This is a genomic window from Halorhodospira abdelmalekii, assembly GCF_016583625.1.
Lineage (GTDB): Bacteria > Pseudomonadota > Gammaproteobacteria > Nitrococcales > Halorhodospiraceae > Halorhodospira > Halorhodospira abdelmalekii.
This window is the reverse complement of the sequence record NZ_NRRN01000001.1, coordinates 56824-114494: the sequence shown is the minus strand read 5'-3', so window position 1 is coordinate 114494 and position 57671 is coordinate 56824. Positions and strand designations below refer to the sequence as shown.

Annotated in this window: 42 protein-coding genes, 2 tRNA genes and 1 pseudogene (2 of these 45 only partly in view); 14 read left to right on the top strand and 31 right to left on the bottom strand. The window is 62.8% G+C overall.

Going from position 1 to position 57671, the window contains the following annotated elements:
- The 3 genes in view from CKO15_RS00500 to CKO15_RS00490 are tightly spaced (at most 32 nt apart) and all read right to left on the bottom strand, a layout consistent with a single transcriptional unit that may run on beyond the window.
- Positions 1-1870 carry the 5' portion of a putative bifunctional diguanylate cyclase/phosphodiesterase gene (locus CKO15_RS00500; protein WP_200191399.1) on the bottom strand. 242 nt of this gene lie to the left of the window's left edge, so only the first 1870 of its 2112 coding nucleotides appear in the window; its start codon is at positions 1868-1870; its stop codon lies beyond the left edge, outside the window.
- Positions 1871-1873: 3 nt separating this feature from the next.
- A complete protein-coding gene (locus CKO15_RS00495) occupies positions 1874-3010 on the bottom strand; it encodes an FIST signal transduction protein (protein ID WP_200191397.1) in 1137 nt (378 codons plus the stop codon).
- A gap of 32 nt (positions 3011-3042) precedes the next feature.
- Positions 3043-6417, bottom strand: a complete 3375-nt coding sequence (locus tag CKO15_RS00490) for a PAS domain-containing protein (protein ID WP_200191395.1) — start codon at positions 6415-6417, stop codon at positions 3043-3045.
- A gap of 333 nt (positions 6418-6750) precedes the next feature.
- Between CKO15_RS00490 and CKO15_RS00485 the strand changes: the two genes are divergently transcribed.
- The 3 genes from CKO15_RS00485 to CKO15_RS00475 all read left to right on the top strand — a co-directional run bounded on the left by CKO15_RS00485 (position 6751) and on the right by CKO15_RS00475 (position 11300).
- Complete coding sequence (locus CKO15_RS00485; protein WP_200191393.1) at positions 6751-7326, top strand: methyltransferase family protein; 576 nt, start codon at positions 6751-6753, stop codon at positions 7324-7326.
- A gap of 45 nt (positions 7327-7371) precedes the next feature.
- Entirely contained in the window at positions 7372-10260 is a 2889-nt protein-coding gene (glnE, locus tag CKO15_RS00480; protein WP_200191391.1) for a bifunctional [glutamate--ammonia ligase]-adenylyl-L-tyrosine phosphorylase/[glutamate--ammonia-ligase] adenylyltransferase, read from the top strand.
- Between the two features lie 116 nt (positions 10261-10376).
- Entirely contained in the window at positions 10377-11300 is a 924-nt protein-coding gene (locus CKO15_RS00475; RefSeq protein WP_200191389.1) for a branched-chain amino acid transaminase, read from the top strand.
- 44 nt (positions 11301-11344) lie between these two features.
- On the opposite strand, the gene gspE is transcribed toward CKO15_RS00475, so the two are convergent.
- From gspE to gspD, 8 genes are all read right to left on the bottom strand, one after another.
- Positions 11345-12811 carry a type II secretion system ATPase GspE gene (gene gspE / locus CKO15_RS00470; protein WP_200191387.1) on the bottom strand — a complete coding sequence of 489 codons (1467 nt, stop codon included), beginning with the start codon at positions 12809-12811 and terminating at the stop codon, positions 11345-11347.
- Positions 12812-13046: 235 nt separating this feature from the next.
- The gene (gene gspC / locus CKO15_RS00465) at positions 13047-14048 is read right to left on the bottom strand and encodes a type II secretion system protein GspC (RefSeq protein WP_200191385.1); all 1002 of its coding nucleotides are present in this window, start codon (positions 14046-14048) and stop codon (positions 13047-13049) included.
- A 79-nt stretch (positions 14049-14127) separates the two neighbouring features.
- Positions 14128-14877 carry a type II secretion system minor pseudopilin GspJ gene (gene gspJ, locus CKO15_RS00460; RefSeq protein WP_200191383.1) on the bottom strand — a complete coding sequence of 250 codons (750 nt, stop codon included), beginning with the start codon at positions 14875-14877 and terminating at the stop codon, positions 14128-14130.
- Positions 14870-15304: a type II secretion system minor pseudopilin GspI gene (gene gspI, locus CKO15_RS00455; protein WP_200191381.1), complete on the bottom strand. Its 435-nt coding sequence runs from the start codon at positions 15302-15304 to the stop codon at positions 14870-14872. Before gspI ends, gspJ begins: the two co-directional genes overlap by 8 nt.
- Positions 15304-15864 (bottom strand): GspH/FimT family pseudopilin, encoded by a 561-nt coding sequence (locus tag CKO15_RS00450; RefSeq protein ID WP_200191379.1) that lies wholly within the window; start codon positions 15862-15864, stop codon positions 15304-15306. The genes gspI and CKO15_RS00450 overlap by 1 nt, the downstream gene beginning before the upstream one ends.
- Positions 15865-15912: 48 nt before the next feature.
- Positions 15913-16338 (bottom strand): type II secretion system major pseudopilin GspG, encoded by a 426-nt coding sequence (gene gspG / locus CKO15_RS00445; protein WP_200191377.1) that lies wholly within the window; start codon positions 16336-16338, stop codon positions 15913-15915.
- Positions 16339-16439: 101 nt separating this feature from the next.
- Positions 16440-17687: a type II secretion system inner membrane protein GspF gene (gene gspF, locus CKO15_RS00440; RefSeq protein ID WP_200191375.1), complete on the bottom strand. Its 1248-nt coding sequence runs from the start codon at positions 17685-17687 to the stop codon at positions 16440-16442.
- A gap of 42 nt (positions 17688-17729) precedes the next feature.
- The gene (gene gspD, locus CKO15_RS00435; protein ID WP_338035960.1) at positions 17730-19766 is read right to left on the bottom strand and encodes a type II secretion system secretin GspD; all 2037 of its coding nucleotides are present in this window, start codon (positions 19764-19766) and stop codon (positions 17730-17732) included.
- A 27-nt stretch (positions 19767-19793) separates the two neighbouring features.
- Between gspD and CKO15_RS00430 the strand changes: the two genes are divergently transcribed.
- The gene (locus tag CKO15_RS00430; RefSeq protein ID WP_200191373.1) at positions 19794-20570 is read left to right on the top strand and encodes an outer membrane protein assembly factor BamD; all 777 of its coding nucleotides are present in this window, start codon (positions 19794-19796) and stop codon (positions 20568-20570) included.
- Positions 20571-20589: 19 nt separating this feature from the next.
- On the opposite strand, the gene CKO15_RS00425 is transcribed toward CKO15_RS00430, so the two are convergent.
- Positions 20590-20665, bottom strand: a tRNA-Phe gene (locus CKO15_RS00425).
- Positions 20666-20996: 331 nt separating this feature from the next.
- On the opposite strand from CKO15_RS00425, the gene CKO15_RS00420 reads away from it, so the two are divergent.
- Positions 20997-21983, top strand: coding sequence for a lipid A deacylase LpxR family protein (locus tag CKO15_RS00420; RefSeq protein ID WP_200191371.1), 987 nt, complete (start codon positions 20997-20999; stop codon positions 21981-21983).
- A gap of 194 nt (positions 21984-22177) precedes the next feature.
- Here the strand turns inward: CKO15_RS00420 and CKO15_RS00415 are convergent, their stop codons facing one another.
- Both CKO15_RS00415 and rpiA read right to left on the bottom strand, forming a co-directional pair.
- On the bottom strand, positions 22178-22387 hold the full coding sequence (locus tag CKO15_RS00415; RefSeq protein ID WP_200191369.1) for a DUF2905 domain-containing protein: 210 nt from the start codon (positions 22385-22387) through the stop codon (positions 22178-22180).
- Between the two features lie 52 nt (positions 22388-22439).
- Entirely contained in the window at positions 22440-23102 is a 663-nt protein-coding gene (rpiA, locus tag CKO15_RS00410) for a ribose-5-phosphate isomerase RpiA (RefSeq protein WP_200191366.1), read from the bottom strand.
- Between the two features lie 73 nt (positions 23103-23175).
- Between rpiA and ilvA the strand changes: the two genes are divergently transcribed.
- Together ilvA and CKO15_RS00400 are read left to right on the top strand one after the other, a co-directional pair.
- Complete coding sequence (ilvA, locus tag CKO15_RS00405) at positions 23176-24753, top strand: threonine ammonia-lyase, biosynthetic (protein ID WP_200191364.1); 1578 nt, start codon at positions 23176-23178, stop codon at positions 24751-24753.
- A gap of 233 nt (positions 24754-24986) precedes the next feature.
- Positions 24987-27068, top strand: a complete 2082-nt coding sequence (locus tag CKO15_RS00400; RefSeq protein WP_200191362.1) for an ATP-binding SpoIIE family protein phosphatase — start codon at positions 24987-24989, stop codon at positions 27066-27068.
- A gap of 75 nt (positions 27069-27143) precedes the next feature.
- Here CKO15_RS00400 and CKO15_RS14460 read toward each other — a convergent pair whose 3' ends face one another.
- The 9 genes and pseudogenes from CKO15_RS14460 to CKO15_RS00360 form a co-directional block, all read right to left on the bottom strand.
- Complete coding sequence (locus CKO15_RS14460) at positions 27144-28028, bottom strand: PH domain-containing protein (RefSeq protein ID WP_200191360.1); 885 nt, start codon at positions 28026-28028, stop codon at positions 27144-27146.
- A gap of 98 nt (positions 28029-28126) precedes the next feature.
- Positions 28127-28567: a DoxX family protein gene (locus tag CKO15_RS00390; RefSeq protein ID WP_200191358.1), complete on the bottom strand. Its 441-nt coding sequence runs from the start codon at positions 28565-28567 to the stop codon at positions 28127-28129.
- Positions 28568-28817: 250 nt separating this feature from the next.
- Positions 28818-29750 carry a 1,4-dihydroxy-2-naphthoate octaprenyltransferase gene (gene menA / locus CKO15_RS00385; RefSeq protein WP_200191356.1) on the bottom strand — a complete coding sequence of 311 codons (933 nt, stop codon included), beginning with the start codon at positions 29748-29750 and terminating at the stop codon, positions 28818-28820.
- A 190-nt stretch (positions 29751-29940) separates the two neighbouring features.
- Positions 29941-30210 carry an oxidative damage protection protein gene (locus CKO15_RS00380; RefSeq protein ID WP_200191354.1) on the bottom strand — a complete coding sequence of 90 codons (270 nt, stop codon included), beginning with the start codon at positions 30208-30210 and terminating at the stop codon, positions 29941-29943.
- A 251-nt stretch (positions 30211-30461) separates the two neighbouring features.
- On the bottom strand, positions 30462-31634 hold the full coding sequence (gene mutY, locus CKO15_RS00375; protein WP_200191352.1) for an A/G-specific adenine glycosylase: 1173 nt from the start codon (positions 31632-31634) through the stop codon (positions 30462-30464).
- A 63-nt stretch (positions 31635-31697) separates the two neighbouring features.
- Positions 31698-35843 (bottom strand): PAS domain S-box protein, encoded by a 4146-nt coding sequence (locus tag CKO15_RS00370; RefSeq protein ID WP_476729763.1) that lies wholly within the window; start codon positions 35841-35843, stop codon positions 31698-31700.
- A pseudogene (locus CKO15_RS14760) lies at positions 35829-37037 on the bottom strand (CBS domain-containing protein); the annotation flags it as partial. The pseudogene CKO15_RS14760 and the gene CKO15_RS00370, both read right to left, overlap by 15 nt.
- A 260-nt stretch (positions 37038-37297) precedes the next feature.
- Positions 37298-37374: transfer RNA gene (locus CKO15_RS00365), tRNA-Arg, on the bottom strand.
- A 234-nt stretch (positions 37375-37608) separates the two neighbouring features.
- Positions 37609-38655: an AI-2E family transporter gene (locus CKO15_RS00360; RefSeq protein ID WP_242464440.1), complete on the bottom strand. Its 1047-nt coding sequence runs from the start codon at positions 38653-38655 to the stop codon at positions 37609-37611.
- Positions 38656-39123: 468 nt separating this feature from the next.
- Between CKO15_RS00360 and CKO15_RS00355 the strand changes: the two genes are divergently transcribed.
- On the top strand, positions 39124-40206 hold the full coding sequence (locus CKO15_RS00355; protein WP_200191346.1) for an alpha/beta fold hydrolase: 1083 nt from the start codon (positions 39124-39126) through the stop codon (positions 40204-40206).
- 67 nt (positions 40207-40273) lie between these two features.
- Here the strand turns inward: CKO15_RS00355 and menE are convergent, their stop codons facing one another.
- From menE to CKO15_RS00320, 7 genes are all read right to left on the bottom strand, one after another.
- Positions 40274-41728, bottom strand: a complete 1455-nt coding sequence (gene menE, locus CKO15_RS00350; RefSeq protein ID WP_242464439.1) for an o-succinylbenzoate--CoA ligase — start codon at positions 41726-41728, stop codon at positions 40274-40276.
- 20 nt (positions 41729-41748) lie between these two features.
- On the bottom strand, positions 41749-42906 hold the full coding sequence (gene menC, locus CKO15_RS00345) for an o-succinylbenzoate synthase (protein WP_200191344.1): 1158 nt from the start codon (positions 42904-42906) through the stop codon (positions 41749-41751).
- 20 nt (positions 42907-42926) lie between these two features.
- Positions 42927-43778, bottom strand: coding sequence for a 1,4-dihydroxy-2-naphthoyl-CoA synthase (menB, locus tag CKO15_RS00340; RefSeq protein ID WP_200191342.1), 852 nt, complete (start codon positions 43776-43778; stop codon positions 42927-42929).
- A complete protein-coding gene (menH, locus tag CKO15_RS00335; protein ID WP_338035959.1) occupies positions 43775-44554 on the bottom strand; it encodes a 2-succinyl-6-hydroxy-2,4-cyclohexadiene-1-carboxylate synthase in 780 nt (259 codons plus the stop codon). The genes menB and menH overlap by 4 nt, the downstream gene beginning before the upstream one ends.
- On the bottom strand, positions 44548-46341 hold the full coding sequence (gene menD, locus CKO15_RS00330) for a 2-succinyl-5-enolpyruvyl-6-hydroxy-3-cyclohexene-1-carboxylic-acid synthase (RefSeq protein ID WP_242464438.1): 1794 nt from the start codon (positions 46339-46341) through the stop codon (positions 44548-44550). The genes menH and menD overlap by 7 nt, the downstream gene beginning before the upstream one ends.
- A 34-nt stretch (positions 46342-46375) precedes the next feature.
- Complete coding sequence (locus tag CKO15_RS00325) at positions 46376-47695, bottom strand: isochorismate synthase (protein ID WP_200191340.1); 1320 nt, start codon at positions 47693-47695, stop codon at positions 46376-46378.
- A gap of 337 nt (positions 47696-48032) precedes the next feature.
- The gene (locus tag CKO15_RS00320) at positions 48033-49664 is read right to left on the bottom strand and encodes a methyl-accepting chemotaxis protein (RefSeq protein ID WP_200191338.1); all 1632 of its coding nucleotides are present in this window, start codon (positions 49662-49664) and stop codon (positions 48033-48035) included.
- A gap of 258 nt (positions 49665-49922) precedes the next feature.
- Between CKO15_RS00320 and CKO15_RS00315 the strand changes: the two genes are divergently transcribed.
- The 6 genes from CKO15_RS00315 to queE are packed head-to-tail and all read left to right on the top strand — an operon-like array spanning position 49923 to position 57128.
- The gene (locus CKO15_RS00315; protein ID WP_200191336.1) at positions 49923-51710 is read left to right on the top strand and encodes a glycoside hydrolase family 15 protein; all 1788 of its coding nucleotides are present in this window, start codon (positions 49923-49925) and stop codon (positions 51708-51710) included.
- Entirely contained in the window at positions 51707-53080 is a 1374-nt protein-coding gene (locus CKO15_RS00310; protein WP_200191334.1) for a trehalose-6-phosphate synthase, read from the top strand. Before CKO15_RS00315 ends, CKO15_RS00310 begins: the two co-directional genes overlap by 4 nt.
- Positions 53077-54129, top strand: a complete 1053-nt coding sequence (locus tag CKO15_RS00305) for an ROK family protein (RefSeq protein WP_200191332.1) — start codon at positions 53077-53079, stop codon at positions 54127-54129. Before CKO15_RS00310 ends, CKO15_RS00305 begins: the two co-directional genes overlap by 4 nt.
- On the top strand, positions 54126-55454 hold the full coding sequence (locus CKO15_RS00300) for a GAF domain-containing sensor histidine kinase (protein ID WP_200191330.1): 1329 nt from the start codon (positions 54126-54128) through the stop codon (positions 55452-55454). The genes CKO15_RS00305 and CKO15_RS00300 overlap by 4 nt, the downstream gene beginning before the upstream one ends.
- A 9-nt stretch (positions 55455-55463) precedes the next feature.
- Complete coding sequence (locus tag CKO15_RS00295) at positions 55464-56480, top strand: 6-carboxytetrahydropterin synthase (RefSeq protein ID WP_200191328.1); 1017 nt, start codon at positions 55464-55466, stop codon at positions 56478-56480.
- A gap of 9 nt (positions 56481-56489) precedes the next feature.
- Positions 56490-57128, top strand: a complete 639-nt coding sequence (gene queE, locus CKO15_RS00290) for a 7-carboxy-7-deazaguanine synthase (RefSeq protein ID WP_200191326.1) — start codon at positions 56490-56492, stop codon at positions 57126-57128.
- A gap of 54 nt (positions 57129-57182) precedes the next feature.
- Here queE and CKO15_RS00285 read toward each other — a convergent pair whose 3' ends face one another.
- A protein-coding gene (locus CKO15_RS00285; protein ID WP_200191324.1) for an alpha/beta hydrolase crosses the window boundary here: on the bottom strand, positions 57183-57671 show its 3' portion. 192 nt of this gene lie beyond the right edge of the window; 489 of the gene's 681 nt are visible here — the last part of the coding sequence; its start codon lies off the right edge, out of view; its stop codon occupies positions 57183-57185.

Here is a 57671-nt window from a genome sequence, read left to right as displayed (position 1 = left end):
TAATCTCAGAAACAAAAGCGCGATCTATCTTCAAGGTGTCGAGCGGAAATTGGAGCAGGTATGAGAGGGAGGAATAGCCAGTCCCAAAATCATCGATAGCAACTCGAAAACCGAGGTCTTTAAATTTCTTCAGGTTTAGCAGCGTCTGCTCTGGTGCCTGCATTGCGGTGCTTTCAGTGATTTCGAGCTCAATAGAGTGGGCCGGCAAACGGTAAGCATCCAGGAGGGCAGCAAGGCGATGAACCAACTGTGGATCTTCGACCTGCGTTGCGGCAAGATTGATCGACATCTTAAGGCTGACCCCCTGTTGCGACCAGGCGAGACTCTGGCGCATTGCTTCTTCAAGAATCCAATCACCGACGGCACGAATCAAGCCGGTCTCTTCCAAAATGGGAATGAATTCAGCCGGTGACACAACACCACGCTCAGAGTGGTTCCAACGCAACAACGCCTCGACCCCTACGATGTTCCGATTCGCTAAATGCTGCTGAGGCTGATAGAGCAAGAAAAACTCTTTTTTATCGAGTGCGCAACGTAAGTCGCTCTCCAGAATCACCCGCCCCTCCTGGCGAGCTGTGCCCACTTCGGAGAACTGGACCAAGCGCCGGTTTTGATCGCGATTGGTCTCCCGCTCGGCGGCCTGGGCAGCCTGCACCAAAGCATCTGCTTCTTGTGCATCATCGGGATAGAGGGCGACTCCGACGCTACAGTCAATATAAACCCTACGGCCATTAATTTTTAAGGAGAGATCGAGCGGCTCTTGAAGTTTCGCTTGCAGCGTGGCAAGATCGATGCTTTCTAGTGGGACTGCCATCCCAAAACTATCTGACTCAAGCCGGCACAGGAGCACACTGGCATTAGCATTGGCTGGAATGAGCTGTCCCAACCGCCCAGCCAAAGCGACTAGTGCCTCATCCCCGCGTTTCGCACCAAAGGCGTCGTTGATGCGATGTAAGCGATCGATATCGATCACCACCATAGCCGTGCGTGCTGCGCCTTCCTCTTTGCCTCCCTGGAAACGTGCCTTTAGCTGATCTGCCAATAAACGTGTAAATAGTCGATGGTTGGGCAAACCAGTCAATTCGTCGTGTTCGACGAGATAGAGGGCCTGGTCCTCAAAGGCGCGCAGTGCAGTCACATCCTGAAAAGCGCCAATGACTACAGCGTGGTCAATATGCCGACTGCTTTGCAACTTAATAATACAACTGTTGCCTTGGCGCACTAACTGTATTTCCAAATCCAACCTGTCTGAAACGCCCTCTGTAAGCCGATCAAATGCCTGCCGGAGAGAAGGTTGCTGCTCTGGATTTGCCTCGGCGATCAGCGCAGCCACACTGTTCGGCATATCGACGGATCGCCCGAGTAGAGTGGCCGCGTCGGATGACCATTGCAACGCCCCGGTGGCCACCTCAAGCCGCCAAAACCCAAGCTTAGCCAACTGACAGGCACTTTGCTGCTCGAGGTGGATGCGCTGCAAGCGCTGCTCACGCTCAGCACCGGCCAGGGCGTAGCGTACCCGCTGCGTTAAGATGGGCAAGTTGATCGGCTTGGTGATAAAATCGGTAGCGCCGACGTCGAAAGCCTTCGTCACAGACTCACTGTCATCAGAACCTGTCACCATCACCAAAGGAATCATCTTACCATCGTCGCGCTGACGAATAGCTGCAACTGTTTCAAAACCATCTAGTTCCGGCATGCTTACATCAATCAGAAGCAGATCCGGCCTGACCGTTTCAAAGCAGCTTAAAGCCTCTAGCCCGTTACTAGCCTCAATCACTTGATAGCCTGCCTGGATTAATCCGTGCTGAACAAGGAACCTAATGCCAGGATCATCATCAACAAGCAATATTTTTGCTAGCTTCTCTTTCATGAATCAGTCCTGATCGTACAAGACACCAAAGACAGAGGTCTTGTTATAAAACTCCAGGAAGGCATCTCCGCTGTTAGCAATTTCACCGAGAGTAAAGGCACCGCAGACTGGGTACTCACTGCCGACCGCGTACAGCTCATCGGCAATTCGCTCGCCAAGAAAAAGAACGCGTGAGATACAATCTATAAACAGACAGCAGCCAAAACTGCTCCCCACCGACTCGGGCAGAGCGATTTGACGTGCCTTTTCTGCAGCCTCAATTAACGTTTCCGGGGTGCCATTTAGCAGCCGCACAAAGGAGCCTTCAGGGACCTCTCCGACGCACACCAGATCGCTTTCGTTCTCGACCATCAGCGGATCACGGACGACAACTTCGGCACCCAATTTAGTCATACCAAACGGGTAAGATTTGGCTACTGCAAAAAAATCTTCAGCGCGAACCTCTACCCCACTGTGTGCCTTAACTAAACGCTGATATACAGTGAACGCCGGCTCCCAATCCAAAGTTGTAATGACGTTCCCCCGCGCCCCGGTAACTTTGAGTGGATCACTCACCGGTTGCCAACCGTGCGTCACACCGATACTGCTGCGCAGCGGCAAACGGACAAGTAGCGCAACGTCAGCAAAAAGCCCATCATTGGTAAAAATACAAGGCTTTTTTTGGAAGCTTAGAGAACCCGCACCACCGCCGATAAAGTTATTCTCTAGACCGAAGTTAACGAATAGGCCCTCGACCAGCGCACTGATCCGGCTTGACAATCCATCGACGAAAACGAGCAGCGTCGTCTCTCCCTCCGCATGCCCCCAGTGTTCGGTAGCGCTCTCAACTCGTTCATCGAAATCAGCCTCCTCCTCGCTAAGCCCTGGCACGCAGGCGACCTCCGGCGCAGCATCGAAGGCAATAAGCAGGGAACCCCGTTCGTAGTTTTGATTGTGGTAGGCGACTTGCGGGAAGATCCCACCGAAGACCGGCACCGTGCAGGTTTTTAGGACTGGATCGAGTGCTTCTGCCGACCAGCCGTTGGCATCGCATGCAAGCACCATCAGCGCACCACTCTCAGGCTCGCTAGCCAGTGTCTGGAGTGCAGCGGCCAAGCCGTCCAGGGTTCCACTAGGCTCGAAATGTACGCGGACCACCATAACCCCCTGTCTTGTCTTGCTTATTTAAAAACTTACCGCCCATTTCCAGCGCTACCCAGGGAGTCACGAAGCCATGCTTCGAGGGCTTGCGCGGCGATTTCTATCTGCTGTTCTAAAGCATTCACCACTGTTTCGTCGATCGGCTCACTTCGTTTTATTGTTTGCTCAATCTGCGCGGCCAGTTCAGCAATGGCAACAGCACCGACATGATCGCCGCTGCCTTTGAGCGTATGAGCCTGCCGCTGCAACGCCTCCTGGTCAGTCATCTCCCCGCTGCGAAGTGGCTCGATAAGCGCAGTGAGGTAGCCCGACAGTTGGCCTTGAAAGAGTTTCAATAGGCGAACATAGATCTGCTCATTACCACATGCGACTCGCAACCCACGTGTCATATCAAAACCGGGGAGTGCAGCGGGCAGCCTATCTGGACCAGCGCCAGCGGTTTCGAGCTGCGCTCTTCCCCCTTCTTCGCCCTTGTCCTTGCCCTCGCCCTTGCCCTCGCCCTTGCCCTCGCCTTCGCCGTCGCCCCTGCCCTTGTCTACAGTGTCTACAGTTGCTGCCGGCACCGGCGCCCGCAAATAGGCTATCAACGTGGCGTAGAGTGCTTCCGGTTCAATCGGTTTTTTAATCAGTTCACGCATACCAGCCGCCTCAGCACGCTGGCGGTCTTCATCCAGCACTGCTGCCGACAAGGCAATAATCGGCCCCGAATAGCCAGAGGCAAGCAGTCGCTGTGAGGCCTCGAAACCATCCATGACCGGCATTTGCAGATCCATAAAGATTAAATCAGGCCGGCGTGTCGCAACCGCAGCCAGTGCCTCGGCGCCGTCGCCTGCCACCTCGATCTGCGCCCCAGTCTTTTCCAGCATAAGAATTGCGACTTCTTGATTTACAAGGTTGTCCTCTACGAGAAGAAGCACCATCCCAGTCAGATCAGGGACGCACACCAGCGTCGCTGCGGCATGGGGGGACGCTCTCGCTTCACCCTGCTCAGCCTGTACCAGCGCTTGATAAAGCGCTGAAGCTGTAACCGGCTTAGTTAAAAAGCCTTGTATTAGCCCTGCAGGCAGAGCCATCTGATCCCCGTCGTAGGCGCTCACCATGACAGTCAGCGGCCGAGTCTGCGCCAACTCGCCGCGCTGGCGCCGCCGCTCCAGCTCCTCACAGGTCTGCCGCCCGTTGAGCCCTCCTGGCATCGACCAGTCCATCAAAATGAAATCGAACGGTGCGGCGCGCTGCTCTGCCGCAGCAACCTGCTCAATGGCCGCCTCACCACTATCGGCCTCATGCGTCTCATACTGGCAATAGTCAAGCAGCCCGCGCATGACACGCCGTGCGCTCTCATGATCATCAACGATCAGCACGCGCCGACCGCGCGTTCCACGGTAAGGGGGGTTGCCAACCGTACGACTGCTTGAAGCCTTTACTATCGGCAGCCGCACGGTAAAAAAGAAGGTGCTGCCTACGCCAGGCTGCGATTGCACACTGAGGCTCCCTCCCATCTTGGCGACCAGGCTCCGCCCAATCGCCAACCCCAAGCCCGTGCCACCATACTGCCGAGTCGTCGAGGTATCAGCCTGAGTGAACGGCTTAAAGATACGGGCAATCTGTTCCTCGCTCATACCGATGCCACTGTCGCGCACCTGAAAGTGGATCGTCGCCGTCTCTGGTTCTACACAGTGAGGCACCTTATGCTCCTGCACCGTATACACCGCCAATTCTATGGTCCCACCACGCGGCGTAAACTTAATTGCGTTGCTTAGCAGGTTAGTCAAAACCTGTGTGATGCGCAGCGAATCGCCAACTAGCGAGCGTGGCAGATCAGGCTGCACAGCGTAGATCAGCTCAAGCTCTTTGGCGTGGGTACTATCGATAAAGAGCGTCGCCAAATGGTCAAAAATTTCGCCCAGGTCAAAAGGGTGCGCCTCAAGGGCGAGCTGCCCTGACTCGATCTTGGAGAAGTCAAGAATGTCATTAATAATGCCGAGCAACATCCGCGAAGAGCTGTGAATCTTCTTGAGATGATCGAGCTGTCGCGCATCTAGATCGGTATCAAGCAGCAGCTGGCTCAAGCCGATCACCGCATTCATCGGCGTGCGAATTTCGTGGCTCATATTAGCGAGAAATTCGCTCTTGGCGCGGCTCGCACGCTCGGCCTCTTCACGGGCCTGCTCCAACGCTACCTGCTGCTGCTTGCGTTCGGTGATATCGATACCCACCGCCTGAAAAGAAGCAATCCGGTCATCGTCATCAAAAAAGGCACGACACGTCCACTGCACCCTCCGAAGACCGCCACAGCGCTGTGGAATGCTGTTTTCGAAGGTGCCGATCGGACTCTCGGGGGTATAGCTCGCCAAGTGCGCGCGCACCTCCGTGCGCTCCTTCTCCGGAACGACATCCAACCAGCGCCGACCGACCAGCTGCTCCGGATCGCACTCAAAAAAATCGGCCAAGGTGCGATTCACGAAGGTGACCGTGCTATCCGGCAAAAACCGCTCCACCATAAGTGGGTGGTTTTCGACGAGATCCCGATAGTGCGCCTCCCGTTCGGCGAGAGCCTCCTGCAGCTTTCGCTGCTCGCTGACATCTTGCGTGGTACCGCGCCAGAACCAAGCGCTGCCCTGTTGGTCGAACTCGGTGCAGCCGCGCTGGTGGAGAATACGCACGCCGCCATCAGGGCGTACGATGCGGTGCTCAATATCAAACTGGACACCATGCTGGAGCGGCCGCTCCAGCGTCGCCTGAACCGCATGGCGGTCTTCAGGGTGGACCATTGCCATAAACCGCTCAACGGTGATCGGCGGCCTAGCGTTGGCTAGCCCAAAAATTTGATAGATTTCGTCAGACCAGTGCACCGTTCCGCGCTGTAGATCAGCCATCCAGTGCCCCAAGCGCGCAATGCGTTTCGCCTCGGTCAACTCGTGTTCGCGCCGCCGCAGGGCGGACTCTGTCTCCTTTAGCTGTTGCACGTCGACATGTGTACCGACCATCAAGGCTGGCTTCCCTGACGGTGTCCGTCGCATGGTTTGGCCACGCCCCTGCACCCACAGCCAATCGCCATCTGCACACCGATAGCGAAATTCCACAGAGAACGATCGCCCCTCTGCAAGCCGCCGCTGTACGATCGGCTCGATGCGCGCCAGATCGTCCGGGTGAATCATCGCTCGCCAAGTGGCGTAGTCGAGCGGACCACACTGCTCCGGCGGGTAACCAAGCTGAAGCCAGCAGGCTTCATCCCAGGCGATTCGGTCGGCCGCCAGATCCCACTCCCAGACCCCAAACCCTGCCGCCTTCTGCGCCAGACGATAGCGCTGCTGTTCATCAATAGCCGACGCCTTGCGCTGCGGGGTTGACTTTGCGCTGCTCCCGCCAGAGCCTGGAACGATCGAGCCCTCTTCACACTCAACCATCTAAACCGTCCTCACGCCTCTTATGCTGCGAAGATCCGGAAGATCCAGCCACACTGTGCACCGCAGCCCATTACCGCAAGCGCCCATCCAAGCCATCCGCCACACCCAGACATTAAAAGGCTTTAAAAAAACAGGGTAACCGGGCGAGTATACTTCAGCAAGCCACCGGGCGGCTTCACGCCCCGGGGCGGTAGAGAGCCACTGCAGAGTCAGACGGCAGCAGGCCAACACAGACAGCCGCAGGAAAATCGGTTATCATCGGCAGACAGCGGCGGTTGCTGTCTTTATCGACGCACCGGCGCCCACCTTTTGCTTTCCTAACAAGACGCCAGAATGAACCTTGATCCCAAAAGCCTGCTCGACTCGGTGCTGCATAAACGGCATAAAGCCCGTCAAGCCCTCGGCATCCTGCTGCTGATCGTGATCGTGGTCGCCAGCACCCCGTTCTCGATCCCACTCTATCTACTCGGCGCCCTCCTCGCGCTGCTCGGGATCGCTGTCCGGCTGTGGGGAGCCGGACACCTGAAAAAGGATCAGGAGTTGGCCCGCGATGGACCATACGCCTTCGTGCGTCACCCGCTCTATGTGGGCAACATGCTGATCATTATTGGCTTTTTGCTTTGTGCGCAGGCATGGTGGCTGGTTCCCGTGGCTATAGCCTTCGCCCTGCTCTACTACCCGCCGGCCATCCGCAAGGAAGACGCCAAGCTGCGCCGACGCTTCCCGGCGGAGTGGGAGGCGTGGGGCCATTCGACTTACGCCTTGATCCCCAAGCTGCAACCACAAGCCCCCCTTAACCTGCAGCACTGGTCGTTTCAGCAGAGTCTGCGGGCCAACGGCGAGCCGATCATCGCCGCCCTGCTGCTCTTCGGGGTGGTGGTCATGGGCGGACGTCTCTTCGGGGGGTGAGGCCGTTAGCGGCCTCGCGAGAAGATGGCCGGGAAGGTGGCACAGATGGCTCCCGAGACCTTACGTCCGCTGCCGGAGAACTTGCGCCCTACGGCGGAGCAGCAGCTAGAACGGCTGCGCTCCGCTGGCGCCGTTCCTGCGGATGAGCGCATCGCCGCCAGCCTGCCCGGCGTTGTTGCGGCGAGCGACTTCGTCACCCGCTCTTGCAGCGAGGCTGACTCCGGACTGCTCCAGGAACTGCTTGAGAGCGGCGATCTATTCTCCGCCTACCCGGCGCAGCGCTACCGTCAACTCCTAGAGCAGTACCTCAGCGAGGTCACCGAGGAGGCAGCGCTGCACTCAGCCCTGCGGCGCTTTCGTCGCCGCGAGGCGGTGCGGATCGCCTATCGAGCACTCACCGGCTGGGCCGATCTCGACGAGACCTTAATCGAGACCAGCGACATGGCCGAGGCGGCCATCGATCTCGCCCTCGCCTGGCTCTATCGTGCACTCACCGAGCGCTGGGGGGTACCGCGGGGCGAGCAGGGCGACCCGCAGCAGCTGGTCGTGCTCGGCATGGGCAAGCTCGGTGGCCGCGAGCTGAACTTCTCCTCCGATCTCGATCTGATCTTTGCCTTCCCTGAGCAGGGCGAGACCGACGGTGCGCGCCCGCGCAGCAACGATGAGTTCTTCGTCAAACTCGGCCGTCAGCTGATTACTGCTTTGGACGCCATCACCCCTGAGGGGCGGGCCTTCCGGGTCGATATGCGACTGCGCCCCAATGGCGATGCCGGCCCGCTCGCCCTCTCGTTTGCAGCCCTGGAGAGCTACTACGAGAGTCAAGGCCGTGAGTGGGAGCGCTACGCCATGGTCAAGGCGCGCTGCGTCGGTGGCGATTACACGGCGGGCAACGCCTTAACTCGCGACTTGCGCCCCTTCGTCTATCGACGATACCTCGATTACGGCGCCCTGGAGCAATTGCGCGAGACCAAGGCGATGATCGCCAGTGAGGTCAGCCGGCGCGGCACGGAGGAGAACCTTAAGACCGGCGAGGGCGGCATTCGCGAGGTCGAATTCATCGCCCAAGCCTTCCAGTTGATCCGTGGCGGCCGCGATAACAACTTACGCTCGCGACAGCTCCTAAAAACGCTCTACTATCTGCGCGAACAGGCGATCCTGCCGGAACACAGCGCCGATACGCTGATCGCGGCCTATCGCTTCCTGCGGCGTGCGGAAAACGCCGTACAGATGCTCAATGATGAGCAAGCCCACACCGTACCGACCGATCCCACCGCCCGCGCCCGGGTCGCCTGGGGAAGCGGATACACCGATTTGACGGTTTTCGAAGCCGAGCTCACCGACATCCGCCGTCAAGTCCACAGCCACTTCGAACAAGTCTTTAGCGCTCCACAAGCGAGCGCTCCGGCGACGACCGAACCCGATGCGGCGACCGAACTGTGGGGGGGGCGGCTGTCACCGGCGGAGGCCTGTGAGCGTCTCAGTGAGCTCGGCTTTACCGCCCCCGACACACTGGAACCACCACTGCGCGCCTTTCGCGACGGCGCCACGGTGCGCTCGCTCTCGGCTCGCGGACGCCACCGGCTCGATCGTTTGATGCCGCTGCTAATCGGCGCCTGTGCCCAGGCACGCCATCCCTCGCGCACCCTGCACCGAACCTTGGAGCTGATCGACACCATCGCCCGGCGCACGGCCTATCTAGCTTTACTCGTCGAACACCCGATGGCGCTCTCGCAACTGGTTCAGCTCTGCGACGGCTCGGCCTGGGTCGCCCGCTTTATCGCCGCCCACCCGCTGCTGCTCGATGAACTGCTCGACCCGCGCACGCTCTATGAACCACTCGGGCGCGAGGCCCTGGAGCACGATTTGGCACTCCGCCTGGCACAGATCGACGTCGAAGATCTGGAGCAACAAATGGAGGTGGTGCGGCAATTCAAACAGGCGCAGCAGCTCAAGGTCGCAGCCGCCGATGTCAGCGGTGCAGCGCCGTTAATGGTCGTCAGCGACTACCTCAGCCACATCGCCGAAGTGACTCTTGAGCACACCGTCGCCCTCTGTTTCGAGCACCTGCGCCAGCGCCACGGCCAACCGCACTTTATCGACAGCAACGGCGAGCGCCACAAAGCTCGCTTCGCCGTCATCGCCTACGGCAAACTCGGCGGCCTAGAGCTCGGCTACAACTCCGATCTCGACCTCGTCTTCATCCACAACAGCAGCGGCAGCGAGCAGGAGACCGACGGCCCGCGGGTCATCGACAATCAGGCCTTCTTCGCCCGTCTCGCCCAGCGCATCATCCACTTCTTAACGACCCCCACCCCGAGTGGCTTCGTCTACGAGGTCGATGCACGGCTGCGCCCCTCGGGCAAAGCCGGCTTGATGAGCACCAGCCTGGAGGCCTTCACCACCTATCAGTGGCACAGCGCCTGGACCTGGGAGCACCAAGCGCTAGTTCGGGCCCGCGCCGTCGCCGGCGATGAAGCGATTCGCAGCGCCTTTGCGCAAGCACGCGCCGACGTGCTGCAGCAACCGCGAGAGCACGCCACCCTGCGCGAGGAAGTGCGCAGCATGCGTAACCGGCAGCGGCAAGAGAAGGCCGCTCGCGATCCACAGCACTTCGATCTAAAAAACGACCGCGGTGGCTTAACCGATATCGAGTTTCTTGTCCAATACTGGGTGTTGGCGCACGCCCATGCACACCCGGCGCTCGTCGAGCACACCGATAATATTCGCCTGCTCCGCGACTTGGCCGCAACCGGCGTGCTCAAGGCAGAGACCGCGCACGCCTTAGCGAACGCCTACCGCGCCTACCGCCGCCGCCTGCATCATCTCGCCCTCCAAGATGAGGGCAGCGGCGTTGCGCAAACAGAGCTCAGCGACGCGCTCGGCGAGCATCGACGCATCGTCACGCAGCTGTGGCAGGAGGTGATGGAGGCCTGAGCACCGCCTCCCCATACCGCTGACCGGCGCAATATGGCAAACTGCAACGCCGGTAGGTGTGCTGCACGCCCCTTCCCTGACCTGTACCCGCAGTCAATGATCACTACGGAGCACCGATGGCTAACTTCTCCGACCGCGACGGCTTGATCTGGTTCGATGGTGAGATGATTCCCTGGCGCGAGGCGCGCGTCCACTGCCTGACCCACACGCTGCACTACGGCATGGGGGTCTTTGAAGGCTTGCGCGCCTACGCAACGGATCAAGGACCGGCGATCTTCCGCCTGCCCGAACACACGCGGCGGCTGTTCAATTCGGCGAAGATCCTCGGTATGGAGATCCAGCACAGCCCCGATGCGATCAACCAGGCCTGCATCGAGGCGGTACGCAGCAACAAACTGGCAAGCGCCTATATCCGCCCGATGTCGTTTTACGGCTCCGAAGGCATGGGTCTGCACGCCGAAGGACTACGCACCCACACCATCGTGGCCGCTTGGGAGTGGGGCTCTTACCTCGGGGCAGAGAATCGCGAGTGCGGTATTCGGGTGCAGACCTCCTCCTTTACCCGCCATCACGTCAATATCGCCATGTGCCGCGCGAAGGCCAACGGCAACTACATGAACTCGATGCTCGCTGTGCAAGAGGCTGCACGCGCCGGCTGTGACGAGGCGCTCCTGCTCGATGTCGACGGCTTCGTCTGTGAAGGCTCCGGTGAAAACTTCTTCATGGTCCGCGACGGCGTCCTCTACACCCCGACTTTGACCTCGGCGCTGGAGGGTATTACGCGCGCGACCGTGATGCAGCTGGCTGCTGAGGAGGGAATCGAGGTCTGCGAGCGACGCATCACCCGCGACGAGGTCTACGTCGCCGACGAGGCCTTCTTTACCGGTACGGCCGCCGAGGTCACACCGATCCGTGAGCTCGACGGCCGCACCATCGGCAACGGCTGCCGCGGCCCGATGACCGAACGGCTACAGCGGCGCTACTTCGACCTCGTCGAGGGTCGGGATGCGCGCCATCAAGAGTGGTTGACCGTCGTCTAAGCGCGTCGTGTCGTGTTGCCGAGCCGTAGCGCGAGTCGCGGCGTTCACTCAGCTTGAGTCACCCGCAGCACCTCTTCGAGGGTCGTCTCACCGTTGCAGACTCGCCGGGCGCCGTCGGCACTCATTGAGGGGGCACCCTGGCGGGCGTACTGCTCGAGGGCCTGCTCCGCGGCCTGATCGTGGATCATCTGCCGCAGCGCCCCATCGAGTTCGATGACGTCGTAGATCCCGGTCCGCCCCCGGTACCCAAGTTGGTTGCACGCCTCACAGCCGCGTGCGCGATAGAGCAGCGAAGGCGACTGCCCCGCTGACGCCAACCGCTCCTGCTCGCCGGCGCTCGGCTGATACGCCTCCTTGCAGTGCGGGCAGAGCAACCGGACGAGGCGCTGCGCCATCACGCCGATCAGACTGGAGGAGAGCAAAAAGGGCTCAATGCCCATATCGCGCAAGCGGGTCACCGCACCGATGGCGCTGTTGGTATGCAGCGTCGATAGGACCAAGTGCCCGGTGAGCGAGGCCTGAATGGCGATCTCCATCGTCTCAACATCGCGGATCTCGCCGACCATGACCACATCCGGATCTTGCCGCAGGATCGCGCGCAGTCCGCGGGCGAAGGTCATGTTCACTTTCGTATTGATCTGGGTCTGGTTGATCCCATCGAGGTAGTACTCGATCGGGTCTTCGACGGTCATGATGTTGCGTTGTCGATCATTCAGCGCCGAGAGCACCGCATAGAGGGTTGTCGTCTTCCCCGAACCGGTCGGACCGGTCACCAACAAGATGCCGTGCGGACGCTCGATAATCCGTCGCAACCGCCCCAATGTCGCTACATCCATCCCCAAGTGCTGCAAATCGAGCCGCCCAGCCTGCTTATCGAGCAGGCGCAGCACGACCCGCTCCCCCTGCCCCACCGGCAGAGTCGAGACCCGAACATCGACGGGACGCCCGGCGATACGCAGCGAGATCCGACCGTCCTGAGGCAGCCGCTTCTCGGCAATATCAAGACGCGCCATGACCTTAACCCGCGAGATCAGCAACGGCGCCAGGCCCGGTGGCGGCTCTAGGATCTCGCGCAACACCCCATCGACCCGGAACCGCACGACCAGACGGCTCTCGAAGGTCTCAATGTGGATATCCGAGGCCTCCTCTTTGATCGCCTCGGTCAGCAACGCATTAATCAGGCGAATGACCGGGGCATCGTCCTCGGTCTCCATGAGGTCTTGCGGCTCGCTGAGCTCACTCGCTACGCGCTGCAGATCGAGATCTTCGCCGATCCCCTCCATCGCCTGCGCCGCCTCGCCGGAGGTGCGCTCATAGACCTCGCGGAGCAGGGTCTCGAAGCGCGCCTGATCGACCCGCTCAAGCTGCAGTGCCCGCCCGAGACTGCGTCGCAGCTCGATGATAGCGCTGGCCTTTACGCCGGGGCGACAAGCGACCCGGACCTGTTCGCCGTCACCCTCTAAGGGCACCAAGCCGTTGCGGCGCGCAAAGGCGAAAGAGACGCGCTCCATAGACGACCTACTCCTGATCTTTATTGGGAGCGCCGGCGTCCTCGCCGGCATTCTTCTTATACTTGCCGACGAGTTCTACTTGCCGAAGAGGACGTCGGCGTTCCCGGGAAAAGTGCTCGACCACCGCCACGCTTCAGTAGTGTGACAGAGCCCCGGAGGGCGAAGGTTGGGTGCTGTTTGGCACAGTGGACCAAACGATGACCACCCTGAGTATGAGCAATCGCACGCCGGCTCTTCAATTGATGCGCAAATGCACGTCGCGCTCGACGCCGTCACGCTCGATACGCAGATGTACACTGGAGGTCGAATCGAGTTCCCCGACCAACTGTTGCATCTGCCGCTGATTGGCGGCCGAGACCCCATTGACCTCCAGGACGATATCACCGGCCTGCAGACCGGCCCGGGCAAAGTAACGACGCGCCCGCTCATCTTGAGGACTGACGCGAAAACCGCGAATCGAGCCGCCTTGGAGGACCGGCCGGACCTCGACCATCTCGGCGATGCGCTGCGGACGCTCGTAGAAGTCCTCCCGCAGACTCTGCAACTCAGCGCGCCCAATCCGTGCCTGGGCATCCGCAGCCGTTTCGCTCTCTGTACGAGAGGCCACAGTGGCCTCGCCGCGGCGCACCGGCGAATCAGTAGGGCGCGCGGCGCGCACGCTGTCGACCCCCTGGCTCAGCGTGAGGCGTTCCCGTTCAAGGCGTAACATCTCAAACTGACCGTCCCGCGAAAGGATCACTCGGTCGGGCTGGACCCGCTCCAACACCGCACCGCCAGGCAGCTCGGCGCCGGCAACGAAGACTTTCTGCCCCTCGCGACTCTCGATCACCGCCGCGCCACGCCCCTCGCCGCCCTGCGCCAAAATCCCGCGCAGCGTCAGATTCAGGCGCGTCTCTGGGGCGTCGGTGGGGATTTCAGGGCGTGCCGCTTCTCGCCGCTCGGGCGGGCGGCCGAATAAATGGTAGTCGGCGATCGCCGCCAAATCGCTGCCCTCACGGCCCCGTTCAGGGGTGCCGGCAGCACGTTGCGGTGCTACCCCCGTCCCAAGCGCACCGGGCGGCGGCGCGCGCAGGCCGGCGGGCTCATCCGGCGCCACCCACTGCCACGTCGTCTCGGCAGCGCTGTGCGCAATCAGCAGAACCCCCACGGCCAACAGCACAACGCCTAAGCGTCTTACCCAGGGCCCACCGACCTCTGGGCTTGCCAACGCCTTCAGGCGTTCCAACCACGCTTCCATCACTCCGGCCTCTCTCTTTATACCGCCCCAGTTTCAGTCCTGAGTCAGTCTGCCGGGACAACAGTTGCATCGTCCGTATTCAGAGAGACCCATTGGCCGCCCCGCTCCCCGAACCGGCACCCTGAACGGGAAAGAGGCGGTAGACCTGGGCGCCACCAGCCAGCTCCAGGGTGACGGCAACCGCTAACAACTCCCCCGGGGGCAGTCCCTGAGCGCGATCGGGGGGCCAGTGCGCCAATCGTTCGATGTCATCGCGGCGCTCGCCGGGAGAGCCCCCGCCCACTGGACGGTAGTAAAACGTATAGTACAGATCGTCGATGGTCGCTCGCCCGCCGCCCGATTCACCCGCCAGTCGGCTGCGGATATGGGGCTCCTCCCCGCCGCCGTCGATGACGTGCCACACGAGCCGATAGAGCACCCCATCGTCGAGCTCATAGCTGATCCGCTGGAGCTCGCTGCGCTGCATTCCGACCCGTCCACCGGCGCTGATCAACTCCAAACGTGGCTGCGGGTCAAGTGGATCGAAACCGAGCGAGGGACGCCGATCGCGCCACGCATCGGACCAATCGCGCGCCACGTGTTGGCGAAAATCGCGCGCCATCACCCCGAAGGCCAACTGCAGTTCGCTAAGCCGCTGCCCTTCCGCCACCACCCGACTGCGTGTCTCGAGAACGGTCTGCAAACCACCATACGCCATTACGGCTACCAACGCGAAGATGGCCACCGCCACCACCACTTCGAGCAGGGTGAAACCGGCTGCGGCGGCGCGCTTCTTCGCGCCAGCCGCCCCTTCGGAGCACTGAAGAGGCGTATCCGCCGACTCACTCATCGGCGCCGGCCCCTCCATTCGTTTCACGGCGCTCGGCACGCGGCACCCGATACCACGCACTACGCACGGCGAGTGGACGCTGCGTCTCACCCGCGCGGAAGACCTCGATCTCCAGCTCTAACAACCCCGGCAACTCAAGGTCGATCGGCAGCGGCGGTGTCGCCACGCGTGCATTCAGCTCCCACGTCCACTCACGCCCAGCCATCTCACTGCTGCCGCTGCGCTGCTCCGGCCCGCGCAGCGGGACGATCCCCGCCTGCACCCGCGTCAGCTCATTCTCCGCCACCCAACCGGCGTAGGCGCGCTCCCGCAACTCGAAGGTATTCCCCGCCGCCTGACTCCCCAAACGGATCGTCGCCGCCAAGGCCGTCGCCAGGATGGCGACCGCCACCAAGACCTCCATCAAGGTAAAGCCGCGCGAGTGCATCAGTCGTCAGCACGCTCAATGCGCAAGGTGCCGTCGAGTTCGCCGGTCAAGCGCAGCGCCCGGTGTGAGTCGCGGCGTGAATCACCGCGATCGCGCAGAGTCAGTTCAAAGGGGGTCATCTCGCCGCTGCCCTCCAAAAAGATCACCGGGTCGGGGTGTTCGGGGTCCGGCTCCAAGTGCAGACGCCGCCCCTCAACCCGCAACTCCAGCTCAAGGCCGCGCTGCTCTAGCGACCGGGGGCGCAAGAGCTGCGCATCGGGAATATCGCGCCACTCGACCACATCGTCGCCAATGCGCTGCTGCCGCTGGAAGTGATAGCCCTGTTCGGTAAAGGCGATACCGATCGGGGCCGCACCGAGCATGACCTCCTCCCGTGCCGTGCCGATCAAAGCCGCAAGCCGCTCGGCCTCGTGCCGCATCTCCCGCTCTCGCCCCCCATCGCCGAGCGAGAGCACCACCAGTGAACTCAGCAGTGCGAGGATAGCCACGACGGCAAGGACCTCGATCAGGGTCAATCCGAGTCCGCGAGTCGATCGGGCGCGGGTTTGCAAGGCTAGCAAGGCGACCACACATCGAGTCGATCAATCACTGGTTTGTCGAGGCACCTGCTAATCGAGGGCCCAGTTGCCGATCTCGGCATTGATCCCTTCGCCTCCTGGGCGGCCATCGGCGCCTAGGCTATAGATATCGATCGTGCCGCGCTCACCAGGGTTGAGATACTGATACTCGTTGCCCCACGGATCGCGCGGCAGCCGATCGAGATAGCCCTGCCAGTTGCGTGGCTGCGGCTCGCCACGCGGCTCCTCGACGAGGGCCTCAAGCCCCTGATCGGTACTGGGGTAGTGGTTGTTATCGAGTCGGTAGAGATTCAGGGCCGACTCAATCGCGCGGATATCTTGTTTCGCCGCCTCTACGCGCGCGCTGTCCGGGCGGTCCATGATTCGCGGCACGACGATACCGGCGAGGATACCGAGGATGACCACCACGACCATGATCTCAATCAGGGTAAAACCGGATTGCGCTGCTCTTCTCATCGTGACCACTCTGCGGCCGCTGCGGCCGACTGTGCTGCGGGTGGATGACGGTGCCTCGGCGCGCTGCAACGCAAAGTTGTGGACGCAATTACAGGACACACCTACTGCACCAACTGGTTAATCTCAAAAATCGGTAACAGTATAGCCAAGACGATTGTTAAGACTACGGCGCCCATTGCCAAGATCAGCGCCGGCTCGAAGAGCCCGACAATGACCCCGGTGGTCGCCTCCATCTCTTGCTCCTGGCTCTCGGCGGCGCGCTCCAGCATTTGGTTCAGCTGACCACTGGCCTCGCCGCTGGCGATCAGGTGGACGGTCATTGGCGGAAACTGTCCACTGCGCTCCAACGCCCGCGCCAGCGCCCCGCCTTCACGCACTTGCCGCGCCGCCTCTTCGATCGCCTCACGCATCGCGACATTGCCGACCACCTGACTCGAGATGCGCAACCCCTCCAAGATCGGCACACCCGAGGCCGAGACAATGGCCAAGGTGCGGGCAAAACGCGCGGTGTTGCTCCCCCGCACCAGACGCCCTACGAGCGGGAGTTGCAGCAGCAAGAGATCCCAGCGGCGCCGTGGCCCCGGATAACGCAACAGTCGCGAACCGGCGACCGCGACCCCGAACACGCCCGCCCCGGCGTAGAGGCCGTACTGTTGCAACGCATCGCTGACTGCGATCAGACCGAGTGTCAGCGCCGGCAACTCCTGCCCGATATTATCAAAGACCTGGATGACCTCGGGGACGACGTAGCCGAGCAAAGCCAGGGTGACCAATACCGCCACAACTGTCAGCATTGCCGGATAGAAGAGCGCCAGCTGAACCTTTTGGCGCATGCGCTGGCGCGTCTCAGCGTAATCGGCCAAACGCTCCAACACGACATCGAGATAACCCGACTGCTCACCGGCCGCCACCGAGGTGCGATAGATATCGGGAAAGACGTACGGGAAGTCGGCGAGCGCGGTCGCCAGCGCATACCCCTCGGTGACGCGGGTGCGCACGCTCAGCAGGATGCTCTTCAGGCGCTTGCGCTCGCACTGTCGCGAGACCGTCAACAGCACCTCTTCAAGCGGCAGCCCCGAGCGCGTCAGTGTCGCCATCTGCCGGGTCACCAAAGCCAGATCGGCCGCTCGGACCCCACGCTGGGATAGCCGCGAGCGGCGCTGCAACGCACTCGCTGTCCCCGCGCCAGAACCAGCCCCCGACGCACGCCCCCCGACCTCGGCCACCGCCAGCGGGGTCAATCCCTGCTCACGCAGCTTGCCGCGAATCTGCCGGGCACTGTCGCCCTCAATCACCCCGCCGCGGGCGCGACCACTGACATCAAGGGCTTCGTACTCAAAGGCGGGCATCGTGACCGTGCCTCAACTCAGCTGCGCCGCGATCGGGCAGCGTTAATTGAACAACTCAGCGGCCCGCGGCGGCGCTCCGAGGCGCTCGCGCTGGCGATCGCTGCCAGGACGCCCCACCCGATCCTCGAATGAGGGCGGCAGGGCCATCAATTCGGCGCGGGCATCATCCAGCAGCGGGATTTCATCGTCGTCGATAAACCGCAGTCCACGCTCGCGCATCGCCAGCTGCTGGTTGCGCAGCAAGGTGTACTTGGGGCTGGTGACCGCGCGCGCATCCTCGCGGTTGACAACAATCTGCGGACGCAGAAAGACCATCAGGTTTTGCTTCTCGGTTTGCGAGCGCTCGTAACGAAAGAGCCGCCCGAGCCCCGGCAGGCTACCGAGCCCCGGCACCCGCTGCGTCTGCGTTGTCGCCTTCTCATCGATCAGGCCACCGAGCACGATGATCTGGCCATCGTCGACCATCGCCGTCGTCACAATGGAGCGCATGCTTGTAACCAAGTCCTCTGCCCCCTCCGGACGACCAGCGACCGCCGACACCTCCTTTTCAAGCTCCAGCTTCAGCGCATCGCCCTCGTTGATCTGCGGCCGCACTCGCAGTTTGACCCCGACGTCTTGGCGCTGAATGGCGGAGAAGGCCTGGCCCGATTCTTCAATGGCCCGGCCGGTGATAAAGGGCACATTCTCGCCGACGACGATCTCCGCCTCCTCGTTGTCCATCGTCAGCACCGACGGCGTCGAGAGGATATTGGTATCGCTCTCGCTCGTCAGGGCGCGCAGCAGCATCGCGAACTCACCGCGCCGATCACTCACCGCCGCACTCAACCCGTCGACATCGGGAACCGAGCCACCCTCAATCGATCCGGCGATGTTGCGCACCGAACCGGCCCCCGCTGCACCAAAGTTGACCAAACCGACCGCCTGATCGCCCAATGCCCCCCACTGGATGCCGAGCTGCTGGGCACGATCGGCCGAGACCTCGGCAATAATCGCCTCGACCAGCACCTGGGCCCGGCGCACATCGAGACGATTGATCACCGTTCGCAGTTGTCCGACCGTGTCGGGAGGCCCGTTGATGATCAGGGCGTTGGTGCTCTCATGGGCCTGAATACTAACCCGTGGCTGCGACTCATCGCCGTGCATTAAGCCCTCGGCCAGATCCTCGAGGATCGGGCGAATGCTATCGGCATCGGTATAGCGCAGATAGATCACCGCAACGCCCTCCTCCTCTTTCAGCTGCTCATCGAGACGCTGAATCAGCGAGCGCACCGCCGGGCGCCGGCGCGGATCGCCGCCGAGCAGCACGCTGTTGCTGCGCTCATCGGCAGCGAGCAACAGCCGGCGTCCAGCGCGCTCTTGCGGCTCGATCTCACCGACGAGCGAGACGACCTCACGAGCCGAGGCGTAGCGCAACGGGACGATCTCGGTCACACCGGTCGTCTCGCGATCGAGTTGTGCGATCACCTGCCGAATGCGTTCGATATTGCCGGCGGCCTCTGAAAGAATCAGGGTATTGGTCGGCGGGTAGGCCGCCAACTGCGCCTCATCGGAGAGCAGTGGGCGCAGCAGCGGCACCAGCTCCGCCGCTTCGGCGTGCTCGACGGTCAGCACGCGGGTTACGAAGTCGTACCCCTCCCCTGGCGCGGCATCGTCGGTCACCGGCGTGTGATCGCGGCGGGCCAGGCTCTTCGGGACGATCCGCACCGCCCCATCGGCCGGGATGGCACTGAAGCCGTGGACTTGCAACGCGGAGAGAAAAACTTGGTAGAGTTGCTGCGAGTCGACCGGTCGATGGGAGATGATGGTCATCTCGCCGCGCACCCGCGGATCAACGATAAAGTTGCGCCCGGTATGCTCGGAGACCAAGGCGATGACGGAACGAATATCGGCCTGCTCAAAGTTGAGCGTGATGCCTTCGCCCGACTCCGTGCCGCGCTCTCCCGAGGCGGCGTGCGCCGCCGGCGGCAACACCAGCATCGCCGCACAGAGCAGGAGCAGGAGCAGGAGAGTGGGTAAGTGGACCGCCGGGGAGCAGTATAAGCGTGCCGTTGCGGGCGTAGTAGCGGGCCGTCGTGTCACAATGAATCACCCAGATCGCAGAGGAGCTTGGATATTAAGCACAGTATACGCATAGCCTACGCGCTCTGCGCACTTCTCGCAGCCCTTGCGCTACTGACCCTCGGCGGCTGTGCTGCATTCGGTGAGCGCTCATCGCGGGATGCCGCCGCACAGCTTTACGCGCAGGCCATGCAAGCGCTCGACGCCGAACAACTCGATGAAGCCTACGAGTTGCTCGGGACACTGCGCAGCGACTATCCGCAGACCCGACAGGGGCAACAAGCTGCCCTTGAACGCGCTTACGTCAGCTACCGTCTTGGGCGCTACCGCGAGGCCATCGAGCAGGTCGAGCGCTTCGCCGCCGAGCGCCCCGACGCCGCAACCGACGATATCAGGTACGCACTCATGCTGCGGGCGAGCGCGGCACACGCCCTCTGGGAAGGCGAGTCAGACCCGCCGGATACCGCCCTGGCGCGCACCGCCTTTGCCTACTATCGGCAAATCGTCGAACGCTTCCCGGAGGATGAGCAAGCGCGCCGCGCACTGCGCCACATGAGCGAGCTCCGCCGCGACCTGGCTGCCGAGGAACTGCGCCGTGCCCGCGAGCGCTACGCCGCTAACGACTTTGTCGAGGCCGCCGAACGGGCCGCCTGGATCGCCGAACAATACCCTGGGCTGCAACAGGCTGGCGATGCCCTCGCTTTACAAGTCGCAGCCCTTGAGCAACTGGGACGCGGCCGCGAGGCCGCCGCAACCCGCCGAATGCTCGAGATCAAGCACCCCGACCATCCAGCGCTGGAGGCACTGCGGGATAGCCGACGCTAGCACTCTTGGAGAAGGGGGATGGTGGCCGGGGACGGAATCGAACCGCCGACACGGGGATTTTCAATCCCCTGCTCTACCGACTGAGCTACCCGGCCACAACAGGGGTGACATTGAAACGGAATCCTCCCGACAAGTCAAGGCCCAGTGTCTCTGGCACAAGATGAGGCGCTGGGGAGCACTCTTTAGCGAACGGTCGTAGTCTGTCGGCAGTTATCGGCAGCCTAGCGCAGCACCCGCGATGCTTAACGGACGGTCGCGCGGTCGCAACGCCCACGGGAGGCTGCTAAGATCGACGCCCCACGGCAACGCGGTTGGCAATGCCGGTGGCACCGGCCGATATCGGCGACATCGACGCTCTGGCCGCAGGTACGCGCGGGGGCTTAAACAGGCTCGCGCACCCCATCCAGCGAGGAGGCGCCATGGCTGATGCCCAGAACCCGTAAAAGACTCGCGCTGCTGTGGATCGGGGGCGTGGTGGCTATCGGCGCTACCGGAGCCGCTCAAGCCGACAGCCTGGCCTTCACCTTCGAAAACGACATCTTTGCCGGGCGCGACCAGTACTATACGGCCGGCTACAGCGCGACGTGGTACGGTCGTCGCCGTGACGGCTACGGTCGGGCCGATTATGCCGCTGCTTTTTTGCCTCTCTTCCCTACAGGTGGAAGCCGCCGCCTGATGGGCGGAGCCGGCCAGAAGCTTTTCACCCCGGGCGACATCACCCTGGAGGAGCCTCCCGAAGATGACCGCCCCTACGCCGGGTGGCTCTATCTGACTGCTGCCCTGGTCGTCGAGTCGGGTTGGCGGCAGAGCACCGCGAGCTGGACGCTTGGAGCCGTCGGCCCCTCGGCGGGAGGACACTCTCTGCAGCGCAGCATCCATAACCGACTGGAGAACTCTGATCAGCCACAAGGCTGGGAGACCCAACTCGGTGATGAACTCGGGGTCACGGTGCGCTACACCGACCGCTATCGCGCCCGGCTCCACTTCGGGCGCAGTGCCTGGGCGATGGATCTAATCCCCGGGTGGTCGCTGTGGGCCGGTAACGTCTACACGGCCGCCGAGGCCGAGTTTAGTCTCCGCTTCGGCCCTAACCTGCCAATGGACCACGGCGGTCCTATCTTTCACCCTGTAACAGCCCCCGAGACCTACTTCAAGCCCAATCGCGGGGGCTGGTACGTGCATGCCCGCGCGGTCCGCCGCCTCGTCGGCTACAACATCTTTTTAGACGGCAACACCGTCCGAGATAGTCGCAGTGTGGAGAGGGAGCGCTACGTCAATCAGGTCTACGTGGGAATCGCCTTTCACTGGGAACGGATGCGAATCAGCTACACGCACAGCACACTGACTCGGGAGTTCAAAACACAGGAGCACCGCGACCCCTACGGGGCGCTTCAAGCTGCTTGGGCCTTCTGAGTCGCTACTGGGTCGTTGGAGGAACCGCGTTCAGCACCGAGGGCAAGAAAACGCTAACCCCACCGCCCAGGTCACGCCACGCGCCTGTAGATCGACCGGAATGACGGCCCCCATTGGGCGAGGGACGAGGAGTGACCACACGACCCTCCTCCAGCCGCAGCGCTGCGACTGACCGCTCACGTTCGTTCGCACAGCTACTTGCGAAACAGCCAAAACAGCAGCGTCCCCACCCCGCTGAGTAGCAGCATGGTGGTGACAGGAAAGTAAAAGCTAAAGCCGTCACGCTCTATAGCGATATCCCCGGGCAAGCGCCCTAAGCCGAGCTTGCTGATCAGCGGCCAAGCCAACCCCACCACGATTAACACCGCACCGGCGATGATCAGCAGCCGTGGGATCTCTCCCATAACCACCCTCTCGCAGTTGCCGACTTTCTTATCGGGCTACTAGCTCCCGAGACTACTCTGGATCGACCCGGCGTACCCCCGAGGCGCTACCGAGCAGCAACACATCGGCCGGACGTAGGGCGAAGAGACCATTCGTCACCACACCGGGGATGTTGTTCAACGTCTGCTCCAGTTTGAGCGGCTCGGTGATCGAGAGCCCGTGCACATCGAGGATCACGTTGCCGTTATCGGTGGTGAAACCTTGACGCAACTCGGGGCGCCCGCCGAGGCGAACGAGCTCTCGGGCGACCGTGCTGCGGGCCATCGGAATGACCTCCACCGGCAGCGGGAAGGCGCCTAAGACATCGACCAACTTGCTCTCATCGGCGATACAGACAAAACGATCTGAGGCCGATGCCACGATCTTCTCGCGCGTCAACGCGCCCCCGCCGCCCTTGATCAGCTGCAAAAACCGATTCGACTCATCGGCACCATCGACATAGAGCGACAACCGGCCGGCGCTGTTAAGATCGACCACATCGATGCCGTGGCTGCGCAAACGCTGGGTACTCGCCTCCGAACTCGAGACAGCGCCTTGCAACTTCATTCGCTTCGCCGCTAGGGCGTCGATGAAACGATCGACTGTCGATCCCGTGCCGACACCGACGATGGTATCCTCTTCGACATACTCTAGTGCCGCCTCAGCGGCCAATCGCTTACCTTCGTCCTGGCCCATCTCAACCTCCTGGCAATTTTTTTGTCACAAAAAGGGTGCGGCAATGCCCCCAAGAGCGGTATCCTCTTCAGTCATGCATGCTCATCATAATGGCCCAGAGACGGCAATCAACAACACCGATGGGGTAGAGGTGGAGTCGCAACGCAGCTACCTAGAGCGGATTCTTACCGCCTGTGTCTACGACGTTGCCATACAGAGCCCGTTGGAATCGGCCCCCATCCTCTCGGCGCGTCTCGGTAACGAGCTGCTACTCAAGCGCGAGGATCTGCAGCCGGTCTTCTCGTTTAAGCTGCGCGGCGCTTATAACCGAATCATCCGCTTACCGCAGGAGGCGCGTCAACGTGGGGTGATTTGTGCCTCGGCAGGCAACCACGCTCAAGGCGTCGCCCTTTCGGCACAGCGACTCGGCATCGAGGCGACCATCGTTATGCCGCGCACCACGCCGCAGATCAAGGTCGATGCAGTACGGCGTTTCGGCGGCGAAGTCGTCCTACACGGCGATAACTACGATGCGGCCTCAGCGAAGGCGCAAGAGTTGATCGCCAACCACGGACTGACCTACATCCCGCCCTACGATCACCCCGACGTCATTGCCGGACAAGGCACTGTCGGCATGGAGATCCTGCACCAGCACCCGCGTGATATCCACGCCGTCTTCGTGCCGGTTGGCGGCGGTGGGCTGGCCGCCGGAATTGCGGTCTACATCAGCCAGCTGCGCCCCGATATTCGTTTGATCGCGGTCGAGCCCGAGGACGCCCCGACCCTGGCGGTCAGTCTGGAGGCGGGCGAGCGCGTTGCCCTCGATAAGGTCGGGCTCTTCGCCGACGGCGTCGCTGTACGCCAGATCGGTGAGTACACCTTTCCCATACTGCGTCGTCATATCGACGATGTCGTGCTCGTCAGCACGGATGAGATCTGCGCCGCCATCAAAGACACCTTCGAGGAGACCCGCTCGATCCTTGAGCCCGCTGGCGCACTCGGCGTTGCCGGGGCGAAGAAGTACGTCGAACAGCACCGCCTACGTGGCGAGACGCTGGTGGCGATCAACAGCGGCGCGAATATGAACTTCTCGCGCTTAGCGCACGTCGCCGAACGGGCGGAGCTCGGCGAGCAGCGCGAAGCGGTGTTGGCGGTGACGATCCCGGAGCGGCCCGGCGCCTTTCGGCGCTTTTGCGAGACGATCGGTGAGCGCTCGATTACCGAGTTCAACTACCGTATGGGCGATCCCGACATTGCCCACGTCTACGCCGGTATCGCGCTCGCGCGCGGCGATGAGGAGCGCCGCGACTTAATCGATAAGCTGGAGGCGGAAGGCTATCCGGTCCTCGATTTGACACGCGATGAGATGGCGAAGGTCCACGTCCGCCACATGGTCGGTGGCCGCGGCCACGGTGTAGCCAACGAGATCATCTACCGCTTTGAGTTCCCAGAACGCCCCGGGGCATTGATGCAATTTTTGGCCAACGTCGGCGGGCGTTGGAATATCAGCCTATTCCACTACCGCAACAACGGCGCGGCCTACGGTCGGGTGCTCTGCGGCATTCAGGTCCCGGAAGACGAGCGCACGCTCTTTACTGAGTTTCTTGGCGGACTCGACTACAACTTCGCTGAGGAGACCGACAACCCTGCCTATAAGCTCTTTTTGAGTTAGCCTAACACTTCGCCGCCCTTCTGCCCGACTCCTCCCTAGTGGATTCTCCGCAGCGGGCTGATCGTAGCGACAGCGAAGATAGACACCGATCAAGGCAGTGGGAGGCCGGGAAAACTGCAGCTTCTGCTCTTCATGCGGAGCGCTAAGCCACCATAGAGCGGGGGCTTCGAGTTCGAGATGCTCTTTGGTAATCCGGTAACCCACTCAATAGACCGCGGAAGGCTTGACCCCCTATGCGCCGATTGACCCTCCGTATCTTCCTGATGCTGACCGTCTCAACGGTTGCCCTCGGCGTCTTTGCCGTCACCGCTCTCTTCTCTGCGGCGCTCTACGGCAACATCCTACAGCGTCAGGCCGAACAGAACTCCAGCGCAATCGCCCAACAGACTTTTGAGTCGATGTTTCAGGTCATGCGCTTGGGCTGGGGACGAGAAGAGCTCAGCGAGTTCACCGGGGCACTGGAAAGCACCTATGAAAAAAGCCCGACCAAGGTCAAGATCTATCGTGGCCCCCTCGTCGACGAGCTATACGGTACGATTGAAGAGGATACCAGCCCGGATTCTGCGGTCGAGCGCGCCTTTAGCGAGGGCGAAACGCTCCAGGTCCGCGACGAAGGCCCATTACTGCGCCACATCATGCCGGTCACCACTCGCGCAGAGTGCCAAGATTGCCACAGCAATGTCGAACCTGGCGACGTTCTCGGAGTCATCGAGGTGCGCCAGGACATTGCGAGCGTCTTGGCGCAGGCGCGAACCGGCTATCTCTGGCTGTTGCTCGCCGGCGCCCCCCTCGCCCTGCTGGTCGCTGCCGGAGTCGGTTACTTCACCCACCGGCGCCTGAAGCGGGCAGTCGATGAGTTCGGCGCGCAAGTCGCGCAGGTCAACGCAGTCAAGGACATCCACCGTATCGAACCGCGCAAACTCGATCTTGGGTTTCGCGACCTCAACGGCGTGATGGATCGGGTCGATGACTTGATCCGACGCCTCAAGGCGATCGCCGTCGATAAAGACATCTTGCGCACCCATCAAGACCGGCTCGAACGCGAGCAAGAGCGCGCCGAGCGTATCGTTGCCCGTGCGCTGAGCTCAGCGGCCCTCAAGAGCCCTGGGGTTCGTTACTTCTACCGCCCCGCCGCGATTCTCAGCGGCGATCTGCTGCTGGCCGAGCGGCGTCCGAACGGCAACTTGCTGGTGCTCATCGGTGACTTTACCGGCCACGGGATCGGTGCAGCAGTCGGGGTGCCAGCGGTCGCTGAGGCCTTTTACGAGCGCGTTGTGCGCGGTGTGCATCCGGCAGAGCTACTTGACCTCATCAACGAGCGGCTCTACCGCAATTTGCCGCCTGATATGTTTCTGACTGCAGCGCTGATCGAGATTGACTGCCGCAACCGTCGTCTTGGCGCTTGGAACGCCGGAATGCCGCCGCTGTGGCTGGTTCAAGAGGGGCAAATCTTCGCCACCTTCGATTCGGGCGACCTGCCTCTCGGCGTGATCGGCAACAGCGCCCCCGGTCGGCGCCAACTACGCTATCAAGAGCTACCCCCCAACAGTTACCTCTACGCCTGCTCCGACGGGGTCGTCGAGGCGGCGATCGAAGGGCGCATGTACGGTGCCGAGGGAGTCGAAACGGCCCTGCGCACGGCCCCCCCCGGAGAAGGCTTCGATCTCATCCTCAAACATCTTGAGCGGTACTGGGCTTCGACTGAGCCGAACGACGACACCACCTTGCTCGAGCTCGATCTAGAGCGGATTACCGCAGCCTTCTGCAGCAGCCCCTCCCCCGCTGCTTCCAGCGTAGCCCCCTCAGGCATCTGGCGCGCTGAACTTCGGCTCGACGCCACCACCTTAAAACGGATTAATCCTGTACCGGCCGTCATGGAACTGCTTGGCGAGCTCGGTACAGTGGAAGCCGATCGGCAAAGTCTCTATTTCATTATCGCCGAATTGTTCAACAACGCCCTAGAACACGGCGTCCTCGGCCTCGACTCGGCCCTCAAGCACGACGCCGACGGTTTCGAGCGCTACTACCGCGAACGGCTGGCAAAACTGGAAACGCTGAGCGCAGGCGAAATCTGCATCCGTATCGCCTCTACCCCCGCTGTCAGCGGCAGCGATACGCTGCTCATTGAAATCGAAGATTCGGGACCGGGGTTCGACTACGCGCCGTGGCTGGAGCGCCAACGGAGTGTGGCACAAGAGGAGACAAGCGAAAAACCAGCCGGACGCGGCATCAGGCTGGCACGGCAACTAGCCGACAGCGTAGAGTTTTTCCCCCCGGGCAACCGCGTACAAGTTCGCTACAGTGGTCAGAAATAGGCGCAAGCGCAGCGCGCCCGGGGGGGTGTCCCCCCTCTCTTGCGCCCTTGCGCCCGGGGGGGCACCCGCGTCGACTCACCGCGTTGAGAGGATCTTCCGCACCCCCTCTGGATCGACAATACCGGGCACCTTGAATCCAAAGCCATCCCTGCAAATAAAGCTCATACGCCCGTAGCCGAAGAGCTTACCCAGCCAGCCTTGGTAGACGCCGACCGCCTGAATATCGTCGCGGTCGAGCACCCGGAAGGTGCGCACGATCAAGCCAGTCGCCGCGGCCATCTGATTCTGCGTCACCTCCAACTCGGTGTTGAAAAAGATGCTCAACGCATGCGCCGCTGTTCCTGGCAAGACGATCAGATAGAGCACAGTGGCCACACCGTAGCCGATCGTGCCCAGCGGGGCCAAGGTCAACAGCAGAATTACAGTGATGACCCCGATCGTCGGCAGGAAGACCCCCCAGTGCACTTGCGCCTGGTAGACCACCTCCTCGCCGGGGTCGAGCATGCTCTCGGCCAGAGTGCCACGCTCACGGCGCGTAGAGAAGGTCAGCAGGAGCAAGATCACGACCGGCGGCAGCAACATGGTGCCGGCGACGGTCAACATGGTTCCTGCCGCCGTACCGAACCAAGCGATCCCGAGCAACAGAGAGACCGTAGCAGCGATCGCCAAGCCGGCGGCCGAGAGGTGCAAGCGGCGGCGCCAATCGATACCGTCACCGACCTTCTGGGCATCGCGTTGCGGCCACCAGCGCATCAGCGCTGCAATGACGGTCGCCGGGAAGAGCAGCACGAAGAAGAGCAGGAAGACAAACGAGCGCCCCCCCCAAAATGGGAACGAACCGACCAGCGAGACGGTCGCACCGAGCCCCAATAACAAGACCAACCAGCCGCCGAATCGGCTCCGGCGCCGCGGCGGCTCATCGTAGTCACTCGCAGGGTGATTGTGGGTCGACTCGTTCACTGCAACTCTCCTCCCTCGTGACTAGAGCCCCCACCCGCAGGCGGGGGCCACAGCAGGCAGGCGATCCGCCATCGATCCCCGCCCGTTCGTGCCGCAACTCAATAGCGCTGCCGCAGATAGTGATCGCCACTCCAACGCCCCGCACCGGCAGCGATAAAGGCAATCATCGCCCCACCGAAGAGCAACGCCAACTCGCGATCGGCAAATGGATCACCGGCGTGCGCCATAAAGGCGGCGACCAGCATAGTAATGAGAATGGAAAAGGCCGAGACCCGCGTCAACACTCCCGCGGCCAGTAGCAGACCGCCGAAAAATTCGACCACTCCGGCCGACCAAGCAAAGAGCGCCGGCGCCGGAAAGCCCAAGTCCCCAATCATGCCGATAAAGGGGTCTTGTGGGGGCACCTTGCCCAAGCCATGCCCAAAGGCCATAAAGAGGCCAGCCGCGACGCGCAGCACGGTCCAACCAGCGTCGACAGCGGCCGAAGCCGGAATATAGCCGCCAATCAGCACCTCACGGGGATTCAAGTTGCCCTGCATATGCACGACTCCTCTAACTCGCTCCCAAACAGTCACACTTACCCTGCTGGGCCTCCAAGGCTAGCAAGACCAAGTGACCACCCTACCTGCACGGCAGCCATCCATAGCCCCGCCGCCTACAGCACATACAGCACGCCGAGGCCCCACCAAGCGCCTGTAATCCAGCCAGAGCATAAAGTTCCCAGTGGGGGGCAGGGGCACGAACGCCTGGTTCGCACGGTAACGTCTCCGCGAGCTTCATTCAACCGCATCAACCGACTGCAACTGCCAGCACCAAACCCAGGGTCATCGTCACGGTAACCAAGAGTTGAAAGAGCGCTGTCCGCGCCAAACAGGAATTGTAGGTCGCCGGCTCTTCAGCATGGATCAAGGCGCGCCAAACCCTAACCCCGAGCGGCACGCCGGCCAGGCCAAGCGCCACCCCCACCCACGGGGGTCCGGCCGTAGCCACCACCAGCAGCCCCACCGTTACGAAGAGCAGAAAGCCGCCAAAGAGCCATAGCGCGCGTTCACGCCCGAGCAAGATCGCCAGTGTCCGTCGCCCGGCTCGGGCATCGCTTTGCCGATCGCGGAGATTATTCACCAGCAGCACCGCCGCCGCCGGTACGCCGACGATCAGCGCAATCAGCAGCACTTTCCAGGTGATCGGAGCGCCATAGAGGTACGCCACCCCGCCGACGGCCACCAGCCCGAAAAAGAGGATCACCACCAGCTCACCGAAGGGACCGCGGGAGATCGGCCACGGTCCGCCGGAGTAGGCAAAGGCGGCCAGCACCGAGAGCAGTCCCAGCACAACAATCGGCCACCCACCCAGATAGATCAGGTAGACACCGAGCAACAGCCCCACCCCGTAGGCGGCGAAGGCCCCCGTGAGGACCTGGCGTGGCGTCAGCCAGCCGCGTTCGGTGACCCGCAGCGGACCGACCCGCCCCGCCTGATCGGTGGCGTTGAGGGTATCGGCGGCATCGTTCTGCAGATTCGTACCGATCTGGATGATGGCGATGACCAGCGCCGCCACCAACGTGACATCGAGGCGAAGCACCCCGCTCTCGACCCAGCCGACCGCCGACCCGGCGAGCACCGGTGAGAGCGACAGTGGCAAGGTGCGTGGACGGATTGCGTACCAGAGCACCAGCGGCCAGCCGGGCCGCGGCTCTCGATTGCTCGTTGCAGTGGTCTCCATACGTGGCGGCAGCTCCTGTACTGATTGCGCGACTAGCAGGCCCCGCGAAAAACCAGGCCTTCGGTCACCGAAGTGATTGACCTTAGAAACACAGAGGTCGGGCTTCTTCGAGAGGCTCCCGAATGGTAACGACGACTGGGCGTTGTGGAGCACGCCAATGCGTCACCGGTGGTTGCCGCAGCGATCATACTCACGACTTGGGGCGGTAATCAGGCGGCGGCTCCGAACCCGGTCCGAAGAGAAAGCGCTCCATCTCGCGCTCCAAATAGCGCCGCGCTTGCGCATCGGCCGGCATCAGCCGGTATTCGTTGATGAGCATCGTCTGCTGCTGGACCCACATCTGCCAGGCCGGCTTACTGACCTGCTGCTGGATGCGCTGCCCGAGCTCGCCGGGATAGGGCGGATACTCCAGCGCCTCGGCCTCTTGCTTAAGCTTGATGCAGTGAACCGTCTGTCTCATGCCCCACCTCAGTGATCTAACGCGCTCGGGTCGGTAGCGAACTGTTTGCGCTCTGCGTTCTGCGTTCTGCGTTCTGACTCGCCGCTCAGTCTATCAAAACCGCACGGTCATCGGCGGCCAAATTGCGGCAATGCAGCAACGCCCAGCAAAGCGTGCAGACCGTGGTTCGTTTCGCGCTCTTCTTCCCGGGTCAAACAGTCAACGACTTATCTCCCCGATTTTTGTCACCTAGCGATGCTGTAGTGCCAAATTTATTGTTCAAGATCACTGGGGTAATCAGAGATATTGAACGCCGCCACCCTTCCTTCCTGGCACTCCTCCAGCAGGCGCGCGATCGGCGCCGGCAGTCCGGGGGAGGACTCATTGGACGGTCGGTACCAGCGCAGCGGCAGCGCTGCCCCCGGCTCGGCAATCCGCAACGGCTCATCGACGCGCTCTAAGCTGTGCAGGAACAGCGGATGCAACTCGAGCTCGAAGTGGGTCAATGCATGGCGGCGGACCGCCAGTTCACGGCCACGCTCGACAGGCCAACCGAAGCGCTGGAAGACCCATTGGCAGGGATCGTCGCTCAGTGCACACTCGGGCAGCGACCACAACCCGCCCCAGATCCCGGCCGCTGGACGCTGCTCAAGCAGCACCGCATCGTCGCGCTCGATAAGCAGCAGCCGCAGGCGGCGCAGTGGACGCACCCGCGGCGGCCGGGGTGCTGGCACGTCGGCGGTCCGTCCACGCTGCTGAGCCAAACAGGCAAAGGCGAGCGGACAGCGATTGCAGTGCGGCGCCCGACGCAGACAGAGGCGCGCACCGAGGTCCATGAGCCCTTGATTAAACCGTGCGCAATCGCCGTCCGGCGGCACCAAGCAGGCAGAGAGTTGCCAGAGCTGCCGCGCAACGGCACTCTGCCCAGGCCACCCAGCGATATCATCGAGGCGCGCTAAGATGCGCTTGACGTTGCCGTCGAGAATCGGCGCCGGCAGGCCGTGACCCAGCGAGCGAATCGCCCCGGCCGTGGACGGCCCGATCCCTGGCAGTGCCTGCAAGTCAGCAAGCTCGCTCGGCACAGCACCGCCCCAGCGCGCAACAATCTCGTCTGCAGCACGGTGCATATTGCGCGCTCGGGCGTAGTAGCCAAGCCCAGCCCAGTGCTCAAGCACCGCCTCAAGCGGCGCCGCTGCCAGGGCGTGTGGATCTGGAAAACGCTGGATAAAACGCTCGAAATAAGGGATGACGCTCTCGACCCGCGTCTGCTGCAGCATGATCTCGGAGATCCAGACCCGGTACGGGGTCGCCGGCTGCTGCCACGGCAGCTCGTGGCGCCCGCAGCTGCGCTGCCAATCGAGCAGACGCGCACGCAGCGCCTCGATCAGCGCCGGATCGTGCCACCGCTCTGGCACCTTGAAAGCCCTGGACTCGGGACCTACCATGCCGTGGCTGCTCCATGGTGCTTTAGGTGACTCACCGGGCGCCGAGCGGGCACCTTAGCCACTTCAACGATTGCCTTGCAGCAGCTCTTCGAGGCACTGCAAGGCCTCATCGAATGCCATCTGTTCCACATAGGTTGCTAGCGCATCACAGTCGAGCCCCTGACCGCGCAGGTAGCCAAGAGCCTCCTGCAGGGTCTCCTCCTCGATCAGTTCGCTATCCTCTAGCCGCTGGCGCAGTGCCGCTACCGCCTCCGGCGCCCCCTTAGGAGCGATCGCGGGTTCGTAAGTAAGCTCGGCGAGCACCTGCTCGGTCTCCCGAAAGGCCCGCTCAAGGTGCTCGATGAGTTCGGTGGAAACTTCTGTACCCCTTTTCAGGGCGCGATCGATCTGTTCAGCCAAGCCCTGAAGTTCCACCGCCGCTAAGGTGCCGGCCACACCCTTGAGAGTATGGGCGAGTCGACGCGCTTCCTCGTCGCGACCGGTGCGCAGGTGGTCTAGCAGATGGGCGTAGTCGCCAGTCAGTTTAGCGCGGAAGCTGCGCAGCTGCCGGAGGTAGAGGGCCTCATCACCACCGAGCTGGCGGCGACCGCGTTCAAGGTCGAAGCCGGGCAGTTCGGTGGGCAGCGCGCAGGCAGAGTTGGCTTCACCGGTAGCAACATCGGCGTGGACAGCAGCATCCGCGACAGCCTCTACACCGAGGTGAGCGAGCAGTGCGGCGTAGAGATCGGAGCTGTCGATCGGCTTGCCTAGGTGGCCGTCAGCCCCGGCCGCTGCGGCACGCCGCCGGTCTTCCTCCATCACCGCTGCTGAAAGGGCGAGGATAGGGCGCTCGTAGCCCCCTTCCCGCAGCACTCGAGTGGCCTCGAAGCCGTCCATCACCGGCATCTGCAAATCCATCAGGATCAGATCCGGGGCCTCAGCGTGCACCGCCTTAACGGCCTCGGCCCCGTTCTCTGCCGTCTCTACCGTAGCACCCGTGCTCTCCAGCAGCTGTATAGCCACCTCCTGGTTGATTTCATTGTCCTCGACCAACAACAGCCGGCGACCACTGAGATCCGGCACGCGGGCCGCAGGCTCGGCACGCTCCAAGCCCGCGCCCCCCTCGGCGCGCACCAGGGCATCGTAGAGCGCAGAGGCAGTCAGCGGCTTAGCCAGAAAGTCAGTGATCTGGCCCTCTGGGATCTCCAACTCTTCCCGGGCGTAGGCACTGACCATCAAAATCGGTGGCCGGGTCTGCTGCAATTCACCGGATTGGCGCCGGCGCTCAATCGCCTCGCAAGTCTCAGTGCCGTTCATGCCGCCAGGCATCATCCAGTCGAGCAGGATGAAGTCAAACGGCTCGCCGCGTTGCTCAGCCGCCACGATGCGTTCGATAGCGGCCTCACCACTGGCGACCTCCTCAGTGAGGTAGTCACAGTGATGGAGCAGTTCGCGCATGATCGCGCGGGCGCTCGGCTGGTCGTCGACAATCAGCACGCGGCGGCCACGGGTCTGCGGGCAGGCGATGGCCGCCCCATGGCCTTCGCCCAGCGGTAGCTCCATCGTGAAACTGAAGGTGCTGCCTTCGCCAAGGGTCGAGACCAGCGTCAGTTCACCGCCCATGGCCTCTACCAACCGCCGACTGATCACCAGCCCGAGCCCGGTGCCGCCGTACTGCCGGGTCGTGGAACTGTCGGCCTGACTGAATGGCTGGAACACCCGGGCGATCTGCGCCTCGCTCATACCGATGCCGGTGTCACACACGCAAAAATGCAGAGTGGCATGGTTAGCGGTCGAGGGTTCAACCGGTCGGATGCCCAGTTCCACTGTGCCGCCACGCTCAGTGAACTTGATGGCGTTGCTGAGCAGATTGCCGAGCACCTGAGCAAGGCGCAGCGAGTCGCCGACCAGGGTGCGCGGCAGACTGGGCGGGATATGGTAGAGGATTTCCAGTCCCCCGGCGTGTGCCTTCTCGCCGAAGAGGGTCGCCATCTGTTCGACGACGTCGGCGAGCCGAAAAGTGCGAACCTCCAGTTCCAGCTTGCCGGCCTCGATCTTAGATAGGTCGAGGATGTCGTTGAGGATGCCGAGCAGCATCTTCGAGGAGTGCTGGATCTTGCGCAACTGCTCGCGCTGTTTTTCGTTCAAATCAGTCTGCGCTAAGAGCTGGCTCAGACCGATGACCGCATTCATCGGCGTGCGGATCTCGTGGCTCATGTTGGCCAAAAACTCGCTCTTAGCACGACTAGCGCGCTCCGCTTCCTCTCGCGCCTGATCGGACTCTTGTTGAGCTTGTTTGATTTCGGTGAGATCGTCGTAGACCACAACCACTTCGCCGGAAGAGAGCCGGAAGGCACGGTTTTCCCGCCACCCGGCGATGCGCCCGTCGCCGTACTCGGCGATGGGCAGAACTTCCGGCTCGCCGCTCTTGGCCACCCGTTGCATGACCGCCAACAGTCCCATCTCCTCGACACCCGGGAAGCATTCAGTCAGTCTCCGGCCGATAACCGCCTCTCTGGGGATCTGCTCGATGCGTTCCGATGCCGGATTGAACTCCACGAACTCGAAATCCTCTCCACCCTCGACCGGCCAATAGACAACCACCCCGCTGCTCGTCTGCTCGAAGATGCCCTGAAAGCGTTCCTTGGCTTCGTGCAGGGCCTGTTCGGCCTTGCGCTGCTCGGTAATATCCAAGATGAAGCCGTCTAGATAGGCGACCTCACCCTGCTCGTCACGAATGGCGACCCCCCGCTCTTGTGCCCAACGCAGAGAGCCATCCCGATGCCGGATCCGGTACTCAACCTCCCAGGGGCGGCCCACGGCCACCGCCTCCGCGATGACCTGTTCGACCCGAGCCGCATCCGCGGGATCGATGAGCTGGGCATAGGAGACGGTGGCGTTGTCGATGACTTCGCTGGCCGTATAACCGGTCAGAGGATCGACAGCCTGGCTCATGAAGAGCATGGTCCAGTCTTTATCGTAGCGGCAACGGAAAGTGATCCCAGGGATGTTCTCCACTAGCGAGGCGAACTGGTTGCGCGCACCTTCCAACTCCCGCCGGGTCTGCTCAATATCGGAGATATCCTGAATGATCGACCAGATGACCTCGCGCCCCTCCGGCGTGGTGGTCTTAAAGCCGTGAAGCAAAACCGGGTAACGCGAACCGTCTTTGCGAATGTACTCCTTCTGGAATGGACCGTAGCGGCCAGTGCGCTCCATAGATTCGAGCACAGCCTGTTCGTCGGCCAGGTAGGCCGGCGGGGTCAACGCCCAGTAGTCGAGTTGCTGGAACTCTTCGTGATTATAACCCGTGGGTTCGAGCAGGGCCTTGTTGAAATCCAGGAACGTACCAGTGGCGTAATCGTTCATAGCGATCCCCACCGGTGCAAGTTCAAAGAGACCGCGGAACTTTGCCTCGGCAGCGGCGACCTGCTGGCGATTCTCCTCCTCCTCGGTGACGTCCCGGTTGACGCCCACTACGCGGATCGGTCTACCGGCGCCGTTGCGAATGACCTGGGCTTGACCGTGCAAGGTGCGGATTTTTCCGTCGTCGGCACGGCGAATGCCGATCTGGATATCGAAAGGGGTGGCGGAGGCTACAGCCTCCTGGAATGCAGTCACTGCCTCCTCCCGCGACTCGGGCAACAGCGCCTCAGCCCAATCAGCGAAGGAGTGACCAAAAGCGGCAGGGTCGATGCCATAGAGGCGGAACATGCCCGCGTCCCATTCGAGACGGCCGCTGATCAGGTCGTATTCCCAGATACCAAGCTCGGCGGCTGCAGTGGCCAGATGCAAGCGCTCCGTCAGCGCCTTCTGAGCCCGTTCAGCCGCTTTCTCTGCACTGATATCGCGGAATACGGCGAGGAGGAGGGTCCGCTCCTCGAACGGCAACCGGACCCCCGTTACGTGGACATCGACCAGGCTACCATCCTTGCGTCGGTGCTGGGTCCCAAACGCTTTCTGCCCGTGTGCCAGGATAGACTGGATGCACTCGTCGATCTCTTCTGACGTTTGCACGGCCTCGTAGTCGGCAATTCGCAGCTCGGCGAACTCCTCGGCGGTGTAACCCAATTGCTCATAGGCCAGCCGGTTGAAGCGCACCGGCCTACCGGTATCAGGATCGATGAGCAGAGCGGCGTCGGGATAGAGCTCAAACAGGGTGTGAAAGTGACTCTCACGCTCCTCAAGCTCTTGTCTCGACTGATACTCCTCTGTAACGTCGTGAAACAGCAGGATGGCGGAGCCATCACCGGCCAATCTTCTGGTGCGAATATCCACGACTCGCTGGGAGCCGTCCTCGGAGATGATAACTTCGCGGCCAGCGTACTCCGTCCCCGCCTGCAAAGCCCGGTGCAGCGGGCAAGCCTCAAGGGTGATCGGTTGTGAACCACTCTGGCGACAGTAGTAGCGGCCTGACTCGGCAGCTTCGCGAGCACAGCCGAAAAACCGAAAAATCGACCGCCCATCCAGGCGAGAGGCTGAGCTGCCTAGCATCTCGGCAGCGGCCGCACTCGCCCTAGTGATGGTGCCATCGGCATTGAGGGCCAGCAGACCACCAGGCACCTCTTCAGCTAAGGTCTCTAGCTCGCGGTTTTTCTGCCGCAACGCGGCGTTGAGTCTATCCAGCTCGCTCTGGTGATCCTTCAGCAGAGTAAACCACTGGTTGTAGTAGAGGTTGACCAAATCCTTTTGGCCGATCACCCCGCTGAGACGACCGTTGGCATCGACCGCCACCACTCGCTTGATGCGCCGTTCGCGGCAGAATGTAAGTGCCTCGGAGACACTGGTTCCCTCATCAAGGGTCAGCACGGGACGGGTCATACACGCTTCGACCGGGGTCGCCGGGTCGGTTCTGGCGTCTAGCAGAGTGACGATATCGCGCTGGGTAAGGAGCCCGACGGGACGCTGCGCATCGACGATGATCGCGGCATCACGGTCCTGATCGGCCATCCGTGCCATCGCATGGTTTAGCGCCAAATCCGGGGCCAGTTCCAAGGTCTTAGCGCTGTACAGCAGTTCTCCAAGATTCTGGCTCTGAGCCAGAGCCTGGGGATCGAGGCTACCAGCTAGGTCGCTGTAACTGACGATGCCGCAGAGCGCACCGTTCTCATCCTCAAGGCAGATGTGCTCACTGTGGTTACGGATCGCTTTGAGACCATCGAGCACCGAGGCATCTGGTGCCAACGCGGTCGCCCAAGGCAGATCCAGCGCATCGAGCGGAGTTTGGAAGTCGTGTCCCTGCGCCTCTAGGGTCAGCAACATTGAGGAGAGAAAGAGGCGATAACCCCGGTCGTCGACCACCACGACATTACGGATATTGCGGGCCTTCATTGTCCGCACCGCATCGGCGACGGTCGCCGTGGGCGGCAAACAGACCACCTCGGTGGTGGCAATGGTGCTGATTGCGGGAAAGGGCAGGGTCATTGGGGCACGGGGTCGGTGGGCGGCAATCCTACCGTCTTCTGGGGCGAGCGGACCATTTTACCACTAACGGAAATGTGGAAAAGATCCGCCGCTAACCCTTTGATACATAAAGGCCCTATGGCTTTCTACTGCAAGTGGTTCTGGCAGTTGGTAACAGGATCTCAGCGACCGGAGCCCTTGGAGGCTCGAAGGCCCGACGAGGATCTCGAGACCATTCAAGGGGCTAGAGGAAGGCTCGGACGATTTGAAAATATCAGAGATGGCCCGCCCGGCAGGATTCGAACCTGCGACCTTCGGCTCCGGAGGCCGACGCTCTATCCGGCTGAGCTACGGGCGGTTCCTGACTAGGCCGCTCAGTATAACGCACCATGCACTGCCTCACCACCCCTTACTGCTGCACGGTGGCATCACCACCCGACTCTACGGGCGGTCACCTCGAAAACCTCCAGTTACAGCTTCTGCTATCAGTGGATTGACCGACTGAGTACGAGTGGTTCCGTGTTGCCGAGGCTGGGCAACGCCACCATGGCCGCACAATAGTCTACGCAGACTTACCTTGAAGGCTAGGCTGCTAATCGGCCCGATCGCTGAGCATCACGCCGATCCAGCGCGTCGCCGGCTGCGCCTCCAGAGCGAGCTTGGCGATCATGGTCAGCGGGATCGACAGCAGCATCCCCACCGGCCCAAAGACCCAGCCCCAGACCAGCAACGAGATCAGCACCACCAGCGGCGAAAGCCCCAGACTGCGCCCCATCAGGCGGGGCTCAATGACGCTGCCGATGGCCACATTAACGCCAACAAAGAGCGCCGTTGCCAAGATCGCCTCCACCCAACCACCACCCACCAGGGCGATCAAGACCGCCGGCACTGCGGCGATAATCGAGCCGACGGTCGGTACGAAGTTGAGCAGGCCGGCCAAGATGCCCCACAAAATGGGGAAGTCGACACCAATCAAATAGAGACCGATGCCGACCGCTAGGCCCGTAGAGAAGCTCGTCGCGCTCTTGATGAAGATGTAGCGATCGACCGCCCTGAGGAAGCGACGCATGCGGACCCGCCCGCGCCGACTGCTCGGAAAGGCCGCGGCAAGCTTCCCCGGCAGGGTACTCTCCTCAAGCAGCAGGAACATGAAGGCGAGCAACACCAGGAAGGTCGCCGCCGTAAACTGAGTGATGCCGCCGGCGATCGACGCCGCTGCATCGGCGAAGGTCCCCACCGCCGGCAACGGGATCTTATCGGGCAAGGCCTCATTCGGTACGCCTAGCCCCATCAAGTAATCGCGCAGTTGCTGAAAGAGCGCACCGATATGCGCCTGATACTGCGGCGCCTGTGCGGCCATCGTCTCCACCGCTCCGCGCAGCGCCAAAAAGAGCAGGAAGAAGAAGAGCCCGACGACCAAAAAGAGCGCCATCACGGCAAGCGGCCCCGGCACCCCGCGGCGCTGCATCCAGTTCAGCGGGGTCGCCGAAGCGATGGCCAAAAAGGCAGCAAGAAGGAGCGGGTTGACGATGGAAGAGACGGCCTGGAGGCCAGCCAGCACAACGACTAAGGCGGCACCGCCGACCAGCCAGTACCAGGCGTTGGGCAAATTCGGTATACGCTTCTTAGTCGAGACCAACGCAGAGACCTCCTGCAGGGATACTAAGTTTCTCAAGGGTGAAGCCAGCCCTTGATGTACCGCCATAAGTGCACAGGCCAACTCATGCGACTGACTTTACTTACGCAAAGTTTAGCAACAGCTGTTCGCGCAGTCGGGGCGAGCCATTCGAGTGCGCATCCCGCCTGGCTATCGTAGAGGATCCCAGAGCGACGACCAAACCGCAGCGCAGCCTTCCACCTAAATCGCGCAGCGATTCGGGAAGTGGTGGGGACGATACGCGGTGCGCTACACTGCGCAACGGGCGGCGGCTCGGACTCCAGCCGCAGCGTTGCGTCGGTTGCAGGCAGCCCCCCTGCTGTGGGCCTTACCGTGGGCCCTGGCCCGGGTTTTAGCCTTCCCTCGCGCAATGCCAACTTCGCGCCGTGAGCGTAGCTCGACGAGCGTCGCCCAGCAAGCCTCTTTGAGCGACAGAAGTAGGAAGCCGAGATGACACGAAACAGGCGCTGGAGGCGCGCTGGGAAGTTCTTCCTTGGGCTTCTCGGTGGGCTTGTGCTGCTGATCGGCGTCGGGTTCGCCAGCGTACCGTTGTGGATCGATTCCGCACCGGCACCGGGTGCCCCCGCCGCTGCCCTCGGCGGGGAGACGAGCCGCTTTGTGACGGTAGCACCGCCAGAACAGCTGCCGGTCGAACTGCACTACCTCGCCGCCGGACCCGACACGTCAACAGACGAACCAGCCGAAGGGTCGACGGATAACGTCGTGGACGAACCTGAAGCGCAGCCAGTGCCACTGATGCTGCTGCACGGCTTTACCCTCAACGTCCACTCGTGGTCTTCGCTGATGCCGCGGCTGGCTGAGCGCCATCGGGTTGTCGCCTACGATCAGGTTCCGTACGGACTCAGCGCCAAGCCCGACCCGGCTGAGGTCGGCAGCGCCCCCTTCACCCTGGAGGCCGCTGTTGCCCACTGGCGCGCCCTGCTCGATCACAGCCTCGATCACGGGACGCTGGCAGAACAGAGGGTGGTGCTCATCGGCAACTCCTCCGGGGCGGCCATCGCCCTTGAGGCGGCCTACCGCCACCCCGAACACGTCCGCGGCCTGGTGCTGATCAACCCCATGGTGACGGTCGACCGCCCGACCCTGCCGCACTGGCTGGCGGCCACTCCGCAGATCGAGCACTTGAATCTCCTCGCCGCCCGCTGGATCGGTCAACGCCCCTGGCTGCTTGAGGCCTCGTACCACGACCCGGCACGGCTCAGCGAAGAGCGCCGCGCCCTGGCTACCATCCACGACGAGGTCGCGGGGTGGGATCTGGCCTGGGCCGAGATCTTTCGCCGCGCCCTGATCGAGCCGCTTGATGTCGAGCAGGCGCTGGCGAAGGTCGAGGTGCCGATCTTGGTGATCATCGGTGCTGAGGATCCGATCATCCCGGCGGCCGACTCGCATCAGGTCGCTGCTCGGCTAAAAAGCGCCGAGACCGTCGTGATCGACGACTGCGGTCACGTCCCGCACGAGGAGTGCCCAGAGGCGGTCCATACGGCAATCAAGCAGTGGCTTAGCGAGCGCTAACAACGACGCTGGCACGCAGCCGTGCTGTACCCATGGGGGTGGTCGAGCGCTTTTCCCGGGAGGCCGATCAATCGTCGTCCTCAGCCGCAGCGATTCGCTCCAGATCACGGCGCTGCGGTTTCAACCCGCCATACTCCGGCAACGGCCGGTAGGCCACCGGCAGCTGGTAGCTCGCTAACCGCTCGCGCAGCCACGCTTGCAGCTCTTCGGCTGCCGGCATCGCCCCGGCTGCAGCGAGGAAGGCGACCGGTCGAAAACCGAACTCGGGGTCGGGACGCGGTACAATCACCGCCGCATCGATCTGCGGATGGCGTGTCAGCTCGCTCTCAATCTGCTCCGGCTGGATATTCTCACCGCCGCTGATGAACTGATTGTCCTTACGCCCGATGATCTCCAGGCGCTGCCCCTGCCAGCGCCCAAGATCGCGCGTCTGAAACCACCCTGCCGCGTCGGTTGCCGCCTGCACCCGCCCCGCCTCGAGGTAACCGAGAAAGAGCGTTTCGCCACGGACCCAGATCTCGCCATCGTCGGCGATGTGCAACTCGCGGTACGGCAGCACCGCGCCACGCCCCGCCGGATCGTGCGTCACCACCTGTGAGGCCATCTCCGTCAGCCCGTAGCTGAGCCAGCACGCCAGCCCACGCTCTGCGGCGGCCGCCAGCAGCGACTCAGCGACTGGCCCACCCCCGAGCAACACCCGCTGCAGCTGCGGTAGTGGCTCAGCTGCGGCGAGCAGACGACGCAGCTGCGTCTCGACCAGCGAGACGTAATGGATTGCATAGCGACGGAGAAAGTCGGCATCCTCGGCCCGCCCTCCGAGGACCATCGTCGCCCCGGCGGCCAGCGTGCGAAAGAGGATCGCTAAGCCACCGACGTGATTCAACGGCAACGAGAGCAGGTAGCGCGATTCAGGCTGCAGCGGCATCTGCTGTGCCGCGCCCTCGGCACTGCGAACGTGGTTGGCGTAGCTGTGCACGGCAATCCGCGGTCGCCCCGTCGAGCCGGATGTCAGCACGCCGGCACACGGGCGATCGGCACGAAAGTGCCAACATAGTGCCGATTCGTCGACTCCACTCCGCCGCTTACGGCTTACCGGCGGCGCAGCCTGCTCCCAGTCAGAACGCTGCAGCGCCGCACCGGGCTGCGGGATCTGCCCTTCCAGGCCGTGCTCATCGAGCAGTTCGCGCAGCGCCCGATCGGGAAGGCGTTCGCTCAGCGGTAGGGCATAAGCGCCGGCTCGCAGCAGGGCGAGCCAATCGATCACCCCGGCAGCCGTTGTGCGGATGCGCAGCGCCACCCACGCCCCCTCGCGCAGCCCCTGCGCCCGCAGCGCCAGCGCCCGTTCGCTCACTGCGGCATCGAGTTGATGAAAGCTCCAAGTGCTACCCTCGGCGGTCAGCAGCGCTAAGGCATTCGGGAAACGGTGCGCGGCCCGCGCCAGCAGGCAGGGAAATTCTGCAGGGGCCCCGCCACCCGCTGCCTCCCCATCTCTTGCAACCCTCACATCACTCATATCACTCATATCGCCTGCTGCGTGGCCGTTCACAGCCACTCTCCGCACCACTGCAACGCCTCCCGCGTCCAAACCGGTTTGGCCGCCTCGGTGGCCTGGCTCTGCAACGGCTCCAGCAGCGCTGCCGGCCACGCCCCAAAGGTATCGAGCCCGGGCGGATCGGCCAGCCCCCAGTAGCGCTGCAAGCGAGCGTAAAAATCGAGCGTCAGGTTGCTTTCGAAGGCGGCACTAAGTAGCACTTGCCGACCGGCGTACTGCGCCGCCGCAGCCCACTGCGCGGTCGCCGTCAAGCCGGTTAGCATCGGTTTTAGGACGATGCCGTAGAGTCCGGGTGTGCTCAGATCGGCGTGCGGCTGCTCGCGCAGAGTCTCATCCCAGGCAAAGGGGATCGCGCAGTGCGCCGTCCACGCCTGATAATCGGCGCCGGCGTGCAACGGCTCCTCAATCATCTCGATTCGCTCAGCCGGCAGCGCCTGGCAAAAGGCGTGCGCCTGCAGCAGAGACCAGGCGCGGTTGGCATCGAGGCGCAGCCGCACCGACACAGGGAGGTGCGTCAACAGCCACTCGAGCTTCTCAATCTCCTCTGCCAGAGGCGCCCGCCCCACCTTCACCTTTAGGCAGCGCACGCGCCCTTCTGCCTCAACAACCGGCGCTGCCAAGCTCTCGGTCAGGACCGTTAGTTCCATGCGCGAAGGATCGATCAGGCGACACGGTGTGATCGTCGGGATCGGCGGCAACTGCGCATCACCACTGAGCTGTAACCAGCCGCTCTCCAGCCCATAGCGAACCGCTGCCGGTAGGGCGGCGAAACCGGGTAAGGGCTCCGCAGCCGGCGAGCGTGCTCCGCTTGATCCGGCACCCGGTCCCGCCGCTGACTCCACCGCTGACCCTGCCACCGATCTGGCCAAGGGCGGCTGCAGCTGCGGCAGTTGCGGTACGCATCGGGCGGCCTCACCACCCGCCGCTAGCCACTCGCGTGCAGCCTGCTCACACTCGCCGAGCGACTCGGCGCTAAATCCCGGCAGGGGGCTGATCTCGGAGTAGACGCGCGCACCGGCAGCGCTCTGCCACTCCAGCAGCAGACCCTCACGCCAGCTCAGCGGCGCCGGTGGCTGCAGCGGTACGCTGTAACGCCACACCGTAAGCCGCTGCACCCGTGCTGCGGTTTCGGCTTCGGCTCCCGCCATCACCCTTAACGCTGCCCGCCTTAGGGTTGGCGCTTAAAGCGTTGGAAGTCCGGCTTGCGCTTCTCCAGGTAGGCGTTGCGCCCCTCCTGGCCCTCTTCGGTCATGTAGAACAGCAACGTCGCATTGCCGGCCAGTTCCTGAATACCGGCTTGGCCGTCGACCCCGGCGTTGAAGGCCGATTTCAGCGCCCGCAGAGCCAGCGGCGAGTGCTCAAGGATGCGCTGACACCACTCCACCGTGACCTGCTCCAACTCCGGCAACGGCACTACGGTGTTGACCAGCCCCATATCCAGCGCCTCTTGGGCGTCGTACTGCCGACACAGGAACCAGATCTCCCGGGCCTTCTTCTGCCCGACGATGCTCGCCATGAAACTCGCCCCGAAACCGCCATCGAACGAGCCGACGCGCGGACCCGTCTGGCCGAAGCGGGCGTTCTCCGCGGCGATGGTCAAGTCGCAGACCATGTGCAGGACGTGGCCGCCGCCGATAGCGTAGCCAGCCACCATGGCGATCACCGGCTTGGCACAAGAGCGGATCTGGCGCTGCAGATCGAGGACATTCAGGTGGTGAGTGCCACCCTCGTCGCGGTAGCCGGCATCGCCGCGCACCCGCTGATCGCCACCGGAGCAAAAGGCCAGATCGCCCTGTCCGGTGAGGATGATGACCCCGATATCGGCATCGAAGCGGGCGTCAGCCAGCGCCTGCTGCATCTCCTCGACGGTGCGCGGACGAAAGGCGTTGCGCACCTCGGGGCGGTTGATGGTGATCTTCGCGATCCCAGCTGCCTTATGGTAGAGGATATCCTCGTAACCGGCCGAGCAGTCTTGCCAATCGGCCCCTGGAATGATGGAGCTGTGTGCGTCTGTACTCATGGTTCTGTTCGCTCACCTTCGAGTGTGCCGTGAATGACCCGGGCGACCCGCTCAGGCGCCTCGGCGTGGCAGTTATGCCCGAGACCTGCCAATTTGGCAACCCTCAAGCGGGGCAGCTGCGCGGCGAGTTCATCGGCTAGGGCGGAAAACTTCGTATCTTCGCTACCGGCGATGAAGGTTATGGGAGCGGCGATCTCGGCCAGCACCGGGCGCATATCCGCCTGTTTCGCCAGGCTGGCTGCCCGCAACACGGCAGCGAGGTGGTGGGGGGAGTGGCGGGCGCGGCGCTCGATCAAAGCGCGCCGCTGCGCTTCGCTGAGCGAGGCAAAGACCGGCTGTCGATACCACGCGGTTAGCGGCTCCGGCCACGGCTCGGTGGTAAAGCGCTGCGCCCACTGCTGATCGGCCGCCCAGCGCTGCGCCCGTTCAGCGGCACTGCGCAGCCCAGGATGCGCCCCTTCGAGCAGCAGTGCCGTGAGCCGCGCGGCCCGCTCCGGCTGCGCCGCCCACTGCAGGGCCAACCGCCCGCCGAGCGAGTAGCCGAGTACGGCGAAGCGCTCCGGTAGATGCCGCTCAAGTGATGTCCATAGCGCCTCGGCCAGCTCCGGCAGGCTCTCGGCCGCGACCACTTCACCGGCGTGTCCCGGCAGTTGCGGGGCCATGCAATGCCAATCAGGCTGCAGCGCCTCGGCGACCGGCGCCCACTCCTGCGGATCGCCCATAAAGCCGTGCACCAGCACCACCGTAGGGCGTCCCGCCTCGCCCCAGCTCAGCACCCGCCGCCCTCCACCTCCGCTAGGCGGCGCAGCAACTCCGTTAAGCGCTCGCTGGCTTGCTGTGGTGCGCACGGCACCTCAAGGAGACTCGCCCCGGGGTGGGCGCACGCCTCGCGATAGACCGCTTGCAGCGTCGCAACATCGCTACAGCGGCGATACGGCAGAGCGAACTGCGCGGCAGCGTGGGCGAAATCGCGCCCGTGCGGCATGCGAAAGAGCTGGCGCTGAACGGCTGGATGGGTCCGCGCCGGCAGCCAATCGAAGATGCCGCCGCCGTCGTTATTGAGCACGATCAGCACCAGTGGATGTGGCACGGCGGCTGCGAGCTCGAGGCTGTTGAGATCGTGGAGCACGGAGAGGTCGCCGAGTATCGCCGTGACCCCGGGGCTATGGTAAAACGCGTGACCGGCAGCGGTTGCGATCAGCCCGTCAATGCCGCTGGCTCCGCGCTGGGTAATGCACGGCTGTCCGCTGACGGCGGGAGCGAGCAGATCGCAGATGCGGATGGCGAGGCTGTTGCCGGGAAAGAGGGCCATCTGCTCCGGCAGTTCAGCGACCGTCGTGGCAACGGCGCTGAGTTCATCCAGCTCGCCGTTAGGCGGAGCCGTGGCTGTCAAGGCTTGCGAGAGGCAGCGATCCTGAGTCGTGCGCGCCGCCGCCAAACCGGGCAGCGGCGCCTGTTGCGGCGGCTGCAGTGTTTGACAGAAGGCAGCGATATCGCTGTAGAGGGGCTGCGCGCGCCACGCCGGGTCGTGAATATCCGTATAGGGGCTGACTAGGTAGTGCTCGGCGGTGTGCTGGGTGAGCCACTGAGCAATGCGCTTTCCGGTCAGACGGCCACCGAACTGAAAGACTTGGCGGACGCCGCTAAACGCCTCGCGACCGGCCGCGGTCGCCAGTAGCAGTTCACCGCCGCCGATCACACAGCGGTGATCGGTGAGGCGCAATTGACTGCCGATATCGGCGAGGATCGGGATCGCGGCCGCCTCCGCACACGCCAGCACAGCCGCCGCCTCGCTCTCCTTGAGCGCCCCGGCAACGAAGAGCAACGGCGGCTGCAACGCCACCGGCTCCCCCTCGTTGCCCTCTACACCGCACCCTGAGCCGACCGGCGTCGCTAACGGTGCAGGCGCTGGCGCGGTGGGCTGAGCGAGCCACACCGCCGCCGACTCGCCTCCACCGTAGAGCGGCTCTCGCAACTGCACGTTGATATGCACCGGACCCGGTGCCTGTGGATCACAGCCACGACGCAGCACCGCATCGAGGCGCAACGCCAGCCAACCGGGGCTCAAGTGCAGATCGGGCGGCGGCAGCGAGACCTCGGCGCGCACATGCGGAGCAAACAACCCTGGCTGCGTGATCGCCTGATTGGCACCACAATCGAGCAGTTCCGGGGGGCGATCAGCGGTCAGCGCAATCAGCGGTAAGTAGCTGTAGCGCGCCTCAACCAGTGCCGGGTAGAGATTCGGCAGCGCCGTTCCGGAGGTCGTTACAATCGCCACCGGACGCTGGCGTTGTCGACACAAACCGAGAGCGTAAAATGCTAGACCACGCTCATCGAAGTGGGTATGCAGAGTGAAGTGCGGTCCGGGCTCTGCCGACTCTGCATCTTGCATACGACCAGCCGCCAGCGCCAACGGGGCGCTGCGACTGCCCGGGGCGATGCAGAGATCTCGGACCCCGTAAGCCGCCAACCGCGTCAAGATCGCAGTGGCCCAAGCTGCGGTCAGATCGTGAGATGTATCACTACCAGCCTCGCTACCAGCCTGGCTCATCTTTTCCGTCAAGCTCAGTCCTTGTCCTTCGGCCAATTCTTAGCCCTTAGCCCTTGACCGCGGCCAGGAACGACTCGATCTTCGCTTCCAGTTCCTGCCACTCGACCTCCGGATCGGAGCCCTCGACAATACCGACCCCGGAGTAGCACCACGCCCGATCGCCGGCGACCAAGACCGAGCGAATAGCCACCGCCAGCTCGGAGACACGCGGGGCAATGACGCCGATAGCACCGCTGTACCAACCGCGCTGAACCCGCTCGTGGCGTGCGATCAGCTCGTGTGCCTCGCGCCGTGGGAAGCCGCAGACCGCAGGGGTCGGATGGAGCGCTTGCAGCAACTCCAAATCGCCCACTCCCTCTTTCAGGGTGGCGCGGATCGGCAAGTGGCGGTGCTGAATTCGATCGAGCTTGAGCACACCGGCCTGTGCCGGCGCCTCGGTGCGCGTCACCCAGGGGGTGAGTTCACCTTCGATGTAGCGGGTAACCCAGTCGTGTTCGCGGACCAACTTCGCGTCGTTGCGCAGCGCCGCCTCCAGACTGCGATCCTCTTCGAGCGTATCACCGCGGCGGACCGTGCCCGCGAGCGATTCGGTCAACACCTCTTGCCCTTCACGGCGGAAGAGTCGCTCTGGGGAACAGCCCATAAAGAGCCGTCCGGCGTATTCGATGGCAAAGGAGAAGCTGCCCGGGCTGATTCGCTGCCAGCGCGCTAGCGTTGCGAAGGCGGGAAGCTCCTCAGCCAACTGCAACTCTACCTGCCGGGCGAGCACCGCCTTATGGATTCCGCCAGCCTCAATCTCATCAAGAATTGCGAGGATATGGGCCTTGCACGCGGCGTAGTCGAGCTCATCCCGGCGCAGCAACACTTGTACTCCGGCGCTCTGCTCAGCGCTAATACAGGCTGGTGGAGCCTGCAGCCGACCCAACAGCTCGATGAGCCGAGTCTTATGGCGCACAAACTCCGCCGCACTCTCGGCGTAGAGGTTGACGGCCAGCTGGAGTTGTCGGTGCTCGCGGCGCAATTCAATCGCCGGCAGCAGCGCCACAGCGGCGGGGAAGCCGTGCCAATGATCACGTCCGGGTGCCTCATCAAAGGCAAACGCACACAGCAACCCGGCATCAGCAGCGCTCGCTAGGGCATGAGCCCGCTCCAGTAGCTGCGGGTACTCAGCACTCGTCGATGCACTCAAACAGACCGCCTGACCGATACCGCCAATCTCCAGCCGCTGATCGCGATCGCTCCAATAGCTGCGCTCAGCCCACGGGTTGACGTGTAACCAAGCAACCGGATCGGCCTCAGCAACCGGCACGACTAAGCGTTGCAGCTCGCCGGGAGCCAACTCCCACTCACGAACTTGCTCAAGCAAGCGATGAACGACGCACTCCCACGACAGCGGCTGCCTGCCGGCCTCTCCAGCGGAGCGGTCAACGGGTAGAACGGTGGTACTGGCGCATTGCGGGCTATAGGACATTGCGATTACGGCAAAAGGCTATTTTGAGCTGTTCTGGGCTAGATTCCGGGCTAGATCCCGGGCTGTAGCTGGTTTCATGGCCACGCTCTGCCGAGCTGTGTTCTGGATTCTGGCTTGCTTGAGCCACACGGGGCCTTCTGGTGCGAACAACATGCAGTAAGATGGTCGTCACCCAAATGCGATCTCCCCGTAAGAGAGGCGGTTCGGCGTCGATCGGCCACCCCCGCCCGCATCACCGCTGGCGCACTGCCACAGTGCCTCGGCGCTTCCCGAAGCGGTCGGTCAGTGCCGTCATTCCCGTGATTCGATCGGTCACCTCGCGCAGCCGTTCGTCGGTATTGTGCGACTCCTCGGTCACCCGGCCTGAGACTTCCTCGATATTCGAGACACTGCGAGCAATCTCGTTCGCAGTCGCGCTCTGCTCTTCCGTCGCCGTAGCAATCTGCCCCGTCATATCGCGAATCTCGTTAACGGCCGCATAGATCTCCTGTAAGGCGGCATTCGATTCGCTCGCGTACTCAAGGGTCTGCTCGGCGCGCTGGGAACTTTCGCGCATCGCCTTAACCGCCTGGGTTGAGCCCTGCTGCAGCGACTCGATAATACTCCCGATCTCCTGGGTCGACTGCGAGGTTTGACCGGCCAATTTCCGTACCTCCTCAGCGACGACCGTAAAACTGCGCCCGGCTTCGCCGGCGCGGGCCGACTCGACCGAGGCGTTGAGCGCAAGCAAGTGCGTCTGCTTGGTGATCTTCCCGATCAGCGCCGAGGCCTTGCCGATGCGCTCGGCCTCACTATCGACCCGATCGATGATCTGCGCTGCATTTTCGATCTCGCTGACCAAGGTACGCACGGCGTCGGTGCTCTGTTCGACCGTGCCCCGCCCGCGATCGACCTGCTGCCGCGCGTGCTGCGTCGCATCGGCAGCAGCAGCGGCGTTGCGCGCGACCTCATCGACCGTCGAACTCATCTCCTCCATGGCCGTAGCAACACTCCTCGTCTCATCGCTTTGCCGCTGCGCCTCATCGCGCACCGTCTGCATCGCCCCGGTGACATTTGCAGCGCTGCGCGCCAACCGGCGCGAATCGTCGCCGAGACGCTTAGCCACCGCCTCGATCTCGGTGCTCAGAAAGAGCCGGCTCAGGTCAATGGCCGTGCCGTCATTGCGCGCCCCGAAGAAGATCTCCTCGGCCAGCGGATCGTCCAACAACTCACGCGCCTGACGCTCGGCATGCTGGAGGTAGCCGAGCGCCGGCAGCAATGTGGCTAGATAGAGCACCACCCCGCCGCCACCCAAGGCCCACTGTATGCTGTCCGGGAATGGCACAAGCAGCGCCGCACCGATCATCACCGCCCCAACGACCGCCCCGGCCAATGCCAAGGACCGAGCACGAAAGCGCCGCCGCCCGATCGTTTGCGCCAACTGCTCCGGGGGCTCACCCTGGTCGGGCTCAGCCGCCCGCAGCTGCGCATAGAGCTTGCTCGCCCGCTCAATGGCGGCCTCATCGAGCACCCGCTGACGCACCGACTGGATCTCAACCAGCTGACCGCGCTCATCTAAGATCGGGGTTGCATAGGCATGAACCCAATAGTGGTCGCCATTCTTGCAACGGTTCTTAACGAGCCCCATCCACGAACGACCAGCACGCAACTGTCGCCACATCTGCGCGAAGACGACCCGCGGCATATCAGGGTGGCGAATCACGTTATGGGGCTGGCCGATCAACTCATCCGGCCGATAGCCGCTGATCTTGACAAAATCGTCATTGATATAGCGGATCTTGCCCTTCGCATCGGTGGTCGAAAGGATGTTAGCCCCTTCCCACACCGTGACCTGTCGCTGTGTGACCGGCTCGTTGATTCGCATTGAGCTCTCCTCGGGCGATACACCCCTCATCGGCGGTCGGTCGGCGCTCGCACGAGCGCTGGCATGGTCTACCGCAGCCCCCGCGGCGCGCACCCTACCTTGAGGGCATTGCGCTGGTGATTATACGGCCTCCACCGGGTAAAGTCATGGAGGGCGCGCTGTTGTCAAGCGGCGGTTGATTCCGGCAGGGAGGCTGTCGCATGATCGACCGTGCGTGAAATGGATGCGTGAAGCTCAACAGCATCGGGGGGAGACCGTGTGAGCACTCTCGACCAAGCGCTTGTTGGCAATTGCGGGTACGCCGCACTGATCAGCCGCCAAGCAGAGGTGACCTGGGCCTGTCTGCCACGCTTTGATGGCGAACCAGTCTTCTGCTCACTGCTCGGTTCACCGGCCGCCGGCGAGGGGCACGGGCGTTTTGCCATCGAACTCGACCGCTTAGCGCGCAGCGAACAGCACTACGTTCGCAACACCGCGATCGTCGTCACCCGACTCTTCGATGCCGACGGCGGGGCCATCGAAGTGACCGACTTCGCACCGCGCTTCGAGCAGTTCGGTCGGACTTTCCGCCCGATGATGCTGATTCGCCGCGTACGTCGACTCGCCGGCTCGCCGCTGATGCGCATTGTGGTCCGCCCCGTCTTCGATCACGGTCGCACCCCTCCCCGCCTAACGCAAGGCAGCAACCATCTACGCTACATCGGACCGGCGCAGGTGCTGCGGCTGACGACCGACGCCTCGGTGACCGCCATCGTCGATGAGACCTCCTTCATCCTAGAAGATGAACTCAATCTGATCTTCGGTCCCGATGAGACACTACAAAATGCACCGGCTGAAACCGGCGCGCAGTTTTACGAACACACTTGCACCTACTGGCAGGAGTGGGTGCGCAGTCTCGCAATCCCGTTCGAATGGCAGGAGGCGGTCATTCGGGCCGCCATCACCCTGAAGCTCAACACCTACGAAGACACCGGTGCGGTCATCGCTGCTGCGACGACCTCCATTCCCGAGGCCCCAGATAGCGGCCGCAACTGGGACTACCGCTACTGCTGGCTGCGCGACGCCTACTTCGTGATCAACGCGTTGAACCGTCTCGGGGCGACGCGCACGATGGAGAACTACGTCCGTTACATCATCAACCTGATCGCCACCAACGGCGAGAGCGGACTGCGTCCAGTCTACCGCATCAATGGCCGCGCCGACCTCCATGAGACCATCGCTGCCGGGCTTCCCGGGTACCGCCAAATGGGTCCAGTGCGGATCGGTAATCAGGCCTACGAACAGCAACAAAACGATGTCTACGGCTCGGCGATCCTTGCCACCGCTCATCTCTTCTTCGATGAGCGCCTGCGCCGGCGCGGCGATGAATCGGTCTTCCGACGCCTCGAAGAGCTCGGCGAACGGGCCGTTGCCATCTACCGCGAACCCGATGCCGGTCCTTGGGAGTTTCGTGGCTTTGCCAAGGTCCACACCTTCTCAGCGGCGATCTGCTGGGCGGCAGCACGGGTCTTGGCCGCCATTGCCAGCAAACTCGGCTTCGCTGAACGGGCCGAGTATTGGCGGCAACGCGCCCATGAAATGGCCGCCGTCATCAAGCGCGAGGCTTGGAACGAGGAGCGCCAAACTTACGTTGCAAGCTTCCGCGGTGAATCCGTCGATGCCAGTCTTATGTTGCTCTACGAGTGGGGGTTTTTGCGTCCCGACGATCCGCGCTTGGCGAGCACGGTACGCGCTGTCGAACAAGAGCTGCGTCAGGGCGACTTCCTCTTTCGTTACGTCCACGAAGACGATTTTGGCAAACCGCATACGGCCTTTCTCACCTGCACCTTCTGGTACATCGACGCCCTAGCCGCGGTTGGCCGCGAGGATGAGGCACGGCGGCTCTTCGAGCGACTCCTCGAGTGCCGCAACCACGTCGGCTTGCTCTCTGAGGACATCGATCCCCATACTGGTGAGCTGTGGGGGAATTTCCCTCAAACCTACAGTATGGTCGGACTGATCAATTCGGCGATGCGCTTGAGCCGTAGCTGGGAGGGCGGACTGTGAGCAGGCTGGTTACGATCTCCAACCGCGTGGCGCTGCCGAGCCAATTGCAGGCCGCCCAAGGTGGGCTTGCGGTCGGGCTGCGGGCCGCCTTGGAGGAATCTGGCGGCATCTGGTACGGCTGGGACGGCGGTGTCGATGAGCGCATCACGGGTCCGCGCGCGCCGCGCGTGCAAACCCACAACAGCGTTCGCTACGCCACCCTGCGACTGAGTCGAACAGAGTACGATCGCTACTACCTCGGCTTTGCCAACCGGGTACTGTGGCCGCTGTTTCACTATCGGATGTCGTTCGTACACTGCCGCAACCCCCTTCTGGAGGGATACTGGGAGGTCAATCGACTCTTTGCCGAGCACCTGCCATCGCTGCTCGACGGTGACGAGATCATCTGGGTTCACGACTACCACTTCATCCCTTGCGGCGAACTGCTGCGTGAGCAAGGCGTCACCGCCCCGATCGGGTTTTTCCTGCATACGCCCTTCCCACCGTGGGATATCATCCGTGCCCTACCCGATCACTCCCGTTTCCTGCGCGCCCTGTGCCGATACGACTTGATCGGCTTCCAGACGACCATTGATCGGGACAACTTTCTCGACTGTCTGCGCCATCTCGACCCACAGCCCACTCCCTTGCCGCGTGCCGAGGTCTTCCCTATCGGTATCGATGTCGATCAGGTCGCGAATGCGGCGCGGCGCGGCTTTAACTCTCAGCAGGGCCGGCGACTCGAGCAGAGCCTACGTGATCGCCGCCTGATTATCGGCGTCGATCGGCTCGACTACAGCAAGGGGCTGCGCAACCGTTTCGAGGCCTACGAGAGCCTGCTTGAGCAGCACTCTGAGCACCGCTCCGATATCGTCTTTCTCCAGATCGCTCCGGTCTCCCGTGGTGATGTCCCCGAATATGAGGAGATCCGGCAGCACCTTGAGTACATGGCCGGCCATATCAATGGACGGTTTGCCGAGTACGACTGGGTGCCGCTGCGCTATCTCAACCGCGGCTTCCACCGGACCAACGTCTTGGGCTTCCTAGCCCGTTCACACGTCGGCTTGGTCACGCCGATGCGCGACGGCATGAACCTGGTTGCCAAGGAGTTCGTCGCCGCGCAAAACCCGGAGAATCCGGGAGCCCTGGTGCTCTCACTCCACGCCGGTGCCGCCCAGGAGCTCGACAGCGCGCTGCTGGTCAACCCGTATAACGTCGACGATGTGGTCGACGGTCTGCACCGCGCACTGACCATGCCGCTAGCCGAGCGTCACGAACGCTGGCAAGCCATGATGGCGAGCTTACGGCGCAACGACATCCATCGCTGGCGGACCGATTTTGTGGATGCGCTTCACGATGCGCACCGAGCTCGCGTCGCGGGGGCCCTGTGAGTGGCTACCTGTTAGCCGATATTGGTGGCACCCACACGCGGGTCGCGCTCGCCACCCCGGGTCAGCCGCCCTACGGCGTGCGCCGCTACCGCAACGCAGAACTGACCTCGCCGACCGCCGCGCTAGCGGCGCGTTTAGCGGAGGCGGATGCCACCGCCGTCGTGAGCGGTAAGCGCTTGATCGTCGCTGCTGCCGTAGCCGGTCCTATTCGCGATCAACACGTTCAACTGACGAATATCGACTGGGAGCTCAGCGCCTCGACGCTGGCTCAAGCCACCGGCGCACACCGTGCGGTGCTGGTCAATGACTATCAAGCGCTGGCGCGCGCCCTGCCAGAATTACCAGCGACGGCAACGACCCCGATCTTTCAGGGCCAGAGCGATTCGGCAGGCGCGCTGGCTGTTCTCGGTCCCGGTACCGGTCTCGGCGTTGCCGGGGCGCTGCCGACCCCATGGGGCTGGGGGGTGATCAGCGGCGAGGGCGGCCACGTCACCCTTGCTGCTGCCGACGACGAGGAGACCGCGTTGCTGGCTGCCCTACGTGCCGAGCAGGGGCACGTCTCCGCCGAAGATCTCCTCTGCGGCAGCGGTCTTGCCCGTCTGCACCGGCAGCTCCACGGCGTCACACTACCGCCCGAGGCCATTACTGCAGCCGCCCAACGTGAAGAGCCACCCGCTCGGCAGACGCTCGATCTCTTCATGCGCTTTTTGGGCACCACGGCTGGCAACCTGGCGTTGACCCTCGGCGCAACCGGCGGTCTCTACTTCGCGGGGGGGATCCTAGCGCAACTAGGCGCTGCCGCTGTCGCCTGCTCGCGATGTCGTGAACGGTTCATCAGCAAGGGCCGATTCCGCGCCTACCTCGACCCGATCCCTATCCATCTGATCGACGATCCGGCCGGCGCTGCCCTCCTCGGTCTACGAGCCTGGCTCGATGATCGTAGGGATACACTGCAAACGACTGCTTCCTCACAACCCGATTCGGCGCCTCCCCCCAACGCCCGTCATGCCCCCTCCACACCGCCTGACCAGGGCAGCGAGCGAAGATGACCCACCACGTACACACACACTCCCCCCCCATCCCGCACGACGAAGAAGAGCGCCTTGCGGCCCTGTACGCCTACCACGTCCTCGATACCGAACCCGAGGAGGCCTTCGATCGGATCACCCGTCTTTGTTGTCAGCTGCTCGGTGTGCCGATCGCCTACGTCGCCTTGGTCGATCGCCATCGCCAATGGTTTAAGTCGACTTGCGGCCTAGAGCTGCACGAGACCCCGCGCGAGATCTCGTTCTGTGCCCACGTCGTCGGTAGCGCTGAACCTTTGGTCATCAGCGATGCCAGCGCCGATCCGCGCTTTGCCGACAGCCCGCTCGTCACCCAGACTCCACACTTGCGATTCTACGCTGGTGCGCCGCTGCTGACCCCGGCTGGTCACTGTCTCGGTACACTCTGTATCGCTGATCGCGCCCCACGAATACCCACCAGTGGTACACTCGATACGCTGCAGCAGCTCGCCGCCATCGTCGTTGACGAGCTTGAGCAGCACCGCATCAGGTTGCTGCTGCGTCAAGAGCGTGAACGCTCACAACGCGCCACCCTTGAGTTGGCCCGCCTCAATGCCGAGCTCAAACAAGCGAAGGAGGAGGCTGCACGGGCCAATCGCGCCAAATCGGAGTTTTTGGCCGGAATCAGCCACGAGCTGCGTACCCCTTTGAACGCTGTATTGGGCTTTGCACAAGTGCTCGAACAGGAGGTCGCGGCAGGGGCATCGACCACACAGGTACAATACGTCGAGCAGATCCTCAAAGGGGGGCGCAACCTGCTCGAATTGATCGATGAGCTGCTCGGCTTGGCACGGATTGAGTCGGGCCGCATCGAACTGACCGAACAGCGTTTTTCGATTGTGCCGCTGCTTGAGGAGGGCGCCGAGCTCGTGCGCGGTCTAGCCGCGGCACACGGTGTGACGGTGACGCTTGAGAGCGATGAGAGCGCTGCCGTTCAGCTCACCGTTTGTGCAGATCGCTCGCGTATCCTGCAGGCGGTACTGAACTTGATCACCAACGCAGTCAAGTACAATCGCCGCGGCGGCTGGGTACAGCTTGAGGCGCGCTCAATCGGCGGGGTCTGGGTGCGCGTCTCGGTCAGTGACTCCGGCATCGGTATTCCAGTGCCCCGTCAACGCGAACTGTTCCACCCCTTCAGTCGCCTCGGGCGGGAGACCTCGGGCATTGAGGGCACCGGCATCGGGTTGGTGGCGGCACGCCGGTTGGTCGAGCAGATGGGGGGGCAGATCAGCTTCTCTAGTGAAGAGGGGGTTGGCTCGGTCTTCTGGATCGACATCCCACAAGCCGAGCAAGACCCGAGTCAAAACTAAAAGTGATCGATGACGAGACTACAGTACACCGCTAGCCTGCCTTTTGAAGCCGCCCGACGTGATGAGCGCGGGTGGCACGGCCACTCGTTTCGCCTGAACGTGCGCAGCGATCCGCTGTCGCCTCCGACCGATCCAGAGATGTGGCTGCAGCGATGCCGCGAGGTCATCGCCCCGCTCGATTACAGTCTGCTCAACGAACAGTGTGAGGCCATCGACGACGCTACCCTCGCCACACACCTTATGGCACGCTTACAGCAACTCGGCACTCAGCCAGCACGGGTCGAGCTGCGCAGTGCCCCAGAGCGCGGCGCTGTGCGCAGCCACAGCAACGCTACGCCTCACTGGAGATGGCACCACTTCCGTTTCGAGGCCGCCCATAGGCTACCGAATGTCCCAGCTGACCACCCCTGTGGTCGCATGCACGGTCACAGCTATCGCGTCGTACTTGAGGCGGGCGGGGATGAACAGGCCGAGGATTTGGCAAGACTCTGGGCTCCCATTCAAGCGCAGCTTCATCGCGGTTGTCTCAACGACATCCTCGTCAATCCGACCAGCGAGCGCCTAGCCGAGTGGATCTGGCTGCGACTGCGTCGGCACTCTCCCGGCCTTTGGCGGATCCAGGTCCAAGAGAGCGAACACTCCGGCTGCGCCTTCGACGGCACGACCCATACGATCTGGAAGGCACAACGATTTGAGGCGGCAACGCCGGCGGGTGCTGCCCGTGAGGTGCACGGCCACGGCTACCGACTGCGACTCTATCTGCGTGCACCACTCGACCCCGATCTGGGCTGGACCGTTGATTACGGGGAGGTCAAGGCTGCCTTTGCGCCCCTGCGTGAAGCGCTTGATCACCGGCGATTGGATGAGATTGCAGGACTGCAGCGCGGGGATCTTGCCGAGCTCGGGCAGTGGCTACTGAAGCGGGGGCAGGAGTCGATCCCAGCGCTCTATCGTGTCGATATCCACGAGGATGAGCAGCGCGGTGTGATCGTCGCCCTGGATGAGGCAGAGGACGCGCGCGGCTGAACGATATCCATGTACGCCGTACACAGCCTTTTTTACTCGCTGCAAGGTGAGGGCGCCTGGAGCGGCCGACCGGCGCTCTTTCTGCGCTTTAGCGGCTGTAACCTATGGAGCGGCCGTGAGGCCGATCGCACCAGCGCGCAGTGCCGCTTCTGTGATACCGATTTTATCTCCCGTAACGCCCCCGGCGGAGGACGCTACACCAGCGCTGAAGCGCTCGCTACAGCAGTCACCCAACTCTGGCCACGAGAAGACAGCGCCCCTTACGTCGTCTGCACCGGCGGCGAACCAGCGCTGCAACTCGACCCGCCGCTCATTGAGGCGCTGCAAGCCCGCGGCGCAACGATCGCCATTGAGACAAACGGCACGCTAGCCCTCCCGCCCGGGATCGACTGGGTCTGCGTCAGCCCAAAGGCCGGCACGGACTTAGTCGTGACCAGCGGCGATGAGCTCAAGCTCGTTTACCCACAAGCCGGGCTCGACCCACAGAGCTATCTGCACTTACCGTTTCGCCACTTCTTCTTACAGCCTCTTGATGATCTCGATGACTCAGCTTGCGCCTCCCACACCGCGGCCGCCATCACCTACTGTCTGCGCCACCCACGCTGGTCGCTGAGCGTTCAGCTGCACAAGCGCCTCGGCATCGAATAGCTGTTTTTTTTGCTCCTCCAGGCACGCTCCTGCGCTTGAGGTGTGAAAACTGGCTCAAGCGAGATGCGTACTGGTGAGTCGGCGAGCAAGCCAATCGTCGACCTGCTCAATCTCTGGCATACAGACGGCGTGCTCCATCGGGTACTCGTGCCATTCGACCGGGTAGCCTGCCTCTTCAAGACGGCTGCGGGCGCTGCGTCCGAGTTCGATCGGCACAATCGGATCGTGGGCACCGTGGGCGAGCAAGATTGGTAACGAGACCGATTCCGCCGGAGTGATCTGTGCCGCTTGCGGCAACCACCCGGAGAGGGCAATCACCCCGGCCAACGGTTGTTGCTCCTGTAGCGCACTGTAGAGCGCAGTTGCCCCGCCCTGGGAGAAGCCGGCCAGCACAATGCGCTCCGGCGCTACGCCACGCGCCTGTTCGTGAGCGAGCAACCGTTGCACGTGCGAATAGGCGGCCGCGACCCCGGCAGCGTCCTCTTCGATGCCGGCACCGAGTCCGAGAATGTCGTACCAGGCACGCATCGCCATACCACCGTT

Coding starts and splice junctions, on each gene's coding strand:
- CKO15_RS00495 (WP_200191397.1), bottom strand. CDS start 3,010: ATGGTGGTCCGCGTACATTTCGAGCCTAGTGGAACCCTGGACGGCTTG.
- CKO15_RS00490 (WP_200191395.1), bottom strand. CDS start 6,417: ATGGTTGAGTGTGAAGAGGGCTCGATCGTTCCAGGCTCTGGCGGGAGC.
- CKO15_RS00485 (WP_200191393.1), top strand. CDS start 6,751: ATGAACCTTGATCCCAAAAGCCTGCTCGACTCGGTGCTGCATAAACGG.
- glnE (WP_200191391.1), top strand. CDS start 7,372: ATGGCTCCCGAGACCTTACGTCCGCTGCCGGAGAACTTGCGCCCTACG.
- CKO15_RS00475 (WP_200191389.1), top strand. CDS start 10,377: ATGGCTAACTTCTCCGACCGCGACGGCTTGATCTGGTTCGATGGTGAG.
- gspE (WP_200191387.1), bottom strand. CDS start 12,811: ATGGAGCGCGTCTCTTTCGCCTTTGCGCGCCGCAACGGCTTGGTGCCC.
- gspC (WP_200191385.1), bottom strand. CDS start 14,048: ATGGAAGCGTGGTTGGAACGCCTGAAGGCGTTGGCAAGCCCAGAGGTC.
- gspJ (WP_200191383.1), bottom strand. CDS start 14,877: ATGAGTGAGTCGGCGGATACGCCTCTTCAGTGCTCCGAAGGGGCGGCT.
- gspI (WP_200191381.1), bottom strand. CDS start 15,304: ATGCACTCGCGCGGCTTTACCTTGATGGAGGTCTTGGTGGCGGTCGCC.
- gspG (WP_200191377.1), bottom strand. CDS start 16,338: ATGAGAAGAGCAGCGCAATCCGGTTTTACCCTGATTGAGATCATGGTC.
- gspF (WP_200191375.1), bottom strand. CDS start 17,687: ATGCCCGCCTTTGAGTACGAAGCCCTTGATGTCAGTGGTCGCGCCCGC.
- CKO15_RS00420 (WP_200191371.1), top strand. CDS start 20,997: ATGCCCAGAACCCGTAAAAGACTCGCGCTGCTGTGGATCGGGGGCGTG.
- CKO15_RS00415 (WP_200191369.1), bottom strand. CDS start 22,387: ATGGGAGAGATCCCACGGCTGCTGATCATCGCCGGTGCGGTGTTAATC.
- rpiA (WP_200191366.1), bottom strand. CDS start 23,102: ATGGGCCAGGACGAAGGTAAGCGATTGGCCGCTGAGGCGGCACTAGAG.
- ilvA (WP_200191364.1), top strand. CDS start 23,176: ATGCATGCTCATCATAATGGCCCAGAGACGGCAATCAACAACACCGAT.
- CKO15_RS00400 (WP_200191362.1), top strand. CDS start 24,987: ATGCGCCGATTGACCCTCCGTATCTTCCTGATGCTGACCGTCTCAACG.
- CKO15_RS00390 (WP_200191358.1), bottom strand. CDS start 28,567: ATGCAGGGCAACTTGAATCCCCGTGAGGTGCTGATTGGCGGCTATATT.
- menA (WP_200191356.1), bottom strand. CDS start 29,750: ATGGAGACCACTGCAACGAGCAATCGAGAGCCGCGGCCCGGCTGGCCG.
- CKO15_RS00380 (WP_200191354.1), bottom strand. CDS start 30,210: ATGAGACAGACGGTTCACTGCATCAAGCTTAAGCAAGAGGCCGAGGCG.
- mutY (WP_200191352.1), bottom strand. CDS start 31,634: ATGGTAGGTCCCGAGTCCAGGGCTTTCAAGGTGCCAGAGCGGTGGCAC.
- CKO15_RS00355 (WP_200191346.1), top strand. CDS start 39,124: ATGACACGAAACAGGCGCTGGAGGCGCGCTGGGAAGTTCTTCCTTGGG.
- menE (WP_242464439.1), bottom strand. CDS start 41,728: ATGAGTGATATGAGTGATGTGAGGGTTGCAAGAGATGGGGAGGCAGCG.
- menC (WP_200191344.1), bottom strand. CDS start 42,906: ATGGCGGGAGCCGAAGCCGAAACCGCAGCACGGGTGCAGCGGCTTACG.
- menB (WP_200191342.1), bottom strand. CDS start 43,778: ATGAGTACAGACGCACACAGCTCCATCATTCCAGGGGCCGATTGGCAA.
- CKO15_RS00320 (WP_200191338.1), bottom strand. CDS start 49,664: ATGCGAATCAACGAGCCGGTCACACAGCGACAGGTCACGGTGTGGGAA.
- CKO15_RS00300 (WP_200191330.1), top strand. CDS start 54,126: ATGACCCACCACGTACACACACACTCCCCCCCCATCCCGCACGACGAA.
- CKO15_RS00295 (WP_200191328.1), top strand. CDS start 55,464: ATGACGAGACTACAGTACACCGCTAGCCTGCCTTTTGAAGCCGCCCGA.
- queE (WP_200191326.1), top strand. CDS start 56,490: ATGTACGCCGTACACAGCCTTTTTTACTCGCTGCAAGGTGAGGGCGCC.